61 protein-coding genes and 1 pseudogene (1 of these 62 only partly in view) are annotated in these 55,785 nt (G+C 48.9%); 47 read left to right on the forward strand and 15 right to left on the reverse strand.

The annotated features are described in order from the left end of the window. The first annotated feature begins 587 nt into the window (after positions 1-587). The 15 genes from ACFQ0N_RS35475 to ACFQ0N_RS35545 all read left to right on the forward strand — a co-directional run bounded on the left by ACFQ0N_RS35475 (position 588) and on the right by ACFQ0N_RS35545 (position 12,937). Positions 588-1,370: a DeoR/GlpR family DNA-binding transcription regulator gene (locus tag ACFQ0N_RS35475; protein WP_379334851.1), complete on the forward strand. Its 783-nt coding sequence runs from the start codon at positions 588-590 to the stop codon at positions 1,368-1,370. A gap of 21 nt (positions 1,371-1,391) precedes the next feature. Beyond that, positions 1,392-2,123, forward strand: coding sequence for an MgtC/SapB family protein (locus ACFQ0N_RS35480; RefSeq protein ID WP_379334852.1), 732 nt, complete (start codon positions 1,392-1,394; stop codon positions 2,121-2,123). A gap of 245 nt (positions 2,124-2,368) precedes the next feature. After that, complete coding sequence (locus ACFQ0N_RS35485) at positions 2,369-3,217, forward strand: class I fructose-bisphosphate aldolase (RefSeq protein WP_379334853.1); 849 nt, start codon at positions 2,369-2,371, stop codon at positions 3,215-3,217. Further along, positions 3,217-4,380 (forward strand): Gfo/Idh/MocA family protein, encoded by a 1,164-nt coding sequence (locus tag ACFQ0N_RS35490; protein WP_379334854.1) that lies wholly within the window; start codon positions 3,217-3,219, stop codon positions 4,378-4,380. The genes ACFQ0N_RS35485 and ACFQ0N_RS35490 overlap by 1 nt, the downstream gene beginning before the upstream one ends. 1 nt (position 4,381) lies before the next feature. Then, the gene (locus ACFQ0N_RS35495; protein ID WP_379334855.1) at positions 4,382-5,623 is read left to right on the forward strand and encodes a carbohydrate kinase family protein; all 1,242 of its coding nucleotides are present in this window, start codon (positions 4,382-4,384) and stop codon (positions 5,621-5,623) included. Positions 5,624-5,660: 37 nt separating this feature from the next. Continuing rightward, the gene (locus ACFQ0N_RS35500) at positions 5,661-6,209 is read left to right on the forward strand and encodes a D-lyxose/D-mannose family sugar isomerase (RefSeq protein ID WP_379334856.1); all 549 of its coding nucleotides are present in this window, start codon (positions 5,661-5,663) and stop codon (positions 6,207-6,209) included. Between the two features lie 17 nt (positions 6,210-6,226). Further along, a complete protein-coding gene (locus tag ACFQ0N_RS35505) occupies positions 6,227-7,273 on the forward strand; it encodes an aldose 1-epimerase family protein (RefSeq protein WP_379334857.1) in 1,047 nt (348 codons plus the stop codon). A 100-nt stretch (positions 7,274-7,373) separates the two neighbouring features. Continuing rightward, the gene (locus ACFQ0N_RS35510) at positions 7,374-8,129 is read left to right on the forward strand and encodes a DeoR/GlpR family DNA-binding transcription regulator (protein WP_379334858.1); all 756 of its coding nucleotides are present in this window, start codon (positions 7,374-7,376) and stop codon (positions 8,127-8,129) included. Between the two features lie 154 nt (positions 8,130-8,283). Further along, complete coding sequence (locus ACFQ0N_RS35515; protein WP_379334859.1) at positions 8,284-8,835, forward strand: ribonuclease H-like YkuK family protein; 552 nt, start codon at positions 8,284-8,286, stop codon at positions 8,833-8,835. Between the two features lie 118 nt (positions 8,836-8,953). After that, on the forward strand, positions 8,954-9,724 hold the full coding sequence (locus ACFQ0N_RS35520; protein WP_379334860.1) for an NUDIX hydrolase: 771 nt from the start codon (positions 8,954-8,956) through the stop codon (positions 9,722-9,724). A 39-nt stretch (positions 9,725-9,763) separates the two neighbouring features. Next, positions 9,764-10,321: a cysteine hydrolase family protein gene (locus ACFQ0N_RS35525; RefSeq protein ID WP_379334913.1), complete on the forward strand. Its 558-nt coding sequence runs from the start codon at positions 9,764-9,766 to the stop codon at positions 10,319-10,321. Then, positions 10,318-11,754, forward strand: coding sequence for a nicotinate phosphoribosyltransferase (locus tag ACFQ0N_RS35530; RefSeq protein WP_379334861.1), 1,437 nt, complete (start codon positions 10,318-10,320; stop codon positions 11,752-11,754). Before ACFQ0N_RS35525 ends, ACFQ0N_RS35530 begins: the two co-directional genes overlap by 4 nt. Before the next feature lie 121 nt (positions 11,755-11,875). Beyond that, positions 11,876-12,049, forward strand: coding sequence for a hypothetical protein (locus ACFQ0N_RS35535; protein ID WP_379334862.1), 174 nt, complete (start codon positions 11,876-11,878; stop codon positions 12,047-12,049). Between the two features lie 98 nt (positions 12,050-12,147). Beyond that, positions 12,148-12,360: a hypothetical protein gene (locus tag ACFQ0N_RS35540; protein WP_379334863.1), complete on the forward strand. Its 213-nt coding sequence runs from the start codon at positions 12,148-12,150 to the stop codon at positions 12,358-12,360. Positions 12,361-12,466: 106 nt separating this feature from the next. Next, positions 12,467-12,937: an MEKHLA domain-containing protein gene (locus ACFQ0N_RS35545; RefSeq protein WP_379334864.1), complete on the forward strand. Its 471-nt coding sequence runs from the start codon at positions 12,467-12,469 to the stop codon at positions 12,935-12,937. Positions 12,938-13,086: 149 nt separating this feature from the next. Here ACFQ0N_RS35545 and ACFQ0N_RS35550 read toward each other — a convergent pair whose 3' ends face one another. Beyond that, the gene (locus ACFQ0N_RS35550) at positions 13,087-13,413 is read right to left on the reverse strand and encodes a helix-turn-helix domain-containing protein (protein ID WP_379334865.1); all 327 of its coding nucleotides are present in this window, start codon (positions 13,411-13,413) and stop codon (positions 13,087-13,089) included. A gap of 206 nt (positions 13,414-13,619) precedes the next feature. Here ACFQ0N_RS35550 and ACFQ0N_RS35555 point away from each other — a divergent pair, with 206 nt between their 5' ends. Next, positions 13,620-14,150, forward strand: coding sequence for an MmcQ/YjbR family DNA-binding protein (locus tag ACFQ0N_RS35555; RefSeq protein WP_379334866.1), 531 nt, complete (start codon positions 13,620-13,622; stop codon positions 14,148-14,150). An 11-nt stretch (positions 14,151-14,161) separates the two neighbouring features. Next, positions 14,162-14,509 carry an MmcQ/YjbR family DNA-binding protein gene (locus ACFQ0N_RS35560; RefSeq protein WP_379334867.1) on the forward strand — a complete coding sequence of 116 codons (348 nt, stop codon included), beginning with the start codon at positions 14,162-14,164 and terminating at the stop codon, positions 14,507-14,509. A gap of 47 nt (positions 14,510-14,556) precedes the next feature. Here ACFQ0N_RS35560 and ACFQ0N_RS35565 read toward each other — a convergent pair whose 3' ends face one another. Together ACFQ0N_RS35565 and ACFQ0N_RS35570 are read right to left on the reverse strand one after the other, a co-directional pair. Continuing rightward, entirely contained in the window at positions 14,557-15,345 is a 789-nt protein-coding gene (locus ACFQ0N_RS35565) for a lipase family protein (RefSeq protein WP_379334868.1), read from the reverse strand. Positions 15,346-15,518: 173 nt separating this feature from the next. Then, positions 15,519-16,676: a magnesium transporter CorA family protein gene (locus ACFQ0N_RS35570; RefSeq protein ID WP_379334869.1), complete on the reverse strand. Its 1,158-nt coding sequence runs from the start codon at positions 16,674-16,676 to the stop codon at positions 15,519-15,521. A gap of 205 nt (positions 16,677-16,881) precedes the next feature. Between ACFQ0N_RS35570 and ACFQ0N_RS35575 the strand changes: the two genes are divergently transcribed. Beyond that, the gene (locus ACFQ0N_RS35575) at positions 16,882-17,388 is read left to right on the forward strand and encodes a hypothetical protein (protein WP_379334870.1); all 507 of its coding nucleotides are present in this window, start codon (positions 16,882-16,884) and stop codon (positions 17,386-17,388) included. Positions 17,389-17,478: 90 nt separating this feature from the next. Here ACFQ0N_RS35575 and ACFQ0N_RS35580 read toward each other — a convergent pair whose 3' ends face one another. After that, on the reverse strand, positions 17,479-18,231 hold the full coding sequence (locus ACFQ0N_RS35580; protein WP_379334871.1) for an IclR family transcriptional regulator: 753 nt from the start codon (positions 18,229-18,231) through the stop codon (positions 17,479-17,481). 252 nt (positions 18,232-18,483) lie between these two features. Here ACFQ0N_RS35580 and ACFQ0N_RS35585 point away from each other — a divergent pair, with 252 nt between their 5' ends. The 5 genes from ACFQ0N_RS35585 to ACFQ0N_RS35605 are packed head-to-tail and all read left to right on the forward strand — an operon-like array spanning position 18,484 to position 24,318. Next, positions 18,484-19,461, forward strand: coding sequence for a dihydrodipicolinate synthase family protein (locus ACFQ0N_RS35585; protein WP_379334872.1), 978 nt, complete (start codon positions 18,484-18,486; stop codon positions 19,459-19,461). Beyond that, positions 19,400-21,043, forward strand: coding sequence for a type 2 periplasmic-binding domain-containing protein (locus tag ACFQ0N_RS35590; protein WP_379334873.1), 1,644 nt, complete (start codon positions 19,400-19,402; stop codon positions 21,041-21,043). Before ACFQ0N_RS35585 ends, ACFQ0N_RS35590 begins: the two co-directional genes overlap by 62 nt. Before the next feature lie 19 nt (positions 21,044-21,062). Continuing rightward, the gene (locus ACFQ0N_RS35595) at positions 21,063-21,980 is read left to right on the forward strand and encodes an ABC transporter permease (protein WP_379334874.1); all 918 of its coding nucleotides are present in this window, start codon (positions 21,063-21,065) and stop codon (positions 21,978-21,980) included. Between the two features lie 15 nt (positions 21,981-21,995). After that, complete coding sequence (locus ACFQ0N_RS35600; protein WP_379334875.1) at positions 21,996-22,898, forward strand: carbohydrate ABC transporter permease; 903 nt, start codon at positions 21,996-21,998, stop codon at positions 22,896-22,898. A 13-nt stretch (positions 22,899-22,911) separates the two neighbouring features. Next, positions 22,912-24,318: a sialidase family protein gene (locus ACFQ0N_RS35605; protein WP_379334876.1), complete on the forward strand. Its 1,407-nt coding sequence runs from the start codon at positions 22,912-22,914 to the stop codon at positions 24,316-24,318. A 49-nt stretch (positions 24,319-24,367) separates the two neighbouring features. On the opposite strand, the gene ligD is transcribed toward ACFQ0N_RS35605, so the two are convergent. From ligD to ku, 3 genes are read right to left on the reverse strand one after another with little or no spacing between them, the layout of a single operon-like run. Continuing rightward, the gene (gene ligD / locus ACFQ0N_RS35610; RefSeq protein WP_379334877.1) at positions 24,368-25,276 is read right to left on the reverse strand and encodes a non-homologous end-joining DNA ligase; all 909 of its coding nucleotides are present in this window, start codon (positions 25,274-25,276) and stop codon (positions 24,368-24,370) included. After that, positions 25,273-26,307, reverse strand: a complete 1,035-nt coding sequence (locus ACFQ0N_RS35615; RefSeq protein ID WP_379334878.1) for an ATP-dependent DNA ligase — start codon at positions 26,305-26,307, stop codon at positions 25,273-25,275. The genes ligD and ACFQ0N_RS35615 overlap by 4 nt, the downstream gene beginning before the upstream one ends. Then, entirely contained in the window at positions 26,307-27,197 is an 891-nt protein-coding gene (gene ku / locus ACFQ0N_RS35620) for a non-homologous end joining protein Ku (RefSeq protein WP_379334879.1), read from the reverse strand. Before ku ends, ACFQ0N_RS35615 begins: the two co-directional genes overlap by 1 nt. A gap of 254 nt (positions 27,198-27,451) precedes the next feature. On the opposite strand from ku, the gene ACFQ0N_RS35625 reads away from it, so the two are divergent. From ACFQ0N_RS35625 to tsaD, 7 genes are all read left to right on the forward strand, one after another. After that, the gene (locus tag ACFQ0N_RS35625; protein ID WP_379334880.1) at positions 27,452-27,655 is read left to right on the forward strand and encodes a hypothetical protein; all 204 of its coding nucleotides are present in this window, start codon (positions 27,452-27,454) and stop codon (positions 27,653-27,655) included. A 205-nt stretch (positions 27,656-27,860) separates the two neighbouring features. Then, positions 27,861-28,730 carry a YitT family protein gene (locus ACFQ0N_RS35630; protein WP_379334881.1) on the forward strand — a complete coding sequence of 290 codons (870 nt, stop codon included), beginning with the start codon at positions 27,861-27,863 and terminating at the stop codon, positions 28,728-28,730. Positions 28,731-29,015: 285 nt separating this feature from the next. Next, positions 29,016-30,023: a thiamine-phosphate kinase gene (gene thiL / locus ACFQ0N_RS35635; protein WP_379334914.1), complete on the forward strand. Its 1,008-nt coding sequence runs from the start codon at positions 29,016-29,018 to the stop codon at positions 30,021-30,023. A 12-nt stretch (positions 30,024-30,035) separates the two neighbouring features. Continuing rightward, on the forward strand, positions 30,036-30,524 hold the full coding sequence (gene tsaE, locus ACFQ0N_RS35640) for a tRNA (adenosine(37)-N6)-threonylcarbamoyltransferase complex ATPase subunit type 1 TsaE (protein ID WP_379334882.1): 489 nt from the start codon (positions 30,036-30,038) through the stop codon (positions 30,522-30,524). Further along, positions 30,521-31,342 (forward strand): tRNA (adenosine(37)-N6)-threonylcarbamoyltransferase complex dimerization subunit type 1 TsaB, encoded by an 822-nt coding sequence (gene tsaB, locus ACFQ0N_RS35645; RefSeq protein ID WP_379334883.1) that lies wholly within the window; start codon positions 30,521-30,523, stop codon positions 31,340-31,342. Before tsaE ends, tsaB begins: the two co-directional genes overlap by 4 nt. Before the next feature lie 23 nt (positions 31,343-31,365). Beyond that, positions 31,366-31,836: a ribosomal protein S18-alanine N-acetyltransferase gene (gene rimI / locus ACFQ0N_RS35650; RefSeq protein ID WP_379334915.1), complete on the forward strand. Its 471-nt coding sequence runs from the start codon at positions 31,366-31,368 to the stop codon at positions 31,834-31,836. Next, positions 31,823-32,845, forward strand: a complete 1,023-nt coding sequence (tsaD, locus tag ACFQ0N_RS35655) for a tRNA (adenosine(37)-N6)-threonylcarbamoyltransferase complex transferase subunit TsaD (RefSeq protein ID WP_379334884.1) — start codon at positions 31,823-31,825, stop codon at positions 32,843-32,845. The genes rimI and tsaD overlap by 14 nt, the downstream gene beginning before the upstream one ends. A 1,375-nt stretch (positions 32,846-34,220) precedes the next feature. On the opposite strand, the gene ACFQ0N_RS35660 is transcribed toward tsaD, so the two are convergent. Next, entirely contained in the window at positions 34,221-36,161 is a 1,941-nt protein-coding gene (locus ACFQ0N_RS35660; protein ID WP_379334885.1) for an ABC-F family ATP-binding cassette domain-containing protein, read from the reverse strand. 171 nt (positions 36,162-36,332) lie between these two features. Between ACFQ0N_RS35660 and ACFQ0N_RS35665 the strand changes: the two genes are divergently transcribed. From ACFQ0N_RS35665 to groL, 6 genes are all read left to right on the forward strand, one after another. Next, a complete protein-coding gene (locus ACFQ0N_RS35665; RefSeq protein WP_379334916.1) occupies positions 36,333-36,995 on the forward strand; it encodes a 5-formyltetrahydrofolate cyclo-ligase in 663 nt (220 codons plus the stop codon). Between the two features lie 60 nt (positions 36,996-37,055). Then, a complete protein-coding gene (locus ACFQ0N_RS35670; protein WP_379334886.1) occupies positions 37,056-37,550 on the forward strand; it encodes a MogA/MoaB family molybdenum cofactor biosynthesis protein in 495 nt (164 codons plus the stop codon). 381 nt (positions 37,551-37,931) lie between these two features. Continuing rightward, complete coding sequence (tatA, locus tag ACFQ0N_RS35675; RefSeq protein ID WP_379334887.1) at positions 37,932-38,171, forward strand: twin-arginine translocase TatA/TatE family subunit; 240 nt, start codon at positions 37,932-37,934, stop codon at positions 38,169-38,171. A 104-nt stretch (positions 38,172-38,275) separates the two neighbouring features. Then, on the forward strand, positions 38,276-39,067 hold the full coding sequence (gene tatC, locus ACFQ0N_RS35680) for a twin-arginine translocase subunit TatC (RefSeq protein WP_379334888.1): 792 nt from the start codon (positions 38,276-38,278) through the stop codon (positions 39,065-39,067). A gap of 235 nt (positions 39,068-39,302) precedes the next feature. Continuing rightward, positions 39,303-39,584, forward strand: coding sequence for a co-chaperone GroES (groES, locus tag ACFQ0N_RS35685; RefSeq protein WP_379334889.1), 282 nt, complete (start codon positions 39,303-39,305; stop codon positions 39,582-39,584). 87 nt (positions 39,585-39,671) lie between these two features. Next, the gene (groL, locus tag ACFQ0N_RS35690; RefSeq protein WP_379334890.1) at positions 39,672-41,309 is read left to right on the forward strand and encodes a chaperonin GroEL; all 1,638 of its coding nucleotides are present in this window, start codon (positions 39,672-39,674) and stop codon (positions 41,307-41,309) included. An 80-nt stretch (positions 41,310-41,389) separates the two neighbouring features. Here the strand turns inward: groL and ACFQ0N_RS35695 are convergent, their stop codons facing one another. The 4 genes from ACFQ0N_RS35695 to ACFQ0N_RS35710 all read right to left on the reverse strand — a co-directional run bounded on the left by ACFQ0N_RS35695 (position 41,390) and on the right by ACFQ0N_RS35710 (position 43,847). Further along, the gene (locus ACFQ0N_RS35695; protein ID WP_379334891.1) at positions 41,390-41,569 is read right to left on the reverse strand and encodes a hypothetical protein; all 180 of its coding nucleotides are present in this window, start codon (positions 41,567-41,569) and stop codon (positions 41,390-41,392) included. Beyond that, positions 41,563-42,579 (reverse strand): tyrosine-type recombinase/integrase, encoded by a 1,017-nt coding sequence (locus ACFQ0N_RS35700; RefSeq protein ID WP_379334892.1) that lies wholly within the window; start codon positions 42,577-42,579, stop codon positions 41,563-41,565. The genes ACFQ0N_RS35695 and ACFQ0N_RS35700 overlap by 7 nt, the downstream gene beginning before the upstream one ends. Before the next feature lie 14 nt (positions 42,580-42,593). After that, the gene (locus ACFQ0N_RS35705) at positions 42,594-43,487 is read right to left on the reverse strand and encodes an ImmA/IrrE family metallo-endopeptidase (RefSeq protein WP_379334893.1); all 894 of its coding nucleotides are present in this window, start codon (positions 43,485-43,487) and stop codon (positions 42,594-42,596) included. An 84-nt stretch (positions 43,488-43,571) separates the two neighbouring features. Further along, positions 43,572-43,847: a hypothetical protein gene (locus tag ACFQ0N_RS35710; protein ID WP_379334894.1), complete on the reverse strand. Its 276-nt coding sequence runs from the start codon at positions 43,845-43,847 to the stop codon at positions 43,572-43,574. Between the two features lie 141 nt (positions 43,848-43,988). On the opposite strand from ACFQ0N_RS35710, the gene ACFQ0N_RS35715 reads away from it, so the two are divergent. The 4 genes from ACFQ0N_RS35715 to ACFQ0N_RS35730 all read left to right on the forward strand — a co-directional run bounded on the left by ACFQ0N_RS35715 (position 43,989) and on the right by ACFQ0N_RS35730 (position 47,221). Next, entirely contained in the window at positions 43,989-44,474 is a 486-nt protein-coding gene (locus ACFQ0N_RS35715) for a DUF6431 domain-containing protein (protein WP_379334895.1), read from the forward strand. 48 nt (positions 44,475-44,522) lie between these two features. Then, positions 44,523-45,875, forward strand: coding sequence for a DDE-type integrase/transposase/recombinase (locus ACFQ0N_RS35720; RefSeq protein ID WP_379334896.1), 1,353 nt, complete (start codon positions 44,523-44,525; stop codon positions 45,873-45,875). Then, on the forward strand, positions 45,868-46,668 hold the full coding sequence (locus ACFQ0N_RS35725) for an ExeA family protein (RefSeq protein ID WP_379334897.1): 801 nt from the start codon (positions 45,868-45,870) through the stop codon (positions 46,666-46,668). Before ACFQ0N_RS35720 ends, ACFQ0N_RS35725 begins: the two co-directional genes overlap by 8 nt. A 391-nt stretch (positions 46,669-47,059) precedes the next feature. Then, positions 47,060-47,221, forward strand: a complete 162-nt coding sequence (locus ACFQ0N_RS35730; protein ID WP_379334898.1) for a hypothetical protein — start codon at positions 47,060-47,062, stop codon at positions 47,219-47,221. Here ACFQ0N_RS35730 and ACFQ0N_RS35735 read toward each other — a convergent pair. Together ACFQ0N_RS35735 and ACFQ0N_RS35740 are read right to left on the reverse strand one after the other, a co-directional pair. Then, entirely contained in the window at positions 47,205-48,125 is a 921-nt protein-coding gene (locus ACFQ0N_RS35735) for a DUF6414 family protein (protein ID WP_379334899.1), read from the reverse strand. The two genes, ACFQ0N_RS35730 and ACFQ0N_RS35735, sit on opposite strands and share 17 nt — an antisense overlap. 129 nt (positions 48,126-48,254) lie before the next feature. Then, positions 48,255-48,815: a hypothetical protein gene (locus ACFQ0N_RS35740; protein ID WP_379334900.1), complete on the reverse strand. Its 561-nt coding sequence runs from the start codon at positions 48,813-48,815 to the stop codon at positions 48,255-48,257. Between the two features lie 353 nt (positions 48,816-49,168). On the opposite strand from ACFQ0N_RS35740, the gene ACFQ0N_RS35745 reads away from it, so the two are divergent. The 3 genes from ACFQ0N_RS35745 to ACFQ0N_RS35755 all read left to right on the forward strand — a co-directional run bounded on the left by ACFQ0N_RS35745 (position 49,169) and on the right by ACFQ0N_RS35755 (position 50,782). Continuing rightward, positions 49,169-49,861 carry an Abi-alpha family protein gene (locus tag ACFQ0N_RS35745; protein ID WP_379334901.1) on the forward strand — a complete coding sequence of 231 codons (693 nt, stop codon included), beginning with the start codon at positions 49,169-49,171 and terminating at the stop codon, positions 49,859-49,861. A 104-nt stretch (positions 49,862-49,965) separates the two neighbouring features. Next, entirely contained in the window at positions 49,966-50,112 is a 147-nt protein-coding gene (locus ACFQ0N_RS35750; protein WP_379334902.1) for a hypothetical protein, read from the forward strand. Positions 50,113-50,152: 40 nt separating this feature from the next. Then, complete coding sequence (locus ACFQ0N_RS35755; protein ID WP_379334903.1) at positions 50,153-50,782, forward strand: DUF2971 domain-containing protein; 630 nt, start codon at positions 50,153-50,155, stop codon at positions 50,780-50,782. 7 nt (positions 50,783-50,789) lie between these two features. Here the strand turns inward: ACFQ0N_RS35755 and ACFQ0N_RS35760 are convergent, their stop codons facing one another. Next, entirely contained in the window at positions 50,790-51,629 is an 840-nt protein-coding gene (locus ACFQ0N_RS35760; RefSeq protein WP_379334904.1) for an ATP-dependent DNA ligase, read from the reverse strand. A 151-nt stretch (positions 51,630-51,780) separates the two neighbouring features. Here ACFQ0N_RS35760 and ACFQ0N_RS35765 point away from each other — a divergent pair, with 151 nt between their 5' ends. From ACFQ0N_RS35765 to ACFQ0N_RS35780, 4 genes and pseudogenes are all read left to right on the forward strand, one after another. Beyond that, the gene (locus ACFQ0N_RS35765; RefSeq protein WP_379334905.1) at positions 51,781-51,987 is read left to right on the forward strand and encodes a hypothetical protein; all 207 of its coding nucleotides are present in this window, start codon (positions 51,781-51,783) and stop codon (positions 51,985-51,987) included. 13 nt (positions 51,988-52,000) lie between these two features. Beyond that, positions 52,001-53,232: pseudogene (locus tag ACFQ0N_RS35770) on the forward strand (DNA polymerase IV). Between the two features lie 913 nt (positions 53,233-54,145). After that, positions 54,146-55,111 carry an ABC transporter permease gene (locus tag ACFQ0N_RS35775; protein WP_379334906.1) on the forward strand — a complete coding sequence of 322 codons (966 nt, stop codon included), beginning with the start codon at positions 54,146-54,148 and terminating at the stop codon, positions 55,109-55,111. A gap of 14 nt (positions 55,112-55,125) precedes the next feature. Then, positions 55,126-55,785 carry the 5' portion of a carbohydrate ABC transporter permease gene (locus tag ACFQ0N_RS35780; RefSeq protein WP_379334907.1) on the forward strand. Its footprint extends 213 nt past the window's final position, so only the first 660 of its 873 coding nucleotides appear in the window; the start codon lies at positions 55,126-55,128; its stop codon lies off the right edge, out of view.

A 55,785-nucleotide genomic window follows, 5' to 3' on the forward strand; every position in this document is an offset into this window, starting at 1 on the left:
GACGATGTGAAATGTATCGTTCGAGTCTACTCGAACGCCACGTTTAGATGGAAATCTTCCTGAAATTTCAAAAAATCTTCAAAACAGATACGGGGAGCCTTAACATTTGAAATTAATCGACGCTCTCCGTAGATCCGTTATTGGCCTCAAAACGTCACGAAAACCCGGCAAAACCAACAAATAACGGATCGTGTGTCCGCGAAACCTCCGAATGAGCCGGCTTCTACAAAATAACGGATCGTATGTCCGAATGACTCTCAGTTACCCGTTTCTGCGGCAAAATTCGCCATCCCCAGTAAATCGACAGCCTCCGTAGGTTCGCATGCCTCAAAGCACCCTACTGGGTGGCTGCTGCCAATTGGACAAGCTAATGTCATATAAGCTTACACAGATGTTGACGAACAGCAGGTTTGCGGCTATATTTATTTATAAAACCACATGAAGTCACAATAAACCTAAGAGATGGTCAAATTTCTGTGACTATTTATGCGGTGGTTGTCATTATTGATGTTGTTTTGCATAGAATAGAGAGAATATCATCAGAGCTTTAAACCGGTGATTAATTTCAGGGTATGGGTGGTTTTGAGATGTCGCTGTCTTATGAAGAGAGAAAGAAAAAAATATTAGATCAGCTTATCCGGGATGAGAAGGTGCGCGTGCACGGTATGGCGGAGGAACTGGGGGTGTCGGCGGAGACGATCCGGCGCGATCTGGATCGCCTTGATAAAGAAGGGAAGCTGAAGAAGGTATACGGAGGCGCCGTGCGGCATGATTTGCGCGAGCATGCCTTCGAGTATAAGTCGCTGCTTAATGTCGAGGAAAAACAAGAGATTGGGCGAGTTGCAGCTTCGCTCATTGAGGATGGGGACCGGATCTTTATCGGAAGCGGCACGACGCCGTTAGGGATAATCGGTTATTTGAAGGATAAGCGGGACGTCACGATTATTACCCATTCGACACCGGTTATGCGGCTGGCGATGGAGCAGTTTCAGGGCCGGATTATAAGCATTGGCGGCGAGCTGAATGTGACTCAGCAGTCTGCCCGGGGGCCGTTAGCGGAGTGGGCGCTGCAGCAATTAAAGGCGAATAAAGCTTTTATTGCGCCGGGAGGTGTATCGATGACGGATGGCATCACCGATTATGATTTGAACGAAGCGAATATATCGAGAAAAATGATGGAGCGTGCGGATGACGTTATTGTCCTGGCCGATCATACGAAGCTGGGCAAGACGACGTTTGCTCATATCTGTGCATTGAAGGAAGTAAATGTGTTAGTGACTGACAGCGGATGTCCAGAGGAATGGGGGCGCAGCCTTGCAGGGAGCGCGACGACACTTATGATCGCTGAAGAAAGTCAAGTACTCGAATGAAAGAATAGGTGGTAACGGGGCATGAATCAGATTTTTAACCCGGAAGTGTGGCATATCAGTTATACCGAGATGACGATTCGGCTTGTTCTCGCACTTGTACTGGGCGGTCTTATCGGATTGGAAAGAGAGCTTGGCGGTCATTCTGCCGGGTTTCGTACGCATATATTAGTATGTCTTGGTTCTTCAATTATTGTGCTGCTGTCGATGTACGGCTTTGCGGAATTTGCTTCCGAGCCGAATGTACGGCTCGATCCTGCGCGGCTGGCAGCTCAGGTTATTAGTGGAATCGGCTTCCTTGGAGCAGGGACGATTTTGCGGACAGGGCTGACCATTTCCGGCTTGACGACAGCAGCGTCGTTATGGGTCGTAGCTTCAATCGGGCTGGCAGTTGGCGCAGGCTTTTATTATGGGGCGGTAATTGGATCATTGCTGGTGGTGATTAGTTTGTTTTTCTTGAATAAAGCAGAGAAAGCCTTTTCACGGGCAAAGAAACATCGTGAGATTTTGTTTAAAATCGAACAAGGGTCGGCAGGCCTTAATCAATTGGTCGTACAAATGAAAGGCTTCGGCATTCAAATTGATAAGCTTGTCATTGAAAATGAAGAGAGCTCGGATAAAATTGGCGCTGCCAATATTTTGCTCATTCGTATGAGGGTTAAATTGAAAAAAGCAGGCAGCTTCGAAGAAGCGCTTGTCGCTTTATCGTCCGTGGAGGGTGTGCGCGGCCTGGAGACAATTGGAGACAGTTTATAAAACAATAGAGACGCTTCTCATAAGAGGAGCGTTTTTTTTTGAAAATATAAGAAAGTATAAGTTTTACCTTATACTTGGCTTATATTTCTAAGGGAAGAAACTTGCTGCGCCTCAAGGACGGCGTCAGCCGTTTCTTCTTGTCGAAACAAACATTATTATAGACAAAAAAGATAATCTCCTTTAGAATAATGTTACAAACAAACATAATATGTTTGTATAAAACATGTTTTGAAGGAGTGTTCGGGATGTCCGTTACAGCGAGAATGAATCGCATGTTTAGTGCAGAAGGCAAATGCTTTGATGTTGCAATCGATCATGGTTTTTTTAATGAGTATTCTTTTTTGGCTGGAATTGAAGATATGAAAGCGTCGGTGGACACGATCGTGCGCGCCAATCCGGATTGTATTCAGCTCAGTCTGGGGCAAGCCAGACATTTGCAGGAGCTGCCGGGCAAAAACAAGCCAGGCTTGGTGCTGCGCACAGATGCGGCGAATATTTACGGCAATGTGCTGCCGCACTATCTCTTCAGCGAGCTGATCGACCAGGCGATTGAGCATGCGGTGCGAATGGACGCTGTTGCCGTCTGTGTCAACCTGCTGCTGCTGCCGAATCAGCCGGAATTGCATTATCAATGTGTGAAAAACGTCATGAAGCTGAAAACGGAATGTGAAAAATACGGCATGGTGCTGATGGTGGAGCCGCTCGTGATGCTGCCGAACGATGTGAAAGGCGGATATATGGTAGACGGCGATATTACGAAAATTATGCCGCTTGTCCGTCAAGCTGTGGAGCTGGGCGCAGATGTGATTAAAGCAGATCCTTGTGACAATGTGGATGAGTATCATCGCGTGATTGAAATTGCCGGAGGCATTCCTTTATTGGTGCGCGGCGGCGGACGTGCTTCCGACGAAGAGATCGTTAACCGGACTGTGAAGCTGATGGAGCAAGGGGCGGCAGGTATCGTATACGGCCGTAATGTAGTGCAGCATCCGCAGCCGGAGGCGATGACAAGCGCGCTGATGTCGATCGTGCATAAGGGCGCAACGGCTGAGCAGGCACTGGCTATTTTGAACGGGGAAGGAGTCGCGCGATAATGGCGGAGAAAAAAGTGATTCGTTTTGGTGTAATTGGCTGCGGACTGATGGGCAAGGAGTTTGCCAGCGCGGCAGCCCGCTGGTGCCATTTGGCGGATGTTAATTTTTCGCCGCGCATTACAGCGGTCTGTGATGCGAACCCGGCGGCGACGACCTGGTTCAAAGAGGCAGTGCCAAGTGTGGAGCATGTATATACCGACTATAAGGAGCTGCTGGCCAATCCGGAGGTCGATGCCGTGTATTGCGCGGTTCCGCATAATTTGCATGAGCAATTATATGTAGACATTATTCAGGCAGGCAAACATTTGCTTGGTGAAAAGCCTTTCGGTGTTGACCGCGAAGCAAATGCTGCTATTATGAAAGCGATAGCGGAAAATCCGCAAGTAACGGTTCGCTGTTCATCAGAGTTTCCTTTTTTCCCGGGCGCCTATCAAGTAGCTCAGTGGGTGAGGGAAGGAAAGTTTGGCAAAATTATCGAAGTGGAAGCCGGCTTCTGGCATTCCAGCGATCTTGATCCTACCAAGCCGATCAATTGGAAACGCCGCATAGCGACCAATGGCGAGTATGGCTGTATGGGCGACCTTGGCATGCATGTGCTGCATTTGCCGCTGCGATTTGGCTGGAACCCGCAGAGCGTGCGCTCGCTGCTCTCCAAAATTGTCGATGAGCGTCCGGACGGCAAAGGCGGCAGTGTTCCTTGCGAGACATGGGACAACGCGATTCTTGCCTGCGAGGTTGAGACGGAGGATCAGGCCTTCCCGATGGTCTTGTCGATGAAGCGGATTGCGCCGGGTCATGCCAATACGTGGTTCATCCGCATTCAAGGGACGGAGTTTTCGGCCGAGTTTACGACCAAAAATCCGAAGCAAATCAGCTCGCTTCCATATACCGCAGGAGCGGCGCAAGCATGGCATGTGCTGGATGCCCCGTATAAATCGGCATACGGCACAATTACAGGAGGAATTTTCGAGTTCGGGTTCTCGGATTCCATTTTGCAAATGTGGGCTGCATTTTGCGACGAGGTGGCTAATGGCAAGGATGGAATGCAGCAGCCGCTCTGCTGCGCAACGCCGGCGGAAGCGGAAGGCAGTCATAAAGTGTTCACGGCTGCGCTGGAATCGAAACGTACCGGTCAGACGGTAACAGTGAATTGGGGGGAATAGGGTGGCTGTTGTCGGGCACAAGAAGCTTCCATATCCAGCCATTGTAGGCGGTCATATCTGTCTCGACGTCATACCGACCTTGTATGATCGGCAGTCGTCCGGCATGGAGGACATTATCGTGCCGGGCAAGCTGGTCGATATCGGCCCGGCAGTGCTGGCGACGGGGGGCGCCGTTTCCAATACAGGCCTGGCGCTCAATCGTCTCGGCATGCCGGCGCAATTGATGGGCAAGGTCGGCGACGACTGGTTCGGAAGCGCGATCATCGATATTATCCGCAAGCAGGATGCTTCCTTGGCGGAGGGAATGATTGTGGCGCCGGGCGAAGCCAGCTCGTACACAATCGTTATCAATCCTCCCGGCGTCGATCGCACTTTTTTGCATTGCACAGGCGCTAACGATACGTTCGGAACGGACGATTTGAAGTCGGAGCTGCTGCAGGAGGCCGGTTTGTTCCACTTCGGTTACCCGCCGCTGATGCAAAAAATGTATGCGGACGGCGGAGCGGAGCTGGAGACGATGATGGCCGAGGCGAAAAGCGCAGGCGTAACGACATCGCTTGATCTGGCCAAGCCCGATCCGGCCTCGGCAGCAGGGCAAGCAGATTGGCAAAGCATACTGCGTAGAACGCTGCCGCATGTCGATATTTTCCTCCCGAGCTTTGAGGAGGTGCTCTTTATGCTCAAGCGAGAGCTGTATGACCGTCTGGAGCAAGAGCACCAGACAGCGGATTTGCTGCCTTATGCAGATGCAGAGCTGCTGCGTGATATTGCAGAGCAGCTGCTTGGCATGGGGGCAGCGGTCGTCGTGCTGAAATTGGGCGAGTACGGCCTGTATATGCGAACAACCTCCGATATACAGCGGCTCGAGCGGGCAGGCAAATACCGCCCTGCCGATCCGCAGGCGTGGGCCGATCGCGAATTGTATGCGCCGTGCTTCAAAGTGAAAGTAGCCGGCACGACAGGAGCGGGCGATTGTACGATTGCCGGCTTCCTGTCCGGGTGGATGCAGGGACTGCCCCCGGAAGCGGCGCTGATCGGCGCTGTGGCCGTCGGCGCGTGCAATGTGGAGCAGCCGGATGCGACTAGCGGCGTTCAGCCGTGGGAAACCGTGCAGGAGCGAGTGGCAGCCGGCTGGCAGCAGCATCCGCCGAAAAACGCTCTGGCGGCATTCCGGCAGTTGCCGGCCGCCGGCGCAAGCGTATGGCAGGGACCGGCCGACTGCCGGAAAGGGAACGATCATTGATCCTATTACCTTAACTGAGTGAAAGGGAGGAAAGCTGATGCTTAAACGCAGTCAAGTACGGGAGGCGCAGCGGCGCACCGCCGAGCTGTTTGCCAGGGCGGGCATTGTGCTCACGCCGGAGGAGCAGGAAGGAATCGAGGTAGCCTCGTTCGGGCTTAACGATTTGGAGGTACAGGGCTTGCAACTGGTCACGTATGTGAATACGGATCGTTATTGCGCCAAGGAACTGGTGTTATTCCCGCATCAAACATGCCCTGAGCATCTTCACCCGCCAATCGGTACGGAACCGGGCAAGATGGAGACATTCCGCTGCCGCTGGGGTAAGGTGTATCTATACGTGGAAGGGGAGCCTGCTTCGCCAATAAAGGGGCGCGTTCCTGCAGGCAGCGAGCAGTACTACACCGCAATGCATGAGATTGAGCTTCAGCCGGGCGAGCAGTTTACGATTGTGCCAGGCACGCTGCACTGGTTCCAGGCTGGCGAGGACGGGGCGATTGTGTCGGAGTTCTCTACGACCAGCCGCGATGAATTTGATATTTTTACAGATCCGAATATTAAGCGTATGCCGGTAATTGTAGAAGACTAGCGATAGGGAGTCGGTTGATGGTGGAATTGTATGGACGTTCCTGGACAAGGCGCGAGCTGCTCGCCCGGGTCGGAAGATTGGAGCAAATTGGCGGTATTCGGCAGTTTGCGTGTACAGACGGGGCTGAGCGAGGCGTCGAGCTGATTCAGGTTCGCACCGGTGCCGGATTGTCTTACACGGTTTCTCCCACAAAAGGGCTTGATTTGTCGCTTGCTGAATTTGGCGGTATGCCGTTCAGCTGGCAGGCGGCAGGCGGCGATGTGCATCCACAGTATTATGAGGCGCAGGGAACCGGCTGGCTGCGGACCGCCTCAGGCGGGCTGTTGATGACTTGCGGCCTTATGCATGCCGGCTGGCCGGCGGAGCATAGCGGACATGCGCATGGCCTGCACGGACGCGTTCACCATACTCCTGCGAGGCAAGTGATAGCTGAAGGGAAATGGGACGGCGATGATTACGAGATGAAGGTCAGCGGAATCGTCGACGAGACGGCATTATTCGGCGGGCATTTGCGCATGCATCGCGAAATAACGAGCCGTTTGGGAGAAAACACGATTAAATTGACGGATACGGTGGAGAATGCCGGTTTTGAACCGAGCACACATATGATGATGTACCATTTTAATTTTGGCTTTCCCTTGCTGACTGAGGATGCCGAGATTGTAATGCCGCCAGGGACGGTAAAACCGCGCGAGCCGGAAACGCCGCTGGCCGGCTATGATCGGTGGCAGGCGCCTGATCCAAGCTATAGGGAGCGCGTCTATTTTCATCGTCCGGAAGCGCAGGAGGGAGAATGGGTGTCGGCCTATGTCAGACAGCCGAGATTCCCGCAGGCAGATGGACAGCATCGTCCCTTGCGGATGACGCTTAGCTGGAATACAGCGGCGCTTCCGCAGCTGGTACAATGGAAGATGCCGGGCGCCGGAGCGCATGTGCTGGGCATTGAGCCGGCCAATTGCGGCATGGATGGAGCTCCGCCGGACGAAGCGGCGGCGGGCCGGGTTGTGCTGCAGCCGGGCGAGACGGTCCGCTACGAGCTGGAGTTGAAAATCAGCCCGGAATAGCGCAATAATAGAAGAGGCGCCTTCCCGGCGGTTGCTGGATCTAAGCCTCCGGCGCCGGCGGGAGCGCGGCAAATTTTTGAACGGGAACGGAGATCCGAGCATGTCGATCGTATGGAATGCCAGACAGCAGCAAATGTTGGAGCGGCTGGAGGCGGATGGCGAGATCAAAGTAGCCGAGATGAAGGAATTATTCGGCGTTACAGAGATGACGATCCGGCGCGATTTGGAAAAGCTGGAGCAGGCGGGAGCCGTTCGGCGCACGTTCGGCGGTGCAATTTTGGTGGGCAAGGATGTTACGCTGCAGGATCGCTCAGGTGTGCTGACGGATGAGAAAATATGTATCGGGCGCAAGGCGGCGGAGCTTGTACAGCCCGGCGATTCTATATTTATTGACGGCGGCTCGACAACGTTGCAGCTTGCCAGGGCGCTCAAGCCGGGAATGGACATTACGGTCGTGACGAATGCGCTAAATGTTGCCGGCGAACTGATGGAGAAACGAATTCCGACAATTGTGGCCGGCGGCATCATATTGGAATCTACTTCGACCCTTGTAGGGCCGATTGCCTGCGAGACGATTGGCTCAATGGCTTTTAACCGGATCTTTTTAGGAGCTACGGGTGTGTCCGGTGTGCATGGATTCAGCAATTCCAATGTATACGAGGCGGAAATCAAGAAGCTGGCGATCCGCCAGGCGTCTGAAGTTAATATTGTGCTGGATCATTCGAAGTTTGGAGCGAATGTGCTGATCTCCTTTGCGGAGCTGTCCAAGGCGCAGCGGATCATTACCGACCGATTGCCCGATCAAGAGCTGTTGGACGCCTGCCGGGAGGCTGGAATCGAATTGCTGAAATGTTAGAAACAGCTGCTGACAAATATCGTCAGCGGCTTTTTACGATGAATTAATATTTGAATTTTCAGACAAATTATTGACGTGAAGGTTGTCTTCATGCTAAGATTATTCGACACTTTGCAATGAAAGGATATTATGTACGTAGTACAGGTGAAAACAAATGTCGATAAAAAAATCCGATCCTGCAGAGACGTTAACGTTCAAAAATTTGATGGAAAGCGGCATGTCGATTGAAAATGTCCAGTCTCGCATTTTGCGTTTTATTGCGCGCGATCCGGAGGCCGTCTATCACTTCGCCATTGGAACCGACAGTCAGGTTCATAAAAGCGAAACTCGCTTTGTAACGGGAGTCGTTATTCATCGCCTGGGAAAGGGAGCATGGGCCTGTTACCGCGAAGTTAATGTCCCTCGCCGTCTGATGAGCCTCAAGGAGAAGCTATCAATGGAAACGGCGTATTCACAAGAGATTGCCTATTATTTTGCCGAAGAGGCGCGCGACCGGATGGAGCACCTGCTGCTGCCTTATATTTATAAGGGGGCGTCGCTCGAGCTGTTCATCGACATCGATGCCGGGACAATTCCGCTAATCAATGATACTGCACCCTTTGTGCAGGAGATGGTCAGCAGGGTGCGGGCGCTCGGTATTTATAAGGCGCGGGTGAAGCCGGACTCCTATGTTGCTTCTGCCTATGCGAACCGTTATACGAAATAGCTAAAGTGGAAACTGTATCTGTATCAGGATACAGTTTTTTTGTTTTGGGGTTGACAACACAATTTAAATATGTCATATTGATATTATCAAATAGACAATATTGAATGGCGGTGAGAAAATGACAGAGGATACCGAAGCCCGCAATTATCGGGCATCAGATTATCGGACGCCGGATGGAGCGCCAACGGACATTGTCATTTTTACGATAACATCAACAGAGCGATCAGGGATGAAGAAGGCTTTGCCGCAGCGCGAGCTGCAGGTTTTACTAATTAAGCGCAGCCACTGGCCATTTGCCGGGCAGTGGGCTTTGCCTGGCGGGTTTACGAATGAGACGGAGACGGTGCATGAATGCGCGCGGCGGGAATTGCAGGAGGAAACCGGCGTAGACAACGTGCATATTGAATATTTCAACGTCTACAGCAAGCCGCACCGCGATCCGCGCGGCTGGATGATCTCTCATGCTTTTTTTGCGCTCGTCAATGAAGCGGAGCTGGCTGCGATGCAGGCGGCATCGGATGCGGCAGAGGCCAGACTGTTCGCGGTCAATGAGGCTTTAAAGATGGAGCTGGCATTTGACCATAATGAAATTTTGCGGGATGCGCTGGAGCAAATCCGCCACAAGATGATGACGACGACGATTGCCAAAGCGTTTTTGCCAGAGGAATTTACGATTAGCGAGCTGTACCAGATTATTGAAACTGTCGTGCCTGATTTTGCCGAGCGCAACTTCGTCCGCAAAATTACATCTACGCAAAGCCGGCAGGGCATCATCGAAGAAGTGAGGACAGTCACAGGGGAAAGAAAGCTTTCCAATCGTTATTCGCAGCGGGCGGCGCAGCTGTACCGGTTTACGGATTTTACACCCCGATTATCGATTTATGGTTAAATCAATTTTTCGTTTAATAGAGAAGGGAGCAGATGAATGATGAAGGCGTTAATCGTAATTGATTATACAATCGATTTTGTAGTAGGGAAGCTGCCGTGCGGAGAGCCGGCTATTGCCATCGAAGAGCGGATGGCGGAGTTGACCGAGCAATATGTGCAGCAAGCAGATTTTGTCGTCATGGCGGTCGACCTGCATCATGAGGATGACGTCAATCACCCGGAGAGCCGATTGTTTCCGCCGCATAACGTGCAAGGAACTGATGGCAGGAAGCTGTACGGGAAGCTGAATGAGGTGTATGAAAAGTATCGGCAAGCCATTTACTGGATGGATAAAACGCGCTACAGCGCTTTTTGCGGAACGGATCTGGAGCTTCAGCTGCGGGCGCGGGGAATTACCGAGATTCATCTGATCGGAGTATGCACCGATATATGCGTGCTTCACACTGCGGTGGAAGCGTACAATAAGGGCTTTAAAATTGTCATTCATGAAGATGCTGTCGCCTCGTTTAATGAAGCGGCTCATCAAATCGCTTTGGAGCATTTTACAAATGTGCTTGGCGCAGAGGTCGTCAGACAGAACCGGGGGGAACAGCAATGATGAATATGGCGCTTCATACCGATAAATATCAAATCAATATGATGTATGCACACTGGGTGCAGGGGACGATGGATCAAAAAGCGGTCTTCGAAGTCTATTTTCGCAAGCTGCCCTTTGACGGAGGATATGCCGTATTCGCCGGTTTGGAGCGTGTAGTCGATTATATCCGGACGCTCCGCTTCGGGGAGGAGGAAATTGCCTACCTGCGGGAGCAGGAGGAACGGTATGACGAAGCATTTTTGGAGGAACTGCGCAAGTTCCGCTTTACTGGCGATCTCTATGCAGTATCGGAAGGAACGGTTGTCTTCCCTAACGAGCCGCTTATACGGGTGCATGCCCGTATTTTCGAGGCTCAATTGATTGAGACTGCGCTGTTGAACTTCGTCAACTTCCAGACGCTGATTGCTACTAAGGCAGCGCGAATCAAGCAAGTTGCTCCGGATGATATATTGATGGAATTTGGCACGCGCCGCGCGCAGGAAGCAGACGCTGCCGTATGGGGAGCGCGCTCCGCTTATTTGGCCGGCTTCGATGCAACCTCGAATATGAGGGCAGGGATGATGTTCGGCATTCCGACAAAGGGAACGCATGCCCATGCCTGGGTGCAGAGCCATGATAGCGAGCTGGAAGCTTTCGAGCAGTATGCCGAGGCGCTGCCTGACGGCGTAACGCTGCTGGTCGATACGTACGATACACTGAAAAGCGGTGTCGCTCATGCGATTCAAGTAGCGAAACAGCTCGAAGCCAAGGGCAAGCGAATGCAGGCGATTCGCCTCGATAGCGGCGATTTGGCTTACTTATCGAAGAAGGCCCGCAAAATGCTGGATGAAGCGGGGCTTGACTATGTGAAAATTGTTGCCTCGAATGATCTGGACGAATATATAATGTTCAACCTGAAGGCGCAAGGGGCGAAAATTGACAGCTGGGGAGTTGGCACGAAGCTGATTACGGCATCCGACCAGCCGGCGCTTGGCGGTGTATACAAATTAGTGGCGAGAGAACAAAATGGCGAGCTGGTGCCGGTTATTAAAATATCGGGCAACCCGGAAAAGGTATCGACACCGGGAATGAAGGAAGTCTATCGCATTGTCAACCGCAAGACCGGCAAAGCAGAGGCTGATTATGTCGCATTGCTGGAGGAGACCGAAGTAAAAAATGGGGAGCCGCTCACTTTGTTTGATCCGGTTCATCCGTATTTAAAAAAGAAAATAGACGATTATATCGCTTTGCCGCTTATGCAGCCGATATTTGCCGGGGGAGAGCTGGTAGCGGAGCTGCCGGACCTCGAAGCGATCCGTGAGCATCATAAGCAGCAATGGGAGCTCTTTTGGCCGGAATATGTACGCAAGCTGAATCCGGAAACGTATCCCGTTGATCTTAGTTTAACGGCATGGCAGCAAAAGATGGATTTGATCGCACGTCATAAAGTGTAGAAATCGGTCAGTAAATTTTCGTTCCGAAAAATTGGATTTAAAGGATATAGTTGTAGAAAATTGTTGTTCGATATACAATGAGGATGACGACAAATAGCGAAAGACAGATGAGGAAGGAAGAATGGTTGTGAATGAGCAGCAGGCTGAACGTATGCAGCAGCTGGAGGAAGACAATGAGAGATTGCGCGCTGAGAACGAACGCCTGAAGCAGGATATTGCCAAGCTGCGCAATGCGCTGCGCGTTCGAATGGATCATCCGATGGCGACGAGACTGAGAGATGCGCTGCGGGAATGAGCCGCGAAGGATAAAATGATTTTCATTCATTTACGATATGGAAAGCTCGTCAAAAAAACGCTACAATAATGTAATAGTCTAACATTCGAGGTGAGCTCATGTCTGAACAACAATCCATTTCTAACGAAAACGAAGCACAGGGCACTAAGAAAGTTTCGTTGGCCGAGGCGGTTAAGCAGAAGCTGGCGCAAAAGAAGCAGGAACAAAACGCCGGCGGCAAACAGAAGTTTGGTCCCGGCGGGAATCAGCCTGTTATGAAAAGCCAGAATACAAAAAAGGTAAACAACCAGCGCAAGAAGATGGGGGTTTAGCTTGCTACTGGAACCGGAGACAGTCTGTCTCCGGTTTCTGGGTATTCGCGCGATTGTAAAGAACATCTAGAGGGTTACTCAGTATGGAAGAAGTGAGGTTTACGCTATGCTGAAATTAAGGGCATTATCCGGCGTTGGTGCTACGGAGCGTCATGCGCTCATTATACTAAACAGCTACGAACGGTTGTTGGGACGGCCATTAATTGAACTGGAAGAAGGTGCGGATGCGGCGGAAGCGCTGTTCGAATCGCCGGTCGTCTTATTATCGCACGGTACAGAGGCTGATCCTGTGCTGAATTATGGCAACCGGGCGGCACTGGGACTATGGGAAACGGATTGGGAGACGTTTACAAGTATGCCATCGCGCCTTACGGCTGAGCCGATGCTGCGGGAGGAACGGGAACAGTTTCTCCGTGCTGTATCTGAACGCGGCTATATCGATACGTATCAGGGGATACGCATTTCCTGCCAAGGTACGCGCTTTCAAATCCAGGACGCATTGGTCTTCAACTTGACGGATGAAGATGGCCGCTACTATGGACAGGCCGCAGCGTTTGCTTACTTCTCGCCAGTATAAGCAGCTATGGAGCGAGAGAAGCTTACTTTAGGGAAAGGAGGTATAGGAAAACAGCAATTGCCGACGCAAGCTGTAAGACTGACCAGTGATGTAACAACAATGCTCAAGGAGGGAATTGCTGTTCGATTGTCGCCAAGTTGTTGGCGTGATCAATTTTTGCCGTTTTTCTTAATCCATTTGCGATACATATGCAAGCTGTCGCGCAAATAACGGCTTTCTTCTTCCGTCAGCCTTTCGCGGAATGAACCGCTGAAGCTGCGGTCAGAAGCCGTATCATAGCGAACGTTGCGCCCGACCAATTCATCAAGACTGACTGCAAATAAGTCGGCAATACGAATAAGGGTATGGAGATCAGGTTCATTTATATTGTTCTCGTACTGAGAAATAGTCGACTTAGCCATGTTGAGAAAGCCGGCAAGCTGTTCCTGAGTCATACCATGGCTTTTGCGCAGCTGACGCAAGTGTTGACCGATCATAGTTATCAACTCTTTTGGCGAAATGATTGGATAATTCTATTTGATTGTACATGGCTTCCAGGGCGAAAACCGGCCTTGATCGCCAGTATTCACGATACGTGTTATTATTTGTTGAAATTTGCGGGTTTATAATGATACAATAAGTTCATGAATCATGAACTACATCACTGACAAATACACGGTATATTGGAGAAAGGAAGTCAGTTGTGATTGCGACAACGATTGATCCACGTTTGCTGCTTATTGTCGGGCTGCTTGCAATTGGCACTTTAGTCGTGCTTGATCTTAGGTGGCGTTCCCGGGTGCGCAATATTCATTCCTGGTTGGAGGAAGCTGAGCGCAATATGGAGATGGCGGGTGACGCGCTGCCGGATGAATGTACCAGGCAAATAACGACGTTATCAGCTTACTGTCTGGACAAGCCTGACGTGTACAGGGACAGCCGGTTCGGTCAAAATCCGTTAACCTTGCATGTTGGCGGATCTATGTTTGCCTTGATTGGCGGAGGAAGCCTGTTATTAAAATGCGCCGCCGAACAGGCGAAGTATTACCGTGAAAAATTTCCGGCCGTCACGCCTGGGTATCAGCTTGGGGCAGAAGAATGGAACACGGTTCGCTGCAATGGGTCGATTCCGGAAGCTGAGCTAAAGAATATGATTGATCATGCCTACGCTCTCGTATGCAAGGATCAATCCGTGCAGCAGCAGACAGGCGGCCAAAGAAGCCGGAGTGAATAGAGGGATTATTGATGCAGCAGCAGCAGCTTGAAAAGTATGGCTTGACTAAACCAGGAGCTTGGGAGGATTACCCATTTGGCCCGGAACCGCTTGTTTTGAAGACAGGAAGTAAAATGTTCGCACTCCTGACGGAAGAGAGTGTATCTCTCAAATGCGATCCAGTCATTGCCGAAAGCTTGCGCGAGCAGCATAAGGCGATTACGCCCGGGTATCACTTGAATAAAAAGCATTGGAACTCGATCGCACTTGACGGCTCGCTATCGCTGGAAGAGCTGCAAGCGATGATGGATCACTCCTATGAGCTGGTGTTTCGTTCCTTGACCAAAGCCGAGCGGGAGAAAATTAGCGAAGCTAAATAAGGGATAAGAAAACGCCGCGCCTCATGATTTTGAGCGCGGCGTTTTTTTCAAAGCGGCGGGCACCAGCCTGGCGGGTAGGCGCAAATTTCCTCGGCGAAAGGCGGATCCAGCTTTGCCAGCTCGACAAAGTAGCTGCTTAAAGCGTGATTGCCGCTCACAGAGCCTGCCTTGAAATTCAGCTCGGCTTCATTTTTCACATGCATATAGTGGTAGATTTTGGATGATTTTGGCGGCTGATAGATAAGAGGGGGCAGATGAGTCACGAGATCATTTTGGTTGGCAATGCGGACCGATGTGGAAATTTGATTGGAAAAAGAACGGGCAAAGGTCGGGTCTCCCACGCGGGGGGAGGCAAACGTATAGACAACGATCTCATTATGAGGCCGATTGAAGGAAATATCGTAAGCGGCAAGGGCAGCCAGCGCGGCACCGAGACTATGCCCTGTCACGAATAGCGGCTTGTGCTGAGGGACTCGCTCAAGCAGCATAAAGAGGCGATCCCGGGCGGTCATATAAATATCGGTGAAGCCGCGGTGCGTCATGCTGCCATTGTCAACCGGCTTGAAGGGGATCTGTTGGGCGATAAAGTCGGAGATCCATTCAACGGCCGTACTTGTGCCCCGAAAGGCGAGAATGATAGCGCGGTCAGATTCCAGCACGAAGCCGAACGGCTCCCCGATGCCGTCAATAGCCGCAGCAGTAAATGTACCGACTGTACGATAGGTTGGCGGAACGAGAAACCATTCATCACCGGTATCGTGTTGTTTATACGTTTGGCTGCATATAGCCGCAAGGAAAATTGCAGTCTGGATGTCCATATTGCTTGGTTTATTCATATCCGGTGCCTCCTACTAGCGAGCAATCTGCTTTCATTCTATGCTGCGGTAGGCGCCGATGTTTTAGATTTTTTTCGGCCCGGTGTGGGCTATATGTTCGTGATCAAAAGACGACTTTTTGAACAACCTCTATACAAAAAAAGAGATTAAACCTTGCCGGTGTCTCGGGTGGACTAACCAACAGGCTTATCTCTTCGGAATTTTGTTTTTTTGCGTGCAGAGCTGGAGGAGCGTTTGCGCTTTTGCTTCCGCTTCGCTCTATGGCTTTTTAGCAGATCGCCTGTCCAGCCTTTATGCCACAGCCACCAATAAATCACTGCTGTAATCAGGAGGACACTGAGGCTTATTACGGCAAAGCCCCAAGGCTCATGTGTCCAGGGAAGCAGATTGAAATTCATGCCCCAAAAAGCGCCGGCAACGGTAGCAGGCATAAACAAGGCGGTAAAAATCGTCAGCGTCTTCATAATGTCATTGCCGCGGAAACTGGATATCGCATCGTCCATCGCCAGCAGTGTATCGATTTCCATGGCGTAGTGTGCAAGCAATGCCCCTATACGGTCTAATTTATGAGCCAGCCGCTGGTATTCAGCTGAATCCGGCAGCAGCTCCAGAAAAGCTTCCTTGGCCGCGCCTTGTATTTCCTGTATCGGTAAAAAGAGATGATTCCAATGCAGCAGGTCGTAGCGCCGGTCAAAAATAAGATTCATAATCCCGCTCTGATTGTGAACATGCATCGCCTGCTCAAGCTCTCCAAGACTGGACTCGAAGCGGTCAAGTCCGGCATGCATTTGCTCCAGTACGCAGCTCAAGACAATGAAAAAGGCCTCCGGCGCTGTGTGGCAGCGCTCGAGCTTGTCCTGCCAAGGCTCAGACTGCAGCTGTATAGATAATCGCATATCGCTGTGGAGGGTAACTAATTTCTCTTGCGTTACCCAGTAATGAAGCTTAGCAATATCGCGCTGATCCTCCGATGCCTGAAAAAGCAAAGTGCCGTACATAACGGGAGATCCGCCGGGCAGTTCGGAGACTTGAATATAGTTATGCTCATGCTGTCCCGCTTTTTCCAGCCATCTTCGCAGTTCGGGATGAGCCCGCTTGAATTCGGCAAATGACGAAGCGGAGTCGCGGTCGTCTTCCAGCGGCAAGGATGACAGTGACAAATCGGCATCGGGCCGGTTCAACCCGGGTGCAGAGCGCCTGGAGCGGCGGGGAGCAGGGGCTGCTGGCGTACGTGTGCGATTGCGGCGGCTTAAGCCCTCTGTTGCCAGCCGCTGCTGGTGAAGCATATGCCACTCCCAGCGGGAAGGAAAACGCAGCATCCGATGGATCATATCCAAGGTTCCTCCTGTTTGTAATGTGAAGCTAGCGGCAAAATGTCCGATCTCATCTAAATTCGCTGCTTCCATCATAACGCGAACGGGCCTCTTTCACAACCTTCGCGGTTTGATTCTGCAGAAAAGAGGGCATACCAACTAGTATCATCGCTTGCTCAACAAAACTGCAGCGGATCTGCTTTAATGATGGAGGGATTATATAGTGGCTGTCAAACTGGCGATTTTTACGAAGGAGCAGCAGGCAATTCAGGCGATTCATGAGCTTGAGCAAAAGGGGGCGGCACCTGGCGAGATTCATGTGTTTGCCCGGGACCGGGAGCATTCAAGACGCATTGAGGTTGAGACGGATGTCCATGCTGACGAAATGCAGGAATTTATGGACACCCGTGCAGATTCAACTTCGCTGCCAATGATAGCTGTTATGCCGACCGGTGTAACCAGCGGGAGTGTCGGATTTGTAAGCGCAGGAGCCGGATACGGCGGCTTATTTCCAGGCTTGTGGACTGGAAATGATAACAGCGCAATCGAGGATACTTTGCAAGCGCTTGGCCTGGAGGGCACGCTTGCGGCGCAATGCCAGGCGGCGATCGCCGAGGGGGCTGTTGTAGTCGCATTGGGAGTCGGAGACGGCAGCGCCGATTCGGGAGCAGCAGGGGCGGCAGAAGGTATTTTCCGCCGCTGCGGTGCGGAACAGATTATTTTGCAGTAATGAAGTTGAAGGTCAGCCGCTCTATCTGCCGCGGAGGCTTTCGAATCGCCGCGGCGAGTATAGGGCAGGCGAACTGGAGCAGCCGGGCTGTTAAGTACGCAGGCTAATCTTCTGGCTGAAGGCATGCAGCTTCTCGGCATATTCCTCTATCCGGTCTTCGACTCTTAAAGACGGACCCGATATGCTCATCGCGCCCAATAAGGAGCCGTCGCGCTTGAAGACCGGGACCCCGACACACTTAATTCCAAACTCGTGCTCCATGTTATCTATGCTATAGCCTCTTTTGCGGGTAAGCTCCAATTCGTCAAGCAAGGCGCTCCGATCCGTGATCGTATTTGGCGTATGTCTTTGCATGCTTTGCTCGCTTATGGCTCTTATAGCTTGGTCAGGCGGCAAAAAAGCAAGAATCGCTTTGCCGATGGAAGTGCAGTACATTTCTGCTGTTTCGCCTACCATTGAGCGCGCGCTAAAGGAATTGACCGGATATACGCCTTCCAGATACATAATTCGCGCTCCCTTAGGCACCGCAAAATAAACAACCTCGTTTACCTCTCCCGACAATGCACTCATAGGCGGGTGGATCGCATTGTGCAGTCCTAAATTAGAGTTGATGATGTAGGACAGCTCCAAAATTTTTGTCCCCAGGCGGTATTTGCCGTTTTCCTCGTTCCTTTCAATGTAGCCGCATTGCTCGAAAGTCGAAATGATGTTGTGTACATTGCTTTTGTATAAGCCAAGTCGTTCACTAATTTCTGAGATTCCCAATTCCGGCGTTGACACGGAGAAGCATTCCAAAATATCGAGTGCTTTTTTCAGTGTTTTTACTTTTACTTCCTCAGACATAGCAGACTTCCTTTCCACGAAATGCAAATTACAAAAGTTGGGCAAAACCGAATCTATATTTTGTTGCTTCGTTCTCTATTATAGAACATAAGTCTAATATTAAGCAATTGTTCTTTCTTAAAATGCTATAAATTTGCATTTTAAACGCAAAATACGGATTTACATTCTAAAAATCCTGTGCTAAGATGATTTTGCGATCGCATAATATAGAATACCGTTCTAAATATTAGAACAACCGAAAGGTGGAGCAGCATGAAGAGCATCCACAGCGGCATTTGGCCGACGATGGTGACTCCCTTTACGAAAAACAAAGAAATTGACTATCTTGCTGTAGAGAAGCTGATTGACTTTTATCATCAGCGCGGAGTTGCAGGCATATTTGCCGTTTGCCAATCCAGTGAGATGTTTCAACTCGATTTGGAAGAGAAAAAAAGTCTGGCAAAGTTTATTGTGCAGAAGGTTCCGGACGGGATGCAAGTCATTGTCTCAGGCCATACGGCAGAGGAATTAGATGAGCAGGTTCGAGAAGCAGAAGAAATCATGTGTCCCGGAACAGATGCTTATGTGATTTTGCCCAACCGGTTTGCGGCGCCTGATGAGTCGGATGATGTTTTAATTGAAAAAATGGAAGCGTTTTTACGCCGCTTTCCAGACGTTCCGCTCGGCATTTATGAATGTCCGTATCCGTATAAAAGGCTGCTGACGCCCAAAGTGCTCCGCGCATGTGCAGCATCCAAACGTTTCTTGTTTATTAAAGATACGTGCTGCAGCTTGGAGCAAATAGCCGAAAAGTTGCAAATTATTAAAGGAAGCGGCATTAAGTTATTTAATGCCAACAGCGCTACTTTGTTAGAGAGTCTTAAGCTGGGAGCAGACGGGTACAGTGGGGTGATGGCCAATTTTCATCCAGAGCTGTATGCATGGCTCTACCACAATTTCCGGTCTGAGCCGGAAAAGGCGGAAAAACTGCAACAGTTTCTAGGGAGCGGTTCATTGGCGGAGTATCAATACTATCCGGTAAATGCCAAATACAACTTGTCGCTGCAAGGTGTTCCGATGGAAATTAGCAGCAGGGTGCTGGAAGAGGAACTGTTTACGGAATCGAAACGCAAAGAGATCGCTCAGTTGAATGAGCTTTCGGCGATGATAAGAGGAGGTCTATATGGGGATGAAGAAAAATGGAAGCCGATTTATGATGACGCTGGGCTTATCCGGCGTAATGATGTTTAGCTTGCTGACTGGCTGCAGTAAAAGCGAGGAGCTAGGCAATGCCGGCAATACTCCGCTGAAGGAAGTTGACGGCTTGGCTGACGGCGGAATGACGAATCTTGAAGGCTACCCGATTACAAAAGAGCCGATTACGATCAAAGCGGTTATACCGTATAACGCTCTGCGCCCTAATATGGATACGACTGAAATTTGGAAGTATGTTGCTGAAAAGACCAATATCAATGTGGAAGTAGAAGTGTTGAAGGATGCGGAAAAGATCGATTTGATGTTTGCAAGCAATGACTTTCCGGATTTAATTATGGGCGTCGGCATGAATCCCAACCAGATGACCTCTGCCATTGAGGGCGGCGAATTTGTGGAAATGAAGCCTTTGATTGAAAAATATGCGCCAACCTGGAACCGTTTTATGGAGGAACAGAAGCTTGTTTATAACGGCTCATTAGCCGCAAACGGCAAATTATATGGCTTGCCGTACATCGATTTTGCTCCGTTTGACCGCAATCTGCGCGATCAATGGATTATTATGGATTCCTGGCTGAAAGAACTGAAGCTGCCGATTCCCAAAACAACCGAAGAGTTCAAAAATACATTGAAAGCGATTAAAGATAATGCCGGAAAAGGCTCGATTCCAAGTGATGTGATTCCCTATTATTTCTCCTTCGATAATTATGTCGGCGGGCAGATCGATATTTATGGAAGCTTCGGGGTATATATTACGAACGCAGATTATTTATATGTAGCTAATGGCGTCGTAAAAGATCAGTCCACTAATCCATTGATTAAAGAGCCGTTAAAATACTTGCGCGAGTTGTATCAAATGGGATTGATTCCGCCTGAAGTATTCACGGATGATTGGAACACCTATGCTTCAAAAATCAGCTCTATCCCTCCAATTGTAGGCTCCTATCATTCCTATGCGAATAGGCAGCCGGAGCTTGGAACGGCAATGGGGCCACTGGACAGCGGGAACGGCCAGAAGCCGTTCATTAGAAGTCAGGCTTATGTAGCAGGTCCTGCCAATACAGCCGTTATTACGAAAAATAATAAGTATCCTGTAGCGACAGTTCGTTTGATGGAGGCGATTGCGACGGATCTTGAGCTTGAACTGACCGTGAGCAGAGGGGTTAAAGGAACGCTCTGGGATTTTGACAATGAAGGCAAGGCTTATCAGCTTTTCTGGGAGGAATCTCCGGACAAGATGACAGCAAACAGCGGCAAGCTGGGCTTGCATAACTCCTTTGTTGCGCTGAAGGATCAGGACTTCTACGCAAACAAGTGGAAAGAACTTTCTTATGATCAGAAAAACACCAGAGCTTGGGCTTATGAGCATGTGTATAAAGACGCTGTGATGCCGAATGAGATGGTATATGTAGAGGGTGCGCTGGATGCGGACGATGTAAGCATGGTGAATCAGTACAGAACAGATCTTACAAATTACCGCAAAGCGGTGTTCGCTGATTTTATTACGGGCAAGCAGGATATTGACGCGCAGTGGGATGCTTATGTGAAGCAAATGCATAATCTGGGCTTGGAGAAATTCGTCGAGCTGAGGCAGAAGGCGTACGATTTGATGGTGAAATAAAGGAAGGGGCAGTGATCGGGTGAAGGGAAAACCCTTAAGCTTCAGAATCTGGCAAAGCCGGCAGCTATATCTTTTTCTTCTACCTGCCATTGTAATGGTCATCATTTTTAATTATTTGCCGATGTACGGCGTTACGATTGCTTTTAAAGATTTTAAACCGCATTTGGGCATTATCGACAGCCCGTGGGCGGGACTGAAATATTTTGACCGTTTCTTCTCCATGCCCATGTTTACCGTTATTCTGAAAAATACGCTGCTTATTAGCTTCTACATGCTGATCGCAGGCTTCCCGCTGCCTATTCTTCTGGCATTGGCGCTTAACAGTACAAGGAATCAACGATTGAAGAAGCTTGTGCAAACCGTTACTTACGCCCCGCATTTCATCTCTATCGTCATTATTGTCGGGATGGTTAATATCTTTTTCTCGCCTTCGATGGGGATTATCAAAAATCTATTAAATGCAGTAGGGCTGTTCGAAGGCAATCTTGATGTGCTGATGAAAGCCTCCAGTTTTCCGCATTTATATGTTTGGAGCGGTGTTTGGCAGGGGCTTGGCTGGAGCAGCATTATTTATCTCGGTGCCTTGTCCAGTGTCGATCAATCGATGCATGAAGCGGCCATTATTGACGGCGCAAGCAAATTTCAACGCGTGATGAAGATTGACCTGCCGACCATTTTGCCGACAATTGTCATCTTGCTCATTTTGGAATCGGGTACGATTATGAACGTAGGCTTCGAAAAAGCATTTCTAATGCAAAACTCGTTCAATTTGAGCACAAGCGAGATTATTAATACCTATGTATTCAAAATCGGGATTAGGGAAGGGCAATACAGTCTTTCTGCTGCCATAGGCTTATTCAACTCCTGCATTAATTTTATTATGATTCTCTTGGTGAACCAGATCAGCAGAAGACTGGGCCAAGAATCGCTATGGTAGAGGAGGGGAAGGACCGTGCGCCAAGCGATTAAGCAATCCAGGCAGGATAGACTTTATGATTGGTTCAACTATGCGATTTTAACGGTACTGCTGTTAATCGTAGCTTATCCGCTATACTTTGTCGTTATCGCTTCATTTAGCGATCCGAAGCTGGTTGCTACCGGAAGGGTGCTTTTTTGGCCGCAAAGTATTGATTTTAAAGGCTATATGGAGGTGTTGAATTATTCCCCGATTTGGATCGGTTATCGCAATACCTTGATTTATACAACGTTATTTACCGCATTGTCGGTCATGACGAGCCTGCTTGCGGGATATGCGCTATCCCGCAAGGCTTTCCCGGGAAAAGTGCTTATTACAGCCTTTTTATTGTTTACGATGTTTTTCAATGGCGGTTTAATACCAACCTATTTGCTTATGAAGGAAATCGGCTTATATGGCAGCCCGGCCATTATCGTTTTGCTTGGAGCTGTCAACATCACCAATATCATTATCAGCAGAACCTTTATCAAGTCTACAATTCCTGATGAATTGTTCGAGGCCGCGAGCATCGACGGCTGCAGCCACTTTTCCTTCTTTTTCCGGATTGCCTTGCCGGTTTCAAAAGCGCTTATAGCTGTGCTTGTGCTGTTTGCCGCTGTAAGCCAATGGAATTCATGGTTCAATGCGATGATCTATTTGCGGGATCAGAATGTTATGCCGCTGCAGATGGTGCTGCGCGATTTGATTGTCAATCAATCGGCGATGAGTATGGCCTCCGACAGTGCGAATATGGGGGGAGACGCCGCAGCTCAAATCTATTTGGTGGAAGCGATGCGCTATGCTGTTATTATCGTTTCGACCTTGCCGATTATGTGTGTATACCCGTTTGTGCAAAAGTATTTTGTTAAAGGCGTTATGATTGGATCAGTAAAAGGATAAGGGAGTGGCAGCAATGAGAGGATACAATGGATGGAGTTATCGGCCTTACAGCCCGTATGATCAAATTGAAAAACGTTTTTTGCCGTATATTTGCCGCGTAGCGCCTGGCGAAGCAGCGATTGAACTGGAATGGTTTGATGCGTCAGCGGATGACGGCGGTCACCAGCTTTATTTCCGCAAATATAAAACGGACGACGAGTTTATAAAGCAAGAGCTTACGGCGCCAACCTGTACGATCGAGCAATTAGAACCTGACTGCGATTACGAGTTTTATGTTGCCCGCGCTGACGGAAGCGGCAGCAGTGATGTCAGGCTGGCGAGGACAGGCAAACCTGTTGGCACTGTGGTCAATTATCTGCATCCCGATGATGAATGCTATGCCTATTCCGGCCGCAGCTTGTGCAGTCCGTCTATTGTAAAGCTGCCTTCGGGGGCGCTGCTCGCTTCGATGGATGTGTTTGCCTTACAAGCGCCGCAAAATTTAACGTTAATTTATCGTTCTGATGATAATGGCGAGCATTGGCATTTTGTAACCGAGTTGTTTCCTTGCTTCTGGGGCAAGCTGTTCTATCATCGCGATGCGCTGTATATGCTTGCCACCGCAACGGAGTACGGCGATCTGTTAATTGGAAAATCGGCAGATGAGGGAAAGACATGGTCTGCGCCTGTTACAATCATGACCGGGGCAGGAAGCTGGGGCGGCAGAGGGCCGCATAAAGCGCCAATGCCGGTCACCCAGTTGGAAAACAGATTGTATACCGCTATTGACTATGGCTCATGGTCAACCGGCGGACATCGCAGCGGCTTAATTTCGATTGATGCCGATGCCGATTTAATGGTTGCTGAAAACTGGGTTTGCACAGGTTTCCTGCCTTATGATGATTCATGGGAAGGCGCGGCTCCGAAAGGAAAATCAGGCGGAGGTCTTGAGGGCAATGCCGTTGCCGGTCCTGACGGTGAAATTTATAATGTGCTGCGGTACCAAATGGAGGATTATGGAAAAGCATTGGTGCTGAAAGGGAATAAAAACCGTCCCGAGGAGCCGCTGCAATTCCACAGCTTTGCCGATTTTAACGGCGGCAGCAATGCGAAATTCGATCTGCTCTATGACGAGCCATCCGGGGCATATTGGGCGATTGTTAACGAGATTGTGGATGAAAAGACGCCTACTCAGCGCAATGTACTCTCGCTTGCCGTCTCCCGGGACATGCAGCATTTTAAAATTGTCAACAGGCTGCTGGATTACCGTCATGAAAATCCGGCTGATGTCGGCTTCCAGTATGTCAGCTTTTTATTCGACGGCGACGATATTTTATATTTGTGCCGTACGGGGTTCAATCAAGCGAAAAATATGCATGACGCGAACTACTCGACCTTCCATCGCATTGAGCGGTTCAGACAATATTTGCCTAAGGAATAGCAGGGGGAGCGGCAGAAAGCATTTTCCGCCGCTGCGGCGCGAAAGTTAATTATTTTGCAGTTTTTTTAGTAATGAAGGTCAAAATGGAGCGCAAGGATTGCGGCCTGACGTGCCGCGGATCGAGCAGATCCTGCTCCTGCTCCAGCCGTTCCATGATGTTGAGGAGATTAAAGTCGGCGATGGCGACATTGCGCTCTACCTCGGCCCAATGCAGCGGCGTGGCTACAGTTGCCCCTTGTCTTGCCCGCGGCGAGTAAGGGGCAATTATTGTTTTTCCTTTATAGTGTTGCAGATAATCGACATAAATTAAATTGCCGCGATTTTTTTTCAAGCGTTCGATCGTGAACAGATCGGGATATTTGTCAGCCAAATAGTGTCCTACAAACTCGCCGATCTTCCGCAGCTCGTCAAAGGTAAGGTCAGGTACTATCGGCACAATAATTTGAATGCCTGTTGCGCCCGACGTTTTGGGAACAGACTGGATGCCGAGCGAATGCAGCAATTCGCCGACATATGCGGCCGCAGTCATCATACGCGACTCATCTTCCACGGAGGGGTCGAGATCCAGCACCCATTCGGTCGGATAGTCCGGATTGCTTATACGGTCAAAGGAGGCGTGGAATTCCAGGCAGGCCAGATTGCCGAGCCAAAGCATCGTTTGCAGCGAGTCGGCATGGACATAGTGAATATCGCCTTGAACATTGGTGTGAATAAAGGATGGAGCATGAGGCGGACAATTTTTCTGATAGAAGGATTTACCATGTATGCCATCAGGAAAGCGGATCGTCGTCAAATAGCGGTCGCGGCAATATTTCATAATCCACGGCGACAATTCCGCAAGCTTTTGCAAAAATAGCGCTTTGGTAATATTCATCTCGGGCCACAGCAGCTTGCCGGGATTGCTGACTGCCAGTTCCTGCCCGTTAACGGTGATGGTGCCTTTTGCCCTTCTGCTCATGTTGCCTGCTCCTTTGTCAAAAAGGTAACTAATTTGGGATGGCGGATTTGTCCCGATTCGGTTATTTGCAGTCCAGTAACCCGGCAGCGGAAAGAAACGGGCAGCCACTGAACTGTTTCCCGTTTCAGGTCCGCCGGCAGCACGGGGAAGGGGCATGGCAGGTTAGCCGGGGAAGCTTGCTTGAAGGTTGCCGCCAACACCTGGCGCATAGCCTCCGTCAACCCGAGAGAGACAGAGCCGATATAGCCGCCATGCAATGCCATGATGAGACTGGCTACCCGCTGCTCCCGCCATTTGAGCCCGACGATGTCGACATCGAGCAGGAGAGCGGTCTTTTTTTTGAAGCAATCGCGATGCTTTTTGCCCTCCCGGTACGGTGCGGACAACCGCTTGCTGACCACGCCTTCCCAGTGATGCTTGGCAGCCCACTCCCATATTGCCTGGCCATCGGGAAGCAGATCGGTGACAAACATGAAGTGATACGGTTGACGGAACTTGTTGTTCAGTCTGCGGTAACGCTCACCATATGGCAAAGACCGCAAGTTTTCGCTGCCCTCTTCGAGCAAGTCGAAAAGCACGTATGCGAAGCTGCCGGCAGGCGCCTCCGCCGCGAAGCGGGCATTGTTGACTCCAGGAAGCAGCGCAGGCGGCGAGGAGGAAAGCGGCACCCTGCCCCCACGCTGTAAAACACGCTGAAATTGCGGCTTTGTTCCATCCCACCAAATCAATTCGCCATCGAGCAGACAGGTGCCGATTGCCGGGGCAACGGCGGAAATCTGCCGAAATAATTCCGGATATCGCTCATTTAAAAGCGTTAAATTTCGCGAAAACAGCTCCACAGGACGATTGCTATTGGGCGCAATGCGGGCAAGCATGCGAAAGCCGTCCCATTTTAGCTGATAGCCCCAATCATCCCCCTCGGGCAGCAGCTCAGCCGAAATGGGAATCATCGGACCGGTAAGCGGAGCGCGAAAAGCGAGAGCAGCGCTCTCGCTTGAGTTGAGGCGGCCATGATCCTTGTCTGACTTCATCAGGATACCGACTCCTTCTTCGTTCCGCCCTTCGCTGTTCGGGTACGCTGCGCACCGGCTTCATTAGCCCCGCCAGCAGCTGCGCCACCTGTACCTTCCGGCGTTGACGGATCCGTCGGCGTTACCCGAATCGATTCCAGGCTGGCTTGCAGCGCGGCCATCAGATCCATCACCTGGGTTGGCTGCTGCTCTGGCGCTACTTTAATATCCTCACCGGCAATTTTATGCTGTATCAGATCAAGCAGGCGGCCGCGGTAATCATCCGTATACTTCGCCGGCTCAAATGCGGTTGACAGCTGTTCGATCAGCATGCGGGCCATTGCCAGCTCCTTATCCCGGACTGAGATCTGCTCCGGCAGGCCGGGAACCTGCCCGATAGCGCGAATTTCATCAGGGTAAAAGATCGTCTCGATCACAAGACAATTTTCGATTGTGCGAATGGCGGCCAAGGAGCTTTTGGACCGGATCGAAATTTTGGCAATCCCTATTTTGCCCGATTGGCGCATCGCTTCTAACAGCAAGTTGTAGGCGTTGCCCCCGGCCTGATCAGGGGAAAGAAAGTATGTTTTTTGAAAATAAATCGGATCGATTTCATGCAAATCGACAAAATCCAAAATTTCAATCGTTTTGGTAACATTTTCGTTAAGCTGCTCAAGCTCATCCTTTTCAAACAGCACGAAGTGTCCCTTTTCATATTCATAGCCCTTCACAATTTCTTCCCATTCCAGCTCTTTTTCGCAAGTATTGCATTTGCGAACATAAGCGACTGGCGTTCCACAGTCCCGGTGAATAAGCCTTAGTGAAATATCTTTATCCTCTGTGGCCGAAAACATTTTGACAGGAACATGTACGAGGCCGAAGCTGATGGCTCCCTTCCAAACAGTATGCATGAAATTTAGCCCTCCTTAGTGGTTTTAGCCCGCGATCTTCTCAAGTTCAGGTTATGTTACAAGCTTTCCCTAAATGCATGAAATTCAGTCGAGTCGGGCATATTTTCGATGAGTGGCTTTTTTAAAATATAAGAAAGTATAAGTTTCACCTTATACAGAGCTTATATTTCTAAGGGAAGAAACTTGCCTCGCACTAAGGACGGCATCAGCCGTTTCTTCTTGGGTTTGGTTCAGCTAAAGGAGGATATGCATAAATGGATAACAATAAACGGCAAAACGGGTCTGTGGAATCGGAGCAGGACGTGAAGGACGAGGGTCGCGATGATTATTTTATGGATATTGACCGCATGATCAATGAGGGGCTCGGAGGCGGACAGGTTACTGTTCATAACGGGAAAATTACCGATTCAACGACGGATACGATGGATAACTACGAGGGCAATGACGTGACTAAATAGACGTCGGTGTCAGCCTCCACCGCTGCTTCGGCGGCGTGGAGGTACAACCTATCTTTATCGTACTGCTCTGCTAAAATGTACAAGCGAAAAGATGTGAAATAGTAAGAAAAGAATATGAAAAAGCGAGACAAAGAGCTATTCTACTTTAAAAATCACCCCAAACCAAGTATAATGAAATTATTAGCATTAAAATTGGGGGGGAGTTATGCCGAAACATCAGCATCATAAATTGCCTAAGCTGGAGATGTTACGTCGTATTGTTTTTTTGACTGTCGGAGCGGTGCTTGTATCGGTCGCTTTGGAAATTTTTTTGGTACCAAATAAAATCATAGATGGCGGTATTGTCGGCGTTTCGATCATTGTCGCTCATTTAACGGATCTGCCGCTCGGACTTTTTCTATTTTTGCTCAACCTTCCTTTTCTTATCCTCGGCTATAAACAAATCGGCAAGACCTTTGCTCTATCTACCTTGTACGCGGTTACTATTATGTCCATCGGCACCACCTTGCTGCACCCGGTCGCTCCTTTAACGTACAGCACTTTTTTGGCGCCTGTAGTCGGCGGCGTTATTCTCGGTATCGGGGTAGGGCTGGTCATCCGTTTTGGCGGGTCGCTTGACGGTACGGAAATCGTGGCCATCCTGTTCAGCAAGAAGATGCCCTTCTCGGTCGGGGAAGTCGTCATGTTTATCAACCTGTTCATTCTCGGCAGCGCCGGCTTCGTCTTTTCTTGGGATAGCGCGATGTATTCGCTCATTGCCTATTATATTGCCTTCAAAATGATCGATATTACGATCGAAGGCTTCGATGAGTCGAAGGCAGTGTGGATCATAAGCGAGGAAGCGAAGGAGATCGGCGATGCCATTATGAGCCGTCTCGGACGGGGTGTCACTTATCTGCATGGTGAGGGCGGCTTTACCGGAGGGGCTAAGCGCGTAATCTTCTGCGTCATTACGAGGCTAGAGGAAGCCAAGCTGAAGTCGATTGTGCATGAGCTTGATCCGGCGTCATTTTTGGCGGTTGGCAATATTCACGATGTCAAGGGCGGGCGCTTTAAAAAGCGCGATATCCACTAAGTGAGACCGTTGGGAGCCTGCTTCAGGCCTCAACGGTTTTTTGTTGATTTATAGCATTTATAATTTTCACTCGATAAATTCTATAAAATTTCAGGGGAAGAAACTTGCCTCGCGCCAAGGTTGGCGTCAGTCGTTTCTTCTCAATTGGCCGATTTGTTGCGGCTTTCTGGACTGACCGATATAATAGATGCAATAGGTAAGCAGCGGACAAGTAGGAGGAGACCGGCACTGGATGAATTCGCAAGTATTCGGCATTGGACAGAGGGGCGCCAATCAGCGGAATGGCTGAGGCGGCAAGGTGTTGTGTGCGGGATTGGCGATGATACGGCCGTCATTGACCCGCAGACGGCGCCGGCAGACAGCACGACATCGTGGCAATGGCTGATGACGATGGATACGATGGTAGAGACGATCCATTTTAATGAAGTGACGATGGGGGAAGCGGATATCGGGTGGAAGGCGCTGGCGGCCAACATTAGCGATATTGCTGCTATGGGGGGCATCCCCCGGCATGCGCTGGTGTCTGTCAGCGTACCGCGTTCGTGGGGAGCGGATCGGATGCGCCGGCTCTATGACGGGCTGTACGCCTGCGCGCAGCAATATAATGTGGCGATTATCGGCGGAGACACGACGGCTGCCCCGGCGCATCTGGTGCTGTCCGTTACGGTAGCCGGCGTAATTGAGCAGGGCAAAGCGATTACGAGAAGCGGCGCCCGCCCGGGCGACGCAATCTTTGTGACCGGGCTGCCCGGAAGATCGGCGGCAGGCTTGCACTGGCTTACCGCCATGGCTGAGCGGGAGCGGAAGCGGCCGATTCCGCTTGCCGCCGCCCGGGAGGCGGAAGTGGAAGGGCTCGTTGCCGCGCACCGCCGCCCGCAGCCATCTGTGGAAGCCGCCCGCCTGCTGGCCGCCCGGGGGACAGTGACTTCACTTAACGATGTCAGCGACGGCGTTGCCAGCGAAGCGTGGGAGATCGCGCAGGCCTCCGGCGTGCAGCTGCGCTTTCGGCAAGATCGATTGCCGATAAGCGGCAGTATGGCCGCCTATGCCGGCCGGGCAGGAGCAACTGCGGAGGAGTGGTTTTTTTACGGCGGCGAGGACTATGTGCTGCTGGGCACAATTGCCAGCGACGATGCAGGCGCGGCCAAGGAGGCGCTGAATGACGAGGGGATCCCCTTTTTTGTCATTGGGGCAGTTGAGGCCGGGGAAGCGGCAGTCACAATGGATTGCCAGCTGCAATCCGGCCCGCGGCGGATCGCGCTTGAGGCCCGCGGCTACAATCATTTTGCGTAGGGTGGAGAAGCTATGGATAATACAGAGACATATGTATGGCAGACGGACACAGAGGCCGGAACGGTAGAGCTGGCACAGCGGATTGCAGCATGGGCTGAGCCGGGGACGGTCATTGCGCTGGATGGCGATCTGGGCGCCGGCAAGACCCGTTTTTCACAAGCCTTCGCAAGGGCGATCGGCATTATGGACGTTGTAAATAGTCCCACCTTTACGATTATTAAGGAATATGAAGGCGCTCGCCTGCCTTTTTATCATATGGACGTTTATCGTTTGTCGCTGGAGGAGGCGGATGAACTGGGGCTCGACGATTATTTTTTCGGCGATGGCGTCACGATCGTCGAATGGGCGAGCCTGATTCGCGAATTGCTGCCTGCGCAGCGATTAGAGCTATACATTGAGCATCTGGGCGGCGAAGCCCGCCGCATCCGGCTGCGGGGAATCGGAGCGCCCTATGCAGCATGGTGCCAACAACTCGAAGTTATGGGAGTCGAAAGGGAATGAGAGAACAAGAGCAGCAACGCGCCGAGCCGACTGTGCTGGCACTAGATACCTCAACCGCCTCAATGGCAGCGGCGCTTTTGCGCGGCGGCGAAATTGCCGGCAGCGTGCAGTCGCTGGCTGAACGGAATCACTCGGTGCTGACGGTGCCCAAGTTGAAGGCATTGCTCGATGAGTGCGGAGTAGAGCCAGAGGAGCTGGACGGCATTGCAATCGGCAAAGGCCCCGGCTCGTATACAGGAATGCGAATTGCGGTAACGGTCGGGAAGACGCTGGCATGGGCGTGGCAGAAACCGGTTGTGGGGATATCGAGCCTGGAGGCGCTGGCCTACGGAGCAAGGATGGCAGCGGCGGCGCATGATCCAGACTGCACTTCGGACTGGTTCATTCCGATCATGGACGCGCGCCGCGGACAAGTCTACACCGCTTTATTTGCAGCACGGCCGGATGGAAGCTGGGAGAGAAAGGCACATGACGGCATCCGGCTAATGCGGCAGTGGATCGATCAATTGGCAGAACGTCTTGACGATATGGGAGCCGGCAAGCACCGGTTATGGCTGACAGGCGATCTGTCCTTGCATGAGCAGGAAGCGGCGCGCTTGCAGGAGTTGGCGGCACAAGCTGCTTCGCAGAATGTAGCCGTAAGCTTGTTCCCTTTTGCGATGGAAGGGGCTGCGGTAGCCCGGCTGGGAGCGGAGCGGCTGCTGCGCGGCGAGCGGGATGAGACGCATTTGTTCGTACCGAACTACACGCAGCTTGCAGAAGCGGAAGTGAAGCTAAAGGAAAAATTGGCGGAAGGCAAGGGAGTAGAGCGATCATGACGACAACTGATCAATCACGGATTATGTTGCGTAATATGACTCTCGCGGATGTTTCTGCCATTGTGGCCATTGAAGAGGAAGCTTTTACGAGCCCTTGGACTGAGGAGGCATTCGTTAAGGAACTGACTCAAAATCATTTTGCCCGCTATATGGTGATGGTCGACGATGGCGAGATTATCGGTTATGGCGGTATGTGGGTCATTATAGATGAAGCGCATGTGACCAATATTGCTTTGCGGCCGGCTTACCGCGGACGCGGTCTCGGGGATCGGCTGCTCTCCGAACTGCAGCAGGCGGCTGTAAAGTCGGGCGCGGCGCGGATGACGCTGGAAGTGCGGGCGAGCAATGAAATTGCCCAGCGGCTGTATCGCAAGAAAGGCTTCGAAGCTGCAGGCGTGCGGCCGGGCTATTACTCCGATAATATGGAGGATGCTATCATTATGTGGGCGCAGCTTGAGCGGGCAGGGATGGAGAATAACGATGACAACGAATGAATTGATTATGGCGATCGAAACAAGCTGCGACGAAACTTCAGTCGCAATTGTACGCGGCGGCCGTGAAATATTAAGCAATCTGGTCGCCAGTCAAATTGAGACGCATGAGCAGTTTGGCGGCGTCGTGCCGGAGATCGCCTCGCGCCAGCATGTTGAGGCGATTACGATTACGATGGAGAAGGCGGTGGCGGAGGCAGGAATCGGCCTGCGGGATTTGTCGGCGATCGCAGTTACGCAAGGGCCAGGGCTTGTCGGTTCGCTGCTTGTCGGTATAGTTGCCGCCAAAAGTCTGGCGATGGCGCTTGATTTGCCGCTGATCGGCACCCATCATATTGCCGGGCATATCTATGCAAACCGGCTGGTGCAGGAGCTGGTCTATCCGAGTGTAGCCTTGGTTGTTTCCGGCGGGCATACCGAGCTGGTCGTTCTGGAGCGGGAAGGCGTGTTCCGGATTATCGGCCGCACGCGCGACGACGCTGTTGGCGAAGCCTATGACAAAGTGGCGCGGGCGTTGAAGTTTCCGTATCCGGGCGGGCCGCATATCGACCGGCTGGCGCTTGATGCCGATGACGAAATTGAGCTGCCGCGCGCATGGCTGGAGACGGATTCGTACGATTTCAGCTTTAGCGGGCTGAAGTCGGCTGTGCTGGCTGCAATCAATCAAGCGCAGATGAAGGGCGAGCCGCCAATGCGGGCAGCGCTGGCCCGCGGTTTTCAAGCATCGGTTATCGATGTGCTTGTGACCAAGGCGCTGCGCGCTGTTCATGCAGAAGGGGCGCGGCAGCTGCTGCTTTGCGGCGGTGTTGCTGCCAACCGCGGCCTGCGTGCCTCGCTTGGGGCCCGCTGCGAAGCGGAAGGGGTGCCGCTGCTAGTGCCGCCGCTGTCGTTATGTACGGACAATGCGGCGATGATTGGCGCTGCCGCCCATCTGAAGTGGAAGCATGGGCAGTTCAGCTCGCTCGACCTGAAAGGCGAGCCGATGCTGTCACTGGAAGATTGGTCGGTGTGAGGCGAAAAGCCGTTATTTTGTTTGTTGCCGCTGGCGACAAAACAAGATAACGGCTTTTTTCGCTTGGCTGGCTGGCTGGTCTGTAGGACTGATGGACGATGGGGAGGCGGCGGCGGCTAAATTGTTGCACAAAATGCACGTCTGTTGATTATCCCAAAAAAACTAACTGGATTTTATGTAGGTATATACGCCAAAAACAGACGATTTTGCAGTCTAACTGGATACATCCAGCTAGTTTGGGCCAAATCGAGTCTATCCCTCTCTAACTCCCATTCTAACTGTAGGTTTTCCATCTAGTCCGGCTATCTAACGAACAAAACATAAAACGAACTGTAGAAAATCCATTTAGTCGGCCAATATGAATAAACTCCCAGTAAAATAGAGCTACAAACCAAAACCCATATTGCGGTACATCAACAGCCTTGCACAAAACACAACATTTTAAGCTCATTATGCTGAAATGTTCGAAAATGTTGCGCGGATTGCAACAATCTATCCCTTCAAAGCGCCCATAGAATCCGAATTGTGGTATTTTGTACAACAATTCGGCAGATCAGTAACTTTCGAGGGCTGATTGTTGTATAACGTGCAACATTTGGGCGGACTTGCTGCCGCTCTCTCGCGGACACTGAGTCCGTTATTTCGGCAAACAGCAGGCAAAAAGAAGGTTTGGCGGACACACGGATGCTGTCGATTTTCTGAGGACTATTTGCCGCAGAAGCGGGCAACTGTGAGCCATGTGGACATACGATCCGTTATTTGTCGATTTTGCTGGGGTGCAGCGGCGAATTTGAGGCTTATAACGGATCTACGGTCCGTGAGCAAGCCGTTTTTGCTGTTTTGTTCACAGATAACGGATCCATGGTCCGCGTGCAGTCCGCTTCGCCCATGCTTGCTTAAGGAACCGCAGCAGATGTTGATGCTCACGATTCGGTACGCATCTTTAACTGGTACTCCTAGGGTGCTGTCACCAAATGAGTGCTATTGAGTATAAGTTATCCACAAAAGCGGGCGTGTTGTGAATAATTGAGTGAAAGCCGCTAAATCCGGGCATGTGCCATGTGCGCAACAGCGGGATAAGTTTTTCACAGCCCTTTGTGGATAATGTGGATAATGGGTGTAAATGCGAGGTGTCATTTTCGCAAGGGGCTTGATATTCATGAATGTCTTGTAAATAGCGGGATAGAGAATTGTCAATAGAGCCAGAATTGCATAACAATTTACCCAAAGATGTGGATAACTCTGTGGATGGAGTGGATAGATGTCGGGATGACGGATCGAGGTTGTTAATAATTGTATATATAAGTGTGGAAAGGAAGAAAAAAGGCTGTTCCTGGTTATGTGTGACATAACTTAAGAACAGCCTTTCATTTTGTTAGAGAAGCAATTGCTCCCAATTCTCATAAGCTTGCTGCAGCGCAGCCTGATGCGTGTCGATTGCAGTCTGAATTTCCTGTACCCGAATATAGTCATTAAAAATATCAGGCTCAGTGAGCTGCTGCTCCAATTTGCCGATCTCTGCTTCCAGGCGGGCAATTTCCTGTTCAAGCTGCTCCTGCTTGCGCTGCCTGTTGCGTTCATCACGCTTGGCCTGTTTGTCAGCCTCATATGTCGAAGGAGCGGGAGAATCAGGAATGACAGCAGCTTTTCCCGATTTTCCTGATGGCAGCGAAACCGATTCTAACGCCATTTCTTCGTTTTCACGTTTTTTCTCGATCATTTCGTCATAATTTCCCAGGAAATGATTGATCCCATCCGGAGTCAGTTCGACAATCCGTTCAGCCATCTTGTTCAGGAAGTAGCGATCGTGGGAAATGAATAGCAATGTTCCTTCATAGTCCAGCAGCGCAGCTTCAAGCACTTCCTTGCTATAAAGATCCAAATGGTTGGTCGGTTCGTCCAATATTAACATATTGGCATTCGCCAGCATTAGCTTGGAAAGCGAGACACGCGCTTTTTCTCCCCCGCTTAAAGCGCTTATTCGCTTCTGAACATCGTCGCCGCTAAATAAAAAGTTGCCGAGAACAGTGCGAATCCTCACTTCCTCCAGTCCGGGATAGGCGCTCCACAGCTCCTCCAGCACGGTATTGGACGGATTCAGCGTCGTATGCTCTTGATCGTAGTAGCCGATCTTCACGTTCGTCCCCCAGCGAATGGAACCATGCTGAACGGGCTGCTCCCCGACAAGCGCCTTAAGCATGGTCGACTTGCCAATTCCATTCGGGCCGATGAGCGCAACATTTTCACCGCGCTCCAGACGAAAGCTGGCATGATGAAAAAGAGGCTCAGGCTGGCCTGCGAATTGGATCGATAAATCTTCAACATCAAGGACGTCGTTGCCGCTCTGCCGTTCAATTTCAAATGAAAAATGCGCTTTTTTCAAGCTGCCCGCCGGCTTGTCCAGCCGGTCCATTTTTTCAAGCGCTTTTCGTCTGCTTTGCGCCCGCTTTGTTGTAGAAGCGCGGACAATGTTGCGGCGAATGAAGTCCTCCATGCGCGCTATTTCTTCCTGCTGCTTCTCAAATTGCTTCATTTGCGATTCAAATTCCGCTGCCTTCAAGTCGATAAAACGGCTGTAGTTGCCCGTATAACGCTTGGCGGCATGCCGCTCGATCTCTACAATCGTCTGCACTACAGCATCGAGGAAGTAACGGTCATGGGAGACGACCAGAACGCCGCCGGGATAGCTGCGCAAGTAATCCTCCAGCCAAGTCAATGTGGCAATATCCAGATAGTTGGTGGGCTCATCCAGCATTAGCAAATCGGGAGCCTGCAGCAAAATGCGGGCGAGCGCCAGCCGGGTCTTCTGTCCGCCGCTTAGCGTCGAAATGACTGTATCTGGCGGGAATTGTCCAAAGCCCATGCCATGCAGCACGCTGCGAATGCGGGTGTTGATTTCAAAACCGCCATTTTGCTGGAACCAATCGGTCAGCCGGGCATAGCGCTCCAGCGTCTCCTCATACTGCTGAGCATTTTGCTGCCACTCTGGGTCGGCAATTTTGTGCTCCAATGAGCGCAATTCAGCTTCTGCTTCGAAGAGATGGGCAAATACTGCACGCATTTCTTCTTCTATTGTAAGGTCTGACTGGAGGGCGCTCGTTTGAGCCAAATAACCAATCGTCGTTTCCTTTGCTTTATAGATCGAACCAGAGTCTGCCGACAGCTCGCCTGCTAAAATTTTGAGCAGGGTTGACTTGCCCGCGCCATTGACGCCTACCAATCCAACTCGTTCACGAGGCTGAATTTGAAAGGTGATGGAGGAAAGAATAGGTTGAGCGGCGTAGTTTTTGGATAAATTCGAAACTTGCAGTAACATTGAAACATCAAGCCTCCAAAAATACCAGTCTGCCTCTAGTGTACAGAAAGAAGCGGAAAACGACAATGCTCCTTGTCTCTTGTCGATTAACATTGTTGCCCAGCCATTGGCGAAATATGGGCAACAGTGGTAAACTAGGGGGGATAGCAGAGGAGAGGAAAGTTGAGCTGGATGAGAATAACCAACCAGGAGTTGAGTGCGGTGAAGCGTCAAGTGCGTGACGCGGCTGCCGAGAAGCGCAGTGCTATTCAGGAGGCGGAGCGGGCTGTATGGTCTGCCGCAGCCTGCCGCTATGCCATTGAACTGCTGGAGCAGCGCAATGTTCAATGCTTCGCGGTCTATGCTGCCTTTCGTTCTGAACTGGAGACGCGCAGCCTGATTGAATGGGGCTGGGATCGCGGGATTACTGTTCTCCTGCCGCGCACTTGGCCGAAGCAAGGGAGAATGGAGTTCTATGAGGCGAAAGGCTGGCCTATGCTAAAAAAAGGCAGTTATGGCCTGCTTGAGCCGGACCCCGAGCAGGCTGCCGCATTCGACATCGCGACGGGGCAAATTGATGTCGTTTTTGTACCAGGGCTCGCCTTTGATCGCCGCGGCGGCCGGCTGGGCTATGGCGGCGGTTACTATGACCGCTTCCGCAGGCGGATGGCCGGTGCTGATGGGCAGCGGGTATCGCAGCCGCCCTGGATTGGATTATTCTTTACTATACAAGAAATCGATGAAGTGCCGATGGATTCCCACGATTGCTGGCTGGATGGAATCATTACCGAATCCGGTCTGAGGCTGCCAAACCAAGCAGGTAAGCGAGGCGAAGGGGAAACCAGGCAGGCGTAACGCATTTCAGTGTATTGGCTATAGCGGACTATTTTCACAGGTGATTGGGGGAGCATACTCATGCGGTGGAAAGTGGCGTTGTTAACAGCAAGCGATAAAGGGTCGCGCGGCGAGCGGGAGGATACGAGCGCGCAGGTGATCCGGGAGTTGATGGAGGAGGAGCTAGGCGGCGATATTGTTGATTATCGCATTGTGCCGGACGAGCAGGATGAGATTATGGCAGCCTTGATCGAGATGACGGATTATTACAAGGCCGATCTCGTCATTACCACAGGAGGCACGGGACTTGCGCCAAGAGACATTACTCCAGAGGCAACGATGAAGGTTATCGAGCGGGTTGTTCCCGGACTGGCGGAAGCGATGAGAATGGGAGCGATGGCAAAGACAAGACAGGCGATGCTGTCACGGGGCATCTGTGGCATAAGAGGCCGTTCGTTAATCATAAACCTGCCCGGCAGTCCAAAGGGCGTGCATGAAAACTTGATGGCGATCATGGATCAATTGCCTCATGCACTCAGCATATTGTCCGGCCGCTTGGGCGAACATGACGAGTAAGCGGCATAAAAGCCAGCGAAGATTGGCACCGATTTTGTTTATGCGGTCAATCATTTAGGCCATTAGTAACCGGTGCGGGCCACGCGTGAAATAAAGTTAAATAATTGTTAATGAAATAGACTATTTGCTAGCCCAGGATTGTGATATGATACATATAGCTGGAAGGCTGTCCGTCGTTAAGGACTGCCCCATGGAAAAACCGATTATGGAGTGCCAGGATGCGTCATGCTTGAACCGCAAAATCGTGTCATGTGCTGATTTGCATACTGGCGGAGAGGCCATATACAGAGATATGTTGTTACCAGTCTTGGATAAGGCGGTTGGCTTAATTGTTAATCGTCAAGCAGTACTCATGAGAAAAAATGATTAGGAGGAAAAATTATGTTGAGTGGTATTGGTGCGACAGGTGTTATTTTGATCGTATTAGTTGCTTTGCTGCTCTTTGGCCCGAACAAGCTGCCAGAATTGGGACGCGCATTTGGCCGGACGTTAAAAGAATTTAAAGCAGGTGCCAAGGATCTGATGGATGACAGCGGCAAGGAGCAAAAGGATGCAAATCGGGTTGAAGTAAATCACAGCGTTGCAGACAACCAAGCTGTCAATAAGCGGCTCCCGGAGTAATCGGGGTACGCTTTTTTTGGTCGGGTAAGCAGCAGCAGGGACGAAGCTAGCACGCAAAAAGATGAAAGCGATTTTGCTCTCTACCTGCATCAAGGAGGGGGATCATGAGCAATTCTGAAGAAGCGAAGTCTTCGTCCACTGAGCGGGCGATGCCTTTGTTTGATCATATCGGCGAGCTTCGCCGCAGATTAATTGTCGTACTGGCCGTACTGGTCATTGGCCTGGTTATCGGACTTGTATTTGCGAAGCCGGCGTATGAGTATTTGATGGAACAAGAGCCTGTAAAAAATTTTCCGCTGCACGTGTTCTCATTATGGGACGGGATTGGCATTTATATGAAGTTCGCTTTTGTAATTGCCCTAATTCTCGTGATTCCGGTGGCCTTTTATCAGGTTTGGGCATTTGTTAAGCCTGCATTGAAGGAAAATGAGCAGCGGGCAGCGCTTGGCTTCGTGCCGTTGGCTTTAATATTATTTCTTGGCGGTCTCTCCTTTTCTTACTTTGTCGTGCTGCCGATGGCCTTTAATTTTACGACAGAGGTGGCCAGGACACTGAAATTGGAAGAAACATATGGCATCACGCAGTATTTCGCCTTTATGTTTAACATTCTTATTCCAGTATCCTTGCTGTTTGAATTGCCGATCGTCATAATGTTTTTAACGAAACTGCGGATCCTTACCCCAACGAGGCTGCGCAAAATGCGCCGGCTTGCTTATTTCATTCTCATTATAGTGGGAACGATGATTACACCGCCGGACATTATTTCGGACTTGCTTGTGGCCATTCCGCTAATTGTACTGTATGAGATCAGCGTGTTCTTGTCAGGGATCGTCTATCGCAAGCAGCAAGCGGCGGATGAGGCATGGGAGAAGCAGTTCGGTACTGAACTTACTTAAATGAGCAGGGCTGGTGTCAGCAGATGGAAGGCTGTTGCATACCAGCCCTTTGTCTCGTTTCACGTGAGGGCAGCTTGCGCCCAAAGTTAAGAAAACTGTAAAATTGATGTGATTTCATAATGAACCACTTGAAATTCACCTATAAAATCGGTATTATAAAAAAAGGTTATTAGCACTTAACTGATGTGAGTGCTAATAAAAAATTAAGTATTGAATTTTAAAGGAGGCTATTTTCATGATCAGACCTTTGGGTGAGCGCGTATTGATCGAACCGATCGCGAAAGAAGAAACAACTGCTAGTGGCATCGTGTTGCCGGATTCGGCAAAAGAAAAGCCGCAAGAGGGCGTAGTTATCGCAGTTGGAAGCGGCGCGGTCAAGGACGGCGTACGTATTGCGCTTGAAGTGAAGGAAGGCGACCGCGTATTGTTTTCCAAATATGCAGGTACTGAAGTGAAATACGAAGGCAAAGAGCTTTTGATTATGAAAGAAAGCGATATTCATGCAATTTTGGGCTAATTAAAGACCCGAAATTCGATATAGACGATCGTATTTTGTACTTAGATTAGGCTAGAAGATAATTATTATTCGGGAGGGTATTCAAACATGGCTAAAGAAATCAAGTTTAGTGAAGACGCTCGCCGCGCGATGCTGCGCGGGGTGGACACGCTTGCTGACGCAGTTAAAGTAACGCTCGGTCCAAAAGGCCGCAACGTTGTATTGGAGAAAAAATTCGGCAGCCCGCTGATCACGAATGACGGCGTGTCGATCGCGAAAGAAATCGAACTGGAAGATGCATTCGAAAATATGGGTGCTCAACTTGTTAAAGAAGTCGCAACCAAAACAAATGACGTAGCTGGTGACGGTACGACTACGGCAACTGTATTGGCACAAGCGATGATTCGCGAAGGCTTGAAAAACGTAACTGCTGGCGCAAACCCTATGGTTATCCGCAAAGGGATCGAAAAAGCCGTTCGCGCAGCAGTAGAAGAGCTTAAATCGATTGCGAAGCCAATCGAAGGCAAACAATCGATCGCTCAAGTTGCAGCTATTTCCTCCGGTGATGACGAAGTAGGCGAACTGATCGCTGAAGCGATGGAGAAAGTCGGCAACGACGGCGTTATTACTGTAGAAGAGTCCAAAGGCTTCGCTACTGAGCTTGAAGTGGTTGAAGGTATGCAATTTGACCGCGGCTACGTTTCCCCGTACATGATTACTGATACGGACAAAATGGAAGCTGTACTGGACAATCCATATATCCTGATCACTGACAAAAAAATCACGAACATCCAAGAAATCCTGCCAGTGCTGGAAAAAGTGGTTCAATCCGGCAAGCAATTGCTGATTATCGCTGAAGATATCGAAGGTGAAGCACAAGCGACAATCATCGTCAACAAACTGCGCGGCACATTCACTTGCGTTGCTGTTAAAGCACCAGGCTTCGGCGACCGCCGCAAAGCGATGCTGCAAGATATCGCTGCATTGACTGGCGGTCAAGTGATTACAGAAGAGCTTGGTCTGGAGCTGAAATCGACTTCGATCGAGCAGTTGGGTTCCGCTCGCCAAATTCGCATTACGAAAGAAAACACAATCATCGTTGACGGCAGCGGCGACAAGTCCGACATCGATGCTCGCGTTAACCAAATTCGCGCTCAACTGGAAGACACCACTTCCGATTTCGACCGCGAGAAACTGCAAGAGCGTCTGGCGAAATTGGCTGGCGGCGTAGCAGTTATCAAAGTTGGCGCGGCTACAGAAACAGAATTGAAAGAGCGCAAGCTTCGCATCGAGGATGCTCTGAACTCTACTCGCGCAGCAGTAGAAGAAGGTATCGTATCCGGTGGCGGTACAGCGCTTGTGAACGTATATAAAGCTGTTGCAGCTGTTCAAGCTAATGGCGACGAGCAGACTGGCGTAAACATCGTATTGCGTGCCCTGGAAGAGCCAGTGCGCACAATCGCAGCGAATGCAGGCCAAGAAGGCTCTGTCATCGTTGAGCGCCTGAAAAACGAAAAAGTCGGCGTAGGCTACAACGCAGCTTCCGGCGAGTGGGTAAATATGTTTGAAGCTGGTATCGTTGATCCGGCTAAAGTTACTCGCTCCGCACTGCAAAACGCTGCTTCCGTAGCGGCAATGTTCCTGACAACAGAAGCTGTTGTTGCCGACAAACCTGAGCCGAAGGGCGCAGGCGGCGCTGGAATGCCTGATATGGGCGGAATGGGTGGCATGGGCGGAATGATGTAACCAATACATCAAAAAGCCTATAATACCAAGGAAAACGGGACCTTTCGGGGTCCCGTTTTTGCGTAAAGGTCACAAAAAGGTCACAAATCTTGCGAGGCGGCTTTCTTCAGAAGATCAGAGAAGGCAGTTTTTACTTTCGTAGAAGCGTCTTGTTCCATCTTTCGTGTAACGTGTGTATAGATCTGCAGTGTTGTCTTCGGATCATCGTGACCGACCCGAGCCATGATCGTGGCCAGATCGACGCGGGCTTCTGCTAACATACTGATGTGTGTATGACGAAAGATATGAGATGTGGCATGCTTCCGGATGCTTGTCTTCCGTAAAATACACCATTAGCCACGTGTTTATATACTATTGGATAACCGTTGTCATGTGCGAATACAAAATTGCCGTCATGGTATTCAGGGAGCAGGTGTCGTGTCGCCATTATTAACTTTTTCTGCATCTTGTAATGGGTTTGGAGCATCTTCACAATAGATTCATCAACATCAAATACGCGAATTGAACCTTCTGTTTTCGGTGGGAGCAGCTCATATTCCCGCATGTTGTTATTCTCGTTGTACATGGTCTTCGTAATTCGGATACGGTTCGAATCAAAGTTTAGATCTGTCCATTTAAGGGCAAGTACTTCACCAATTCTTGTTCCCGTGAAGGCGAGCAGATAAAACATTTCCTTATCCAAGTCCAGACCTTCGGTCAACTCGTGATTCTCGAAATACTTCTCTTCGATCGGATTGGCTTCGATTTCCTCGACAGTCCGCCGCCTAACAGGGATTTTAACGCCGGTAGCAGGGTTATCCTTCCGGTATTTCTCCTTTACGGCATGCTTATAAATTAGGTTCGCAGTTACGTGGACGCCTTCAATAGTAGACTTCGAATAGTCTTCGTCGAACAATGTATTTAAGATTTTTTCGTGGTTCTTGTGTGTGATTTTATTGATCATCATTTGTCCGATATATGAATTGAGTGTGGCGATTGAATTCCTGCGCAGCCGGATCGTGTTCGGCTTTACACCGGTCCTTTTATACGTCTCCAGCCATTCCTCCGCGACCTGTGAAAAGGGCAGGTTCTTCACTTTCTTCAGATCGATACCGTCTTCAGTCATCGACCTGATCACATCATTGACACGCTTTTCTGCTTCTTCTTTTGTTTCGCCACGGCGCTTGATTTGATTTCTTTTCCCTGTTACTGGGTCGGGCGGTCCGTCTTTGATGCAGACCCATACATATCCCTTTTTATTGTTTGCCTTAACCTTACTGAAGGATGCCATGTCCAAACCCCTCTCTAAAAATTTGAAGTCCTAAGTAAGCCTTGTCTTATGTCAAAGTTTAACTCATACAACCTTATTAACAATTGATCGATATCAGTTGTACCTAAATACGATCCCAGATATGGCAGATGGATACCTACTTGGTCAGGCTTGTCCTCCCTTTGTAAAATGTAATCCCCTGGGACAGTGGCCGTTACCAGCTCTTCGAAGTCATCGGGCTCCATGCGGTCCACGTTCTGTGGTATTGGTATGTATGCAGGCTGAGACCAGTCCAGTACCTCTCCAGCCCCTTTAATGACCAATGAAGATGGAGATATACTGTCATGGTAATCATACAAGAGAGCGATCTCAGGCGGCTCATCTATCACTTTAGGTGGTGGTATCCAGTATGACGCCGGCAAAAGTGTATTTCTATATTGACGATCCCATTTGGCTTGCTTAATACAATTTAAAATTTGGTTTATACGCCGCTTGACCAACTGGAGAGGTAGCATAAATTCGTTGGCAAGCATTTGGTAATATTCGTCCCAGCTCTGCCGCGGCGGATACTCTCTAACCATGTAAAATGGCATGGCTGCATAAAGTTGAAATTGAGCCGCCTGCGCTTCCTGCAGGTCTACAAAGAGAGCCGGCAGTTTACTTTGGTCTCCGACATGCCGTAGAGGGTGGCAGAGTTCATGAAAAAAGTCAGCTCGCCTTTGCGCTTCGGCTTGATATTTTAAATAGATGATGCAATCTCCATCATCATCGAATACAGCTCCAGAATCCTCATATGTCCCCTTGATAAGATAACCAAAAAGTTCAGCTACTCGCTCTATAACTAAATCCGATGGCGAAAAGATAGCGTTTTCTTGATATTTATTACTGATCCATAGTTCTGATTCAGATGGCCTATAATGTGAGAACACTGATATGATGACCCCTCCTCAAGAACATATGTTTGGTCTTGTGGTGAAAAAGAAGAGCCATTGCTGGCTATTTATGTTGTTACATTATTCGGTACGTGAAATTCCAAATTCTTTTTCTAATTTAATAATCTCTGTCACCCCGTTAACTATGTATTCTTCAGATTGCTCGATCAAGGATTCAATGTCATCAAGAGTTGAAGAGGAATACTCTTCCTTATCAAACATTTTCTTAGCTTTTTTTACTGCTTCCTTCCTAAATGATATGGCATCCTCAATTTCAACTGTTACCGCTGAAAGATAATGCCCAATTGCTGACGGGATTGCCTGTCCGAGAGTTGCTGAATATAATGACCATATCACAGAAAAGGAAAAGGATGCTTCCCATGGATGTGGGCCTGCGGGAACAGGCTCACGGGATGCATCCCCAACTCAACATGGTCATTGTATCAAAGTATGAGCTGGTTGAGAAGTCATCCGGCGTTTTTTGTTCGGTGTGCAGAAATGGTCCCTTCCCCTTGTTGTGGGAAAGAGTTGAAAGTCATTGGAAGCCGGAAGCGGAAGCTTACGAGTGAGAGCGGGGAAATCCGTGTGCTGGTAGTCCGCCGGCTGCGTTGTTCACAGTGTCGGAACATCCATCATGAGCTTCCGGATTGTGTAGTGCCATATAAACGTTATGAATCCACATGTATCGAGCAAGTCGTTTCGGAGCCGGAGGCGTCATCGACCGTAGCAGCAGACGACGCTACTCTGCGGCGATGGAAAAACTGGTTTCAAGGAATATGTACGTATTTGCTTGGGTGCCTAACATCAATCGCGATTCGCTTTCACCAAGACCCTGTGGAGTACCTGTCCGTCCCTTCACAGTCTGTACATCATCGAATCGGACACTACGTCGGGGACGCTTCCGGCTGGCTATCACGAATTGTCCGCCCCGTCGTCAATTCAAATTTGTGGGTACATACCCGTTCTGCATTCTTGTCCACCTAGTCTTGCGGTAGACTCATCTTGAAGTCTACCAAACGAGGTGCAGAATAGATGAAAGATCAAAAGAAAGCTGAGGCCATCGCTGCAGAGCGTGTGCAGCTTTTGTCTCCGCTACTGGCAGAGGGGCTCGATCCGGCCAAGGCTCGAGAACTCAAGGTGAGGATTTGTGAGCAGACAGGGCTCTCCGAGCGCACGCTGCGCCGGTACTTGGCCAAGTATCGGGAGGAGGGCTTTGGCGGACTAAAGCCCAAAGGTAAAGGACGTCAGCCGTCAGAGGCGACGATTCCGCCGGAAATACTGGAGCAAGCCATCCTGCTTCGCCGTGAGGTGCCGGGTCGAAGTGTTGCACAGCTCATTCAGATTCTCGAATGGGAAGGTCGCATCAAGCCCGGAGAGATCAAGCGCAGCACTCTTCAGGAAAGGCTGGCACAGCGAGGTTACAGCACCCGTCACATGCGCATGTACGCCGAATCCGGTGTGGCTGCTCGGCGGTTTCAACAGCGCCATCGCAATCGTCTTTGGCATTCGGATCTGAAATACGGTCCGTATTTGCCCATCGGCCCCAGCGGCGCTATGAAGCAAGTGTACCTCGTCACGTTCATCGACGACGCCACACGGTTTGTTCTCCACGGTAAGTTCTACCCGGTCATGGACAAGACCATTGTAGAGGATTGCTTTCGTAGGGCCATTCAGAAGTTCGGCGTTCCGGAGTCGGTCTACTTCGACAACGGCAAGCAATACCGAACCAAATGGATGACGCGTGCATGTTCCAAACTCGGCATTCGGCTGCTCTTTGCCAAACCTTACTCGCCGGAATCAACTGGTAAGGTCGAGCGGTTCAACCGCGTCGTCGACGCTTTTCTCAGCGAGGCCGCTCTCGAGAAACCAAAGACGCTCGAGCGGCTGAATGAACTGTTTCAAGTCTGGTTATCCGAATGCTACCAGAACAAGCCACATTCCGCGCTCGAGAACAAACTGAGCCCGGAAACGGCCTACCGTAGCGACAAGAAGGCGCTCCAGTTCTTGGATCCGGACGTGCTTGCGAATGCCTTCCTGCACTGTGAGTCGCGCAAGGTCGACAAGTCCGGCTGCATCAGCTTCTTGAATCGCAAATACGAAGTCGGTCTGCCCTTCATTGGGTGCACGGTGGATGTGGTGTTCGACCCGGCAGATATATCGGAGCTTACGGTCGAGTATGAAAGTCATGCGCCGTGGCGCGTTCGAGAACTTGTCATCGGAGAACGTGCAGGTAAACGTCCCTCGCTGCCGGAGCATCTGGGCCCTGTTCCGGCGGATGCATCAAGACTGCTCGCGGCAGCGGAGGAACGAACCCGAGATCGCAAGGCAGAGCAGGCACCCGCTGTGGCCTATCGCCGGGTGAGCAAGGAGGACAGTCATGTTTGAGTCTTTCTACGGTCTGGGACGCTCACCGTTTTCGCGGGACTTACCGACGAGCCAGCTCTACGAGTCAGTCATTCTTGAGGAAACGCTCGGCCGTCTCGAGTACGCTGCTCACCGGCAGTGGTTCGCTGTTGTAACCGGTGATTGCGGTACGGGCAAGACGACGACGATTCGCCGGTTCACCGAAGTGCTCGATCCGGCCAAGTACAAGGTGCTTTACTTGTCAGATTCGAAGCTGACCCCGCGGCATTTTTACAAGGGGCTGCTTGAGCAGCTCGGCTGCGAATCGAAATTCTACCGTGGCGATGCCAAGCGCCAACTGCATCGCGAGATCGAGCTTATGCGCGGCATTCACCGATTGCAGCCTGTTGTCGTTGTCGACGAAGCGCATCTCTTGGATCGCGAAATGTTAGAAGAAGTACGATTCCTGCTCAACTTCAAGATGGATGCGCAGAGTCCCATGGCGCTCATCTTGGTTGGTCAAAGCGAGCTCTGGGATCGACTAAACCTGCAGGCTTACGCGGCTATCCGCCAACGGATCGACCTGCAATGTAAGCTTCCGCATTATGATCGGGCTCAGACCTGCGATTATATCAAGCGTCACATGGCGTTCGCTGGCGCGGATCATGACATTTTCACCGATGGCGCGATCGATGACATCTTCCGTTTCTCAAGCGGCGCCGCCAGGCTGATCAACAAAGTTTGTACACACGCACTAATCTACGGTTCGCAGAACAAACATCGCATCATCGACGATCATATGATCAAGCGAGTCATCCAGGGAGAATTATCGTGATTCTCCCTTTCTCTTAGTCGCAAGCGGACAGCATGTCCGTCACCATCAGGACAACTTACGCCGTCAACAAATGGACATTATGCATTAGCAGTAACATTCAACTTAAATGAACCTATTTTCTTTTTATGATCTTCGTTCAGTTTGTCTTGGGGTATTGTACTGAGTTTGTCGTATAAGCGATCTAACCGTACATCTACAGTTTTCATATTCTTATATCCTGTTAATGAGTCGATCGTAGGCGGGGTTGAAATTAGAGTAAAAGTAAGATACAATAAACGAGAACATTTGTTCCTGTATGGATGAATTACTCATTTTTGGGGAAACTGAATATAATCACGTAGCAAAACAAATGGTATTGTCTTATAATAAAGGAGTGAGGATGGTGTGGAAAATGAAATTTATTAAGAGTATCATCCAGAATGGGTTTAATGAGGCAATGAAAGAAAAGAAGCAATTCGATCAAGATTTTTCTAACGTTTCTGATCGAATTGCTGAAAAAAAAGCTGAAATGAAAGAAAGAACTAAAAAAAGAAACCTTATTCGAAATAGATAGCAACAGGAGATATGATGGTATCTCCTCTTTGTAATGATTTAAGACCACTTAGGAGGAACTCCTCTACTCCCCATATTGCTTGTCCCAAATCCTTGAACGGACCGGTATCTGAAAAAACTTCATAATTAAATGTTTCAAATTTTTTCGTTACTCTTCCTAAAACCGTTACTTCAACTGAGGAATCTAAGCCATATTTAAAAACTAATTCCGCACTGCTTTCTCTTAAGTACTCTGGCTTTAACGGTGAGATAAAAGAATCTTGTTTTAATATAAGATTTGTTGGCAAAAGTTTACCAAAATATCTTAGAATTAAGTCGAATATCTTAATTCCTTTTTCAATATTTGGATCGAGTTTCCCTTTCCCTTTTCCTTTCCCTACTGGGTCGTCAACTAGCATCGTCGGTATTTGTATTATTTCTTTTAATATAGATGGTTCAAAGTGTGTTCTGATGATCTCCAGGTCAAATAGGCTAAAGCTACCTTTAATCAATACATATTCCCCAAACGGCACTGCGTTGCCCTCTGTAGAATGAAACTTATTTAACTTGCTCTCACTCTCTAAGTATTCAATGAACTCATTTAATGCATTATCGTGTAATTGTTTTGAAATTATTTCCTTTCCAGCATCTACTTGTGTGATAGATATGGACTCTTCGATAGCTCGAGCATTTAAGTATCTATACTGAGTCGACCCACTTGGGGAGGAGGCGAGAAAAGGGACTTGAACATTTCCGCTTTTTACTTCTGCTTGTAGGTCATGAGTAGAACTTTTTTTTGTCGCATCATTACTTGTCTGGGATTCCTGTTGGGATTGTTCTTGAGTCATGTTTATAGGCAATCCACCTAAATTCTGTGCCATAAATGAATGAATCATGCTTGTGTTTAAATAAATTATCTCTTTCATTTTATCGCCCCTCTTCAACAATATCTGAAACAATATTACTACAAAAGTCGCATTTTGGCGATATGTGGTAAAGTTGGCAAGCAAAAATTAACCCCGCTGGCGTGTGCTGGCGGGGCGGGCTTTGATTAATTATCTCAGATACATGATTGCTTCCTTGTCACCTAAAAAAATCCTATTTACATATTCATCCTCATTGAATCCAGCCGAAACATATAAATGGTCTTTATATTTTTTTGAGTCTATTTTTTCATATGATACTTCTCCAAGAAACTTCTTATTCTCAAGATCATATATGTAATCAATTGATTGAGGGCTGGTTTCTCGAATGATTGGATATTTATCACCATAAGTCTTTAACACATCTTCTTTTAAGTTTCCAATTTTATTACCTCTAACGGTGCTGTATACGTTTTTTGAGTCCTTATCTAATACTATCATGGCAATATTGTCAACTCTGTATAGTATTTTTACACCATAATCATATCTTATTCCAAATGCTTCTTTTGTACCAGTACCAAGTATTTTCTCCGCTTCTGATCTGGACATCCCATAACAAACCTTATTTTTCTTGTCATCATCCTTGTAAATACACAAATCATCAACAGAAAGTGTATTTGGTTTTAACGTTCCTCCTGTATTACACCCAACCAAAACAACTAATAACATCACTGCCAAAATTCTCTTTATCACCAAGATAATCTCCCCTCATTATTACTGTGACCATTCTACTACAAAAGTCGCATTTTGGCGATATGTGGAAATGATGGTATGTAAAAATAAGCCCCGCTGGCGTGTGCTCCCGGGAATTTCCTCACTTACTTCGATGTCACATAAACCCCTTCACATTCGAGCGATATATTTATGTTGTAACGTATAGCTATAAAACTATTTGAAATGTAAATAAAGCAGGAATATTTTACTATGTGTCGAATAAACGTCCTTAAAGCGAAAATTGACCAAAATTACCCGTCACTGAGGAACAGATTAGGACGGAGTTTTCATGTTAATTTATAGTGATAAAATAATATAGAGGAGATGTCGGAATGAGTGAGGACAAAAGCTTAGACCTTCTTGGAGTTAAACCTGTTGCAGATGCTCTAAAAACTGTAACTGAAAAATCAATGACTGGTATTGGTGCTTTACTTAGCCGAATTTGTCTCCCCGCTGCGGAAGAGTTAGGCCTTTACTTCCAAGATAAAGTCAAGCAATTTAGAAGCAGAAACACCGCAAGAATCGTTGAGAAAACAGATAAATTACTAAATATAGAAGATGATGAATTTAAATTAAAAGCCCTTCCTCGCCTTGTTCACGAAATTCTTGAGAATGGGTCATGGTGTGATGACGAGACGCTACAAGATATGTGGGCAGGCCTTCTTGCATCCTCGTGCACACTTGACGGGAAAGATGATAGTAATCTACTATTTATCGATATTTTATCCAAACTGACGATAGTTCAAGTGAAAATCATTAACTACTCTTGTTTAAATGCTCAATCTACTAGTCTTTTCGAACCACTTGATGAGATACTTGTTAATTTAGAGGACTTAACCGAAATAACTGGCGTTAAAGATAGATATAGACTAGATAGAGAGTTGGACCATTTAAGGTCAATCGGTTTTTTCGCCATTGATGGAGGCTTTTTTACTGAGAAAACAGTCCTGACGGCAAATATAACCCCCACTTCTCTGTGTCTGCATTTCTTCATGCAATGCAATGGTGGTTCTATGCCTGTATAGACCATCCTTGGCAAGTAGGAGGTTTTTGCAATTATGCAGGATTCCGGACTTTATCTACGCTCCTCCATTTACGGACGGCCGTGATCGAGAGAAGTCCAGTTCTCGTGTTTATGGGCGTGGAATTAATCGGCAGCGGTCCGATTGATGCGATAGATGGAGGCGTGGCTTTCGATGATTTGACGGAGGATATCGTTACGATATGTGGCGAGTGGTATGTTCGCGGGACGTGTACGTTTGTTTACACAAAGTAAACGGACTTAATAAAAATTATCCAAAGGGGTTAATATTGACTTGGCGTATACAAACGAAGAATGGAGTAAGCGAATAAAATATAGGTCAGATATTAGTGGTTACTTATATCACTTGACTAAGCCTGTAAAAGATGACAACGGGAAAACTATAATGTCCTCTCTAGATGTTCTGCTTAAGATATTGAAAGAAAGAACCATCCTCGGGAGTACTACAGAAAAAGGATTTATAACTGGAAAGCGATCCGCTGCTTGTTTCCAAGACACGCCTATATATAGTTTGACACAAAATATAGTCCACGAGCGGGCCCACAAAGAAGAATTAGGAGGAAAGGTACGCTATGTCGGTGTAGGACTAGCATTCCCTAAGCCTTATGTTTTTCAGAAAGGCGGAAGACCTGTTATTTATGAAATGAAAGAAGTTTCAAAAAAATTACTGCCCGAAGACGAATGGTGGAGAATTGTTGACTTTAATCTTATGGATAAAAATCACATAGTCGATTGGTCACATGAAAGAGAATGGAGAGTGCCTGGAAACTTTAACTTTGATTTACCCAAGGCGATTGTAATCTTACCAAACCCGAAATTACATAATAGATTTCTCGAAAAACTAGATAATAACGACTTGCTACAGTTAAGAGGAATTGTCCAGACAGAAGCTCTTATATACTAATAAGGTTTCATACAAACTCAACGAACTCCGGCATGCGTAACATTCCGCTTTTGTAGTAATTCCGGAATCGTACGCGTGCCTTTATCGCTGGCTGAAGATATACAAAATTCCGGTCCTCGCCGGTCACAAGCGATTTAGCCGCGCTGTATAACTCTTTACGATGCACTGCTGACATTGCCTCGATAATGCCCGCAGGCTTTCCATCGATATGTGCGAGCCAGCCGAATTCCCCTTTACGATAACCAGCTATATGGACCTCGGCGTACTGGTAATTGATTATTTTAAGCCAATTAGCAGAACGTCGTCCGACATATACGCTGTCCTTCCGCTTGGCATCTATCCCCTCAAGATTGTGCGTTTTGATGACGTCAAACAGGTCTGTGCCGTTTCCTTCCACCGAAAGCACTGGCGAGAAATGAAGGTTAGGCGTCAATATGCGCGTCAACAACGCTTGTCGCTCCACTAACGGCCATCTCCGCACATCTTCACCATTATAGTGCAGTACATCAAATACAAAGTAGGTAACTGGCCTCGTCCGCGCGGCTTCTCGTATCCACGGTTCTTTTGTTATTCTAAAACGTTCCATTATTAATTCAAAATCGACCCATCCCGACTCATCTACCCGAGCAACTTCGCCGTCCAAGATCACATCAGCCGCGTCAACAGGCACGTTATGTAATTCTGGATAGCGGGCGGTTACATCGTTCTGGTTGCGCGTATACAAACGGACAACATCACCTATACGAGAAAGTATGAGCCGATGACCGTCGATCTTTGGCTGATAGATATATCGGTCATCATTGAAAGGTTCTTCTCTTTTACCGAGCAACATTGGTTCTAAGAACATAAAAACACCTCTGTTCGATTATATCGCATGGCTAAACCGAGCAGTGGTGGTAGTTGTTGGGACTGCTACTGTAATGGAAATAAATTTCTCTTGAATACGAACAAGCGTTTGTGTATATAATAAGATCAAACGTTCGTATGGAGGGGTTAGGATGGACATAGCTAAGTATATCGGTCGTACTGTAGAGGTCATTTATCAGAATGACAAAGGTGATATTACACAGCGTCAAGTCCACATCAATAAAGTAGAGACCGGCCTTATTCGTGTTTTCTGCATGACGGCCAATGCTCCGCGCTCCTTGAAGATAAATAACATATTGGCCATTAATCCGAAGCCGGTGATTAAACGTGCCATCTAAACCAAGGGTGATCATGCTTGTCGATTGTCAAAGCTTCTATGCGTCTGTGGAAAAGGCGCTGCAACCCGAGCTGCATGATAAACCTGTTGCAGTCGCGGGCGATCCAGAACGCCGGTCTGGCATTATCCTAGCTGCTTGCCCTATTGCTAAGTCATATGGAGTTACGACGGCAGAGCGGCTGGGTGAAGCGCTTGGCAAGTGCCGGGATCTCGTAATCATCAAGCCGCGCATGCAACTATACATCGATATGTCTATGATGATCACCCAGATTTATGAGTCATTCACCGATATGGTGGAGCCGTACTCGATCGACGAGCAGTTTTTGGACGTTACTGGCTCTATTCATCTGTTTGGGGATCCGGATAGCTTGGCACGACAGATACAATTTAAGGTCAAAACTATTACTGGCGTACACACCCGGGTCGGCATCGGGCCCAACAAGATATTAGCAAAAACTGCCTGTGATAACTTCGCAAAGAAAAATGAATCCAGCATATTTGAGCTGCAGCGCGAGAAGCTTGCCGATACGCTTTGGCGGCTGCCGATTGACAAAATGTTTATGGTCGGCAGCCGGATGACTGCTCACTTTATAAGGCTCGGAATCAATACAATAGGAGACCTGGCACAGACTCATTTGCCGGATTTAAAGCGCCGTTTCCGTTCGCGGTTTGGCAAAAATAGCGACATCCAGGCTGAGGTACTATGGCGGGTTGCGAACGGGATCGACGACTCTCCCGTCACTCCTGACACCCATATCGGTGAAAAGTCAGTCGGCCATATGATGACTTTGCCGAGGGATTACTATACCAGGGGCGACATCAGAGCTATAGTCCTTGAGCTCTGCGAGCTTGTAGCGCGGCGGTGCCGGTCGATCGGTAAAATAGGAAGGACACTATCTATCGGCTGCCAAGGAGCTGATTTTGACCAACCTACAGGATTTAGCCGGCAGATGACAATGAGCTACCCTTCGAACTGTACAAACGATCTTTATTACAATGCTTGCAAGTTGTTTGATGGGATGGATTGCCGGTCAGGAGGATCGGTGTATCGCTTACTGGCTTCCAACGGGCTGATGAGTATCAATTGGTGTTTAATGATTCAAGAGAACGATTAGGTAAGCTCGAGGCAGCTACAGACCGACTTAAAAATAAGTATGGGGATAGCATCATCGTCCGCGCTGCGTCCAAGACAGCAGCCGGCCAAGCGCTGGATAGGGCCGGAAAAATCGGGGGACATTATAAATAGGGAAGTCATGTGATGAGAAAGGATCGATACCGCAGGGAGATGCATATTAATGAAGGAACACAGTCGAAGAAGGATTTTTTAATCTAAAGGTCGAATAATTCCATGGTGAGAGTGATTAGAGGAACTGTAGAAAACCTCACAGAATTAATAAACCACACATGAAACCTCACAAAAATTTCGTTCAAACATGAAATTCAATGAAAGTCTCAAGCGACAACCAGAAAAGTACAGAGCATTCTATATAGAAAAAGTACGCTTATGAATGGCTCTAAAAGCTACCACATAATGGGTGGAATGATGTGATAAGGGCTGAAAAGCCTGTAGCATCAAGGGTTCTTCTGCAGAAGAACGCCGTTTGACCACATTGAATTAAAATAGGCTTCTCACAAGTTCGAATTGAACTTTGTGAGAAGCCTATTTTTTTTAAAGCGTTGCGTAGTTCAGCTTCTGCTTCAGCCGACTTGTAAGTGACACTGGCGTGCTTACAACTTGTATTGGGGCAGGCATATGCCATGCTCCAAGCATGCAACATGCCGTTCAGCGTTGAAATCTTCTTATTCCATGCTGTATGGGAGCGTTTTAACTTGACCCGCAATGAGGGCAATTTGTTAGTTCAGGTCTGAAGTAAACCTTCGGTACGGCACCGAGACGATTTTTCGAAAGCATAAGGGCTTCACTCCTGTTCAATTCATGTCCCTTATGTATTCGATTATCATAGTCACAATATCTCTTCGTCAGCTTCATTCGATATCGAAAAGTGCAATTTATGTAACATAACCATGAATTTATAACAGTAAATTGGGCAAGAAATATCACTTTTCAACAAACATAGGTGTGTTTGATCTTTTAGAACCTATGTTATATTCGACACAGATTTCTAAAAGACCAAGACGAAGGGGAGAAGGAGTTCATCATGAATGTAGTGAAGGAAATAAGGGATAACAGCCGTATGTCCCCGAAAGACAGATACGGTTCTCATTCCATCTTGAAAAGCATTAGAAAAGATAAATATCTTTACATGCTGCTTTTATTGCCGATTAGTTACTTTCTTGTATTTAAGTACATCCCTATGGCGGGCATGATCGTTGCGTTTCGAAAATATGTACCCGGGCAATCGATCTTCGGCGTGGAATGGGTCGGTTTGAAATATTATAATATGTTCTTAACCGACCCTACTTTCTGGTCAGCTTTTAAAAACACGATCATTCTCAACGTTCTATACCTCGGGATCGGCTTTCCGATTCCCATCCTTTTCGCCTTATTGCTTAATGAAATCGCGAACCAAAAATTCAAGAGATTTGTGCAAACGGTGTCGTATCTGCCTCGGTTTTTTTCTACGATTGTCGTGGTTGGGATTATTAAGGAATTGCTCTCTCCATCAACAGGTATCGTTAATCATTTGATAACCCTGTTTGGATTTGAACCGATCGCATTTCTGAATGAAGCCGCCTGGTTCAGGCCAATCTATATTATTTCGGATATATGGCAATTTATGGGTTGGAATACCATCATTTATATCGCTGCTCTGACAACCGTCGATCCCAAATTATATGAGGCAGCGATGATGGATGGAGCTGGCGGGTTTAAACGAACTATACACATAACGATACCGAGCATTATGCCCACCATTGTTATCACCTTTATTTTTGCCGTCGGATCATTGCTTACGGTGGGCTTCGAAAAAGTGTTCCTGCTGCAAAATCCGGTCACCTACTCAACGGCTGATGTTATCGACACCTTCGTTATTCGCAGGGGTTTGCAGGAAAATAATTATAGTTATGCAACGGCCGCCGGACTGATGAGTTCAATCATTGCGCTAATTCTTATCCTAGGTACGAATCGACTGGCGAAGAAATATTCTGACTCGAGTCTGTTTTAAAGGAGCAGCGTGCCATGCATAAATACAGTAATCGTACGTTCAAAGTATTCAATATGATGTTGATGTGTTTTATTGCTTTGATTTGTATCTATCCATTCTTGTACATATTGGCATTATCACTTAGCGATTCAAGCGAAGTCCTCTCAGGCAAAGTTTCGATCTATCCGAAAGGCTTCAATCTGACGGCGTATCAAATGATTTTGCAGCATCCGAACTTCCTATCCGGCTACAAGAATACCGTTCTCTATACAGTTGTCGGAACTGCGATCGGACTGTTCATGACCATCATTTGCGCTTACCCGCTCTCCAAGAAACACCTGAAGGGAAAAGGCATTATTTTGGGAATGATTCTCTTCTCTATGCTTTTCTCTGGGGGATTAATTCCTTCTTTCTTGCTAGTGAAAGGGCTGGGCTTGTACGATTCAATCTGGGCGATTGTAATCCCGGGCGCGATTAGCCCGTTTAACATGATTATTATGCGGACTTTCTTTCAGACGATACCGGACAGCTTGGAAGAATCGGCTGCGATAGACGGCTTAAATCCGATTCAAATTTTAATAAAAATCGTGTTGCCGCTCTCCAAACCGATCATTGCAACGATTGGATTGTTCAGTGCCGTCTATTTCTGGAACGACTGGTTTTATTCCATGATTTATTTAAGCGACAACAGCAAA

The organism is Paenibacillus sp. GCM10027626, from assembly GCF_042676285.1.
GTDB lineage: Bacteria > Bacillota > Bacilli > Paenibacillales > Paenibacillaceae > Paenibacillus_Z.

Excerpts from the sequence above, each read along its gene's own strand:
- ACFQ0N_RS35475 (WP_379334851.1), top strand. The coding sequence starts at position 588 with ATGTCGCTGTCTTATGAAGAGAGAAAGAAAAAAATATTAGATCAGCTT.
- ACFQ0N_RS35480 (WP_379334852.1), top strand. The coding sequence starts at position 1,392 with ATGAATCAGATTTTTAACCCGGAAGTGTGGCATATCAGTTATACCGAG.
- ACFQ0N_RS35485 (WP_379334853.1), top strand. The coding sequence starts at position 2,369 with ATGTCCGTTACAGCGAGAATGAATCGCATGTTTAGTGCAGAAGGCAAA.
- ACFQ0N_RS35490 (WP_379334854.1), top strand. The coding sequence starts at position 3,217 with ATGGCGGAGAAAAAAGTGATTCGTTTTGGTGTAATTGGCTGCGGACTG.
- ACFQ0N_RS35500 (WP_379334856.1), top strand. The coding sequence starts at position 5,661 with ATGCTTAAACGCAGTCAAGTACGGGAGGCGCAGCGGCGCACCGCCGAG.
- ACFQ0N_RS35505 (WP_379334857.1), top strand. The coding sequence starts at position 6,227 with ATGGTGGAATTGTATGGACGTTCCTGGACAAGGCGCGAGCTGCTCGCC.
- ACFQ0N_RS35510 (WP_379334858.1), top strand. The coding sequence starts at position 7,374 with ATGTCGATCGTATGGAATGCCAGACAGCAGCAAATGTTGGAGCGGCTG.
- ACFQ0N_RS35515 (WP_379334859.1), top strand. The coding sequence starts at position 8,284 with ATGTCGATAAAAAAATCCGATCCTGCAGAGACGTTAACGTTCAAAAAT.
- ACFQ0N_RS35520 (WP_379334860.1), top strand. The coding sequence starts at position 8,954 with ATGACAGAGGATACCGAAGCCCGCAATTATCGGGCATCAGATTATCGG.
- ACFQ0N_RS35525 (WP_379334913.1), top strand. The coding sequence starts at position 9,764 with ATGAAGGCGTTAATCGTAATTGATTATACAATCGATTTTGTAGTAGGG.
- ACFQ0N_RS35530 (WP_379334861.1), top strand. The coding sequence starts at position 10,318 with ATGATGAATATGGCGCTTCATACCGATAAATATCAAATCAATATGATG.
- ACFQ0N_RS35535 (WP_379334862.1), top strand. The coding sequence starts at position 11,876 with ATGGTTGTGAATGAGCAGCAGGCTGAACGTATGCAGCAGCTGGAGGAA.
- ACFQ0N_RS35540 (WP_379334863.1), top strand. The coding sequence starts at position 12,148 with ATGTCTGAACAACAATCCATTTCTAACGAAAACGAAGCACAGGGCACT.
- ACFQ0N_RS35545 (WP_379334864.1), top strand. The coding sequence starts at position 12,467 with ATGCTGAAATTAAGGGCATTATCCGGCGTTGGTGCTACGGAGCGTCAT.
- ACFQ0N_RS35550 (WP_379334865.1), bottom strand. The coding sequence starts at position 13,413 with ATGATCGGTCAACACTTGCGTCAGCTGCGCAAAAGCCATGGTATGACT.
- ACFQ0N_RS35560 (WP_379334867.1), top strand. The coding sequence starts at position 14,162 with ATGCAGCAGCAGCAGCTTGAAAAGTATGGCTTGACTAAACCAGGAGCT.
- ACFQ0N_RS35565 (WP_379334868.1), bottom strand. The coding sequence starts at position 15,345 with ATGAATAAACCAAGCAATATGGACATCCAGACTGCAATTTTCCTTGCG.
- ACFQ0N_RS35570 (WP_379334869.1), bottom strand. The coding sequence starts at position 16,676 with ATGATCCATCGGATGCTGCGTTTTCCTTCCCGCTGGGAGTGGCATATG.
- ACFQ0N_RS35580 (WP_379334871.1), bottom strand. The coding sequence starts at position 18,231 with ATGTCTGAGGAAGTAAAAGTAAAAACACTGAAAAAAGCACTCGATATT.
- ACFQ0N_RS35585 (WP_379334872.1), top strand. The coding sequence starts at position 18,484 with ATGAAGAGCATCCACAGCGGCATTTGGCCGACGATGGTGACTCCCTTT.
- ACFQ0N_RS35590 (WP_379334873.1), top strand. The coding sequence starts at position 19,400 with ATGAAGAAAAATGGAAGCCGATTTATGATGACGCTGGGCTTATCCGGC.
- ACFQ0N_RS35605 (WP_379334876.1), top strand. The coding sequence starts at position 22,912 with ATGAGAGGATACAATGGATGGAGTTATCGGCCTTACAGCCCGTATGAT.
- ligD (WP_379334877.1), bottom strand. The coding sequence starts at position 25,276 with ATGAGCAGAAGGGCAAAAGGCACCATCACCGTTAACGGGCAGGAACTG.
- ACFQ0N_RS35615 (WP_379334878.1), bottom strand. The coding sequence starts at position 26,307 with ATGAAGTCAGACAAGGATCATGGCCGCCTCAACTCAAGCGAGAGCGCT.
- ku (WP_379334879.1), bottom strand. The coding sequence starts at position 27,197 with ATGCATACTGTTTGGAAGGGAGCCATCAGCTTCGGCCTCGTACATGTT.
- ACFQ0N_RS35625 (WP_379334880.1), top strand. The coding sequence starts at position 27,452 with ATGGATAACAATAAACGGCAAAACGGGTCTGTGGAATCGGAGCAGGAC.
- ACFQ0N_RS35630 (WP_379334881.1), top strand. The coding sequence starts at position 27,861 with ATGCCGAAACATCAGCATCATAAATTGCCTAAGCTGGAGATGTTACGT.
- tsaE (WP_379334882.1), top strand. The coding sequence starts at position 30,036 with ATGGATAATACAGAGACATATGTATGGCAGACGGACACAGAGGCCGGA.
- tsaB (WP_379334883.1), top strand. The coding sequence starts at position 30,521 with ATGAGAGAACAAGAGCAGCAACGCGCCGAGCCGACTGTGCTGGCACTA.
- rimI (WP_379334915.1), top strand. The coding sequence starts at position 31,366 with ATGTTGCGTAATATGACTCTCGCGGATGTTTCTGCCATTGTGGCCATT.
- tsaD (WP_379334884.1), top strand. The coding sequence starts at position 31,823 with ATGACAACGAATGAATTGATTATGGCGATCGAAACAAGCTGCGACGAA.
- ACFQ0N_RS35660 (WP_379334885.1), bottom strand. The coding sequence starts at position 36,161 with ATGTTACTGCAAGTTTCGAATTTATCCAAAAACTACGCCGCTCAACCT.
- ACFQ0N_RS35665 (WP_379334916.1), top strand. The coding sequence starts at position 36,333 with ATGAGAATAACCAACCAGGAGTTGAGTGCGGTGAAGCGTCAAGTGCGT.
- ACFQ0N_RS35670 (WP_379334886.1), top strand. The coding sequence starts at position 37,056 with ATGCGGTGGAAAGTGGCGTTGTTAACAGCAAGCGATAAAGGGTCGCGC.
- tatA (WP_379334887.1), top strand. The coding sequence starts at position 37,932 with ATGTTGAGTGGTATTGGTGCGACAGGTGTTATTTTGATCGTATTAGTT.
- tatC (WP_379334888.1), top strand. The coding sequence starts at position 38,276 with ATGAGCAATTCTGAAGAAGCGAAGTCTTCGTCCACTGAGCGGGCGATG.
- groES (WP_379334889.1), top strand. The coding sequence starts at position 39,303 with ATGATCAGACCTTTGGGTGAGCGCGTATTGATCGAACCGATCGCGAAA.
- groL (WP_379334890.1), top strand. The coding sequence starts at position 39,672 with ATGGCTAAAGAAATCAAGTTTAGTGAAGACGCTCGCCGCGCGATGCTG.
- ACFQ0N_RS35695 (WP_379334891.1), bottom strand. The coding sequence starts at position 41,569 with ATGTTAGCAGAAGCCCGCGTCGATCTGGCCACGATCATGGCTCGGGTC.
- ACFQ0N_RS35700 (WP_379334892.1), bottom strand. The coding sequence starts at position 42,579 with ATGGCATCCTTCAGTAAGGTTAAGGCAAACAATAAAAAGGGATATGTA.
- ACFQ0N_RS35715 (WP_379334895.1), top strand. The coding sequence starts at position 43,989 with ATGGTCCCTTCCCCTTGTTGTGGGAAAGAGTTGAAAGTCATTGGAAGC.
- ACFQ0N_RS35720 (WP_379334896.1), top strand. The coding sequence starts at position 44,523 with ATGAAAGATCAAAAGAAAGCTGAGGCCATCGCTGCAGAGCGTGTGCAG.
- ACFQ0N_RS35725 (WP_379334897.1), top strand. The coding sequence starts at position 45,868 with ATGTTTGAGTCTTTCTACGGTCTGGGACGCTCACCGTTTTCGCGGGAC.
- ACFQ0N_RS35730 (WP_379334898.1), top strand. The coding sequence starts at position 47,060 with ATGAAATTTATTAAGAGTATCATCCAGAATGGGTTTAATGAGGCAATG.
- ACFQ0N_RS35735 (WP_379334899.1), bottom strand. The coding sequence starts at position 48,125 with ATGAAAGAGATAATTTATTTAAACACAAGCATGATTCATTCATTTATG.
- ACFQ0N_RS35745 (WP_379334901.1), top strand. The coding sequence starts at position 49,169 with ATGAGTGAGGACAAAAGCTTAGACCTTCTTGGAGTTAAACCTGTTGCA.
- ACFQ0N_RS35760 (WP_379334904.1), bottom strand. The coding sequence starts at position 51,629 with ATGTTCTTAGAACCAATGTTGCTCGGTAAAAGAGAAGAACCTTTCAAT.
- ACFQ0N_RS35765 (WP_379334905.1), top strand. The coding sequence starts at position 51,781 with ATGGACATAGCTAAGTATATCGGTCGTACTGTAGAGGTCATTTATCAG.
- ACFQ0N_RS35775 (WP_379334906.1), top strand. The coding sequence starts at position 54,146 with ATGAATGTAGTGAAGGAAATAAGGGATAACAGCCGTATGTCCCCGAAA.